This window comes from Hymenobacter coccineus, assembly GCF_001816125.1.
GTDB classification, from domain to species: domain Bacteria; phylum Bacteroidota; class Bacteroidia; order Cytophagales; family Hymenobacteraceae; genus Hymenobacter; species Hymenobacter coccineus.
The window spans coordinates 56,514-113,497 of record NZ_MDZA01000111.1; the positions used below are offsets into that span (position 1 = coordinate 56,514).

The 56,984-nt window shown below is 63.7% G+C and carries 48 protein-coding genes, 2 tRNA genes and 2 pseudogenes (1 of these 52 only partly in view); 23 read left to right on the forward strand and 29 right to left on the reverse strand.

Annotated features, from left to right (window positions below):
- On the forward strand, positions 1-428 hold the final stretch of the coding sequence (locus tag BEN49_RS08325) for an NIDO-like domain-containing protein (RefSeq protein ID WP_070742574.1). It extends 1,741 nt beyond the left edge of the window; the window shows 428 of its 2,169 coding nt (coding positions 1,742-2,169); its start codon lies beyond the left edge, outside the window; it ends in the stop codon at positions 426-428.
- 112 nt (positions 429-540) lie between these two features.
- Here BEN49_RS08325 and BEN49_RS08330 read toward each other — a convergent pair whose 3' ends face one another.
- The 5 genes and pseudogenes from BEN49_RS08330 to mutS all read right to left on the reverse strand — a co-directional run bounded on the left by BEN49_RS08330 (position 541) and on the right by mutS (position 5,508).
- Complete coding sequence (locus BEN49_RS08330) at positions 541-1,527, reverse strand: AAA family ATPase (protein ID WP_070742647.1); 987 nt, start codon at positions 1,525-1,527, stop codon at positions 541-543.
- A gap of 65 nt (positions 1,528-1,592) precedes the next feature.
- Positions 1,593-2,285: a GAF domain-containing protein gene (locus tag BEN49_RS08335; protein WP_070742575.1), complete on the reverse strand. Its 693-nt coding sequence runs from the start codon at positions 2,283-2,285 to the stop codon at positions 1,593-1,595.
- 183 nt (positions 2,286-2,468) lie between these two features.
- A tRNA-Leu gene (locus BEN49_RS08340) sits at positions 2,469-2,551 on the reverse strand.
- A gap of 90 nt (positions 2,552-2,641) precedes the next feature.
- A tRNA-Gly gene (locus BEN49_RS08345) sits at positions 2,642-2,717 on the reverse strand.
- A gap of 128 nt (positions 2,718-2,845) precedes the next feature.
- Positions 2,846-5,508: pseudogene (gene mutS, locus BEN49_RS08350) on the reverse strand (DNA mismatch repair protein MutS).
- 218 nt (positions 5,509-5,726) lie between these two features.
- Between mutS and BEN49_RS30900 the strand changes: the two are divergent.
- The 6 genes and pseudogenes from BEN49_RS30900 (at position 5,727) to BEN49_RS08385 (ending at position 12,538) form a co-directional block, all read left to right on the forward strand.
- Positions 5,727-6,258: pseudogene (locus BEN49_RS30900) on the forward strand (RNA methyltransferase).
- A gap of 152 nt (positions 6,259-6,410) precedes the next feature.
- On the forward strand, positions 6,411-9,353 hold the full coding sequence (locus BEN49_RS08365) for a PAS domain-containing sensor histidine kinase (protein WP_083325915.1): 2,943 nt from the start codon (positions 6,411-6,413) through the stop codon (positions 9,351-9,353).
- Positions 9,353-9,757, forward strand: a complete 405-nt coding sequence (locus BEN49_RS08370; protein ID WP_070742578.1) for a response regulator — start codon at positions 9,353-9,355, stop codon at positions 9,755-9,757. Before BEN49_RS08365 ends, BEN49_RS08370 begins: the two co-directional genes overlap by 1 nt.
- A gap of 147 nt (positions 9,758-9,904) precedes the next feature.
- Positions 9,905-10,717, forward strand: a complete 813-nt coding sequence (locus tag BEN49_RS08375; RefSeq protein ID WP_070742579.1) for an alpha/beta fold hydrolase — start codon at positions 9,905-9,907, stop codon at positions 10,715-10,717.
- Positions 10,714-11,913, forward strand: a complete 1,200-nt coding sequence (locus tag BEN49_RS08380; RefSeq protein WP_070742580.1) for a PAS domain-containing sensor histidine kinase — start codon at positions 10,714-10,716, stop codon at positions 11,911-11,913. Before BEN49_RS08375 ends, BEN49_RS08380 begins: the two co-directional genes overlap by 4 nt.
- 205 nt (positions 11,914-12,118) lie before the next feature.
- A complete protein-coding gene (locus BEN49_RS08385; protein WP_070742581.1) occupies positions 12,119-12,538 on the forward strand; it encodes a hypothetical protein in 420 nt (139 codons plus the stop codon).
- A 58-nt stretch (positions 12,539-12,596) separates the two neighbouring features.
- Here the strand turns inward: BEN49_RS08385 and BEN49_RS08390 are convergent, their stop codons facing one another.
- Both BEN49_RS08390 and BEN49_RS08395 read right to left on the reverse strand, forming a co-directional pair.
- Positions 12,597-13,367, reverse strand: a complete 771-nt coding sequence (locus tag BEN49_RS08390) for a TerC family protein (RefSeq protein WP_070742582.1) — start codon at positions 13,365-13,367, stop codon at positions 12,597-12,599.
- Positions 13,368-13,502: 135 nt separating this feature from the next.
- A complete protein-coding gene (locus tag BEN49_RS08395; protein WP_068228095.1) occupies positions 13,503-13,994 on the reverse strand; it encodes a YajQ family cyclic di-GMP-binding protein in 492 nt (163 codons plus the stop codon).
- A gap of 189 nt (positions 13,995-14,183) precedes the next feature.
- Here BEN49_RS08395 and BEN49_RS08400 point away from each other — a divergent pair, with 189 nt between their 5' ends.
- Positions 14,184-14,672, forward strand: a complete 489-nt coding sequence (locus BEN49_RS08400) for a PaaI family thioesterase (RefSeq protein WP_070742583.1) — start codon at positions 14,184-14,186, stop codon at positions 14,670-14,672.
- A 127-nt stretch (positions 14,673-14,799) separates the two neighbouring features.
- Here the strand turns inward: BEN49_RS08400 and BEN49_RS08405 are convergent, their stop codons facing one another.
- Together BEN49_RS08405 and BEN49_RS08410 are read right to left on the reverse strand one after the other, a co-directional pair.
- Positions 14,800-15,825, reverse strand: a complete 1,026-nt coding sequence (locus BEN49_RS08405; protein WP_070742584.1) for an NYN domain-containing protein — start codon at positions 15,823-15,825, stop codon at positions 14,800-14,802.
- 359 nt (positions 15,826-16,184) lie between these two features.
- A complete protein-coding gene (locus tag BEN49_RS08410; RefSeq protein ID WP_158022797.1) occupies positions 16,185-16,925 on the reverse strand; it encodes a metal-dependent hydrolase in 741 nt (246 codons plus the stop codon).
- Between the two features lie 157 nt (positions 16,926-17,082).
- On the opposite strand from BEN49_RS08410, the gene mfd reads away from it, so the two are divergent.
- The 3 genes from mfd (at position 17,083) to BEN49_RS08425 (ending at position 21,227) form a co-directional block, all read left to right on the forward strand.
- Entirely contained in the window at positions 17,083-20,496 is a 3,414-nt protein-coding gene (mfd, locus tag BEN49_RS08415; RefSeq protein ID WP_070742586.1) for a transcription-repair coupling factor, read from the forward strand.
- A gap of 37 nt (positions 20,497-20,533) precedes the next feature.
- Positions 20,534-20,821 (forward strand): hypothetical protein, encoded by a 288-nt coding sequence (locus tag BEN49_RS08420; protein WP_070742587.1) that lies wholly within the window; start codon positions 20,534-20,536, stop codon positions 20,819-20,821.
- Between the two features lie 106 nt (positions 20,822-20,927).
- The gene (locus BEN49_RS08425; RefSeq protein ID WP_070742588.1) at positions 20,928-21,227 is read left to right on the forward strand and encodes a hypothetical protein; all 300 of its coding nucleotides are present in this window, start codon (positions 20,928-20,930) and stop codon (positions 21,225-21,227) included.
- 70 nt (positions 21,228-21,297) lie between these two features.
- Here the strand turns inward: BEN49_RS08425 and BEN49_RS08430 are convergent, their stop codons facing one another.
- The 3 genes from BEN49_RS08430 to BEN49_RS08440 form a co-directional block, all read right to left on the reverse strand.
- Positions 21,298-22,959, reverse strand: a complete 1,662-nt coding sequence (locus BEN49_RS08430; protein WP_070742589.1) for a TonB-dependent receptor — start codon at positions 22,957-22,959, stop codon at positions 21,298-21,300.
- A 23-nt stretch (positions 22,960-22,982) separates the two neighbouring features.
- Positions 22,983-23,825 carry a hypothetical protein gene (locus BEN49_RS08435; protein WP_070742590.1) on the reverse strand — a complete coding sequence of 281 codons (843 nt, stop codon included), beginning with the start codon at positions 23,823-23,825 and terminating at the stop codon, positions 22,983-22,985.
- A 303-nt stretch (positions 23,826-24,128) separates the two neighbouring features.
- On the reverse strand, positions 24,129-24,839 hold the full coding sequence (locus BEN49_RS08440; protein ID WP_070742591.1) for a DsbA family oxidoreductase: 711 nt from the start codon (positions 24,837-24,839) through the stop codon (positions 24,129-24,131).
- 204 nt (positions 24,840-25,043) lie between these two features.
- Here BEN49_RS08440 and BEN49_RS08445 point away from each other — a divergent pair, with 204 nt between their 5' ends.
- From BEN49_RS08445 to proB, 3 genes are all read left to right on the forward strand, one after another.
- Positions 25,044-26,042, forward strand: coding sequence for an aldo/keto reductase (locus tag BEN49_RS08445; RefSeq protein WP_070742592.1), 999 nt, complete (start codon positions 25,044-25,046; stop codon positions 26,040-26,042).
- Positions 26,043-26,224: 182 nt separating this feature from the next.
- On the forward strand, positions 26,225-26,710 hold the full coding sequence (locus BEN49_RS08450; RefSeq protein WP_070742593.1) for a YdeI/OmpD-associated family protein: 486 nt from the start codon (positions 26,225-26,227) through the stop codon (positions 26,708-26,710).
- 30 nt (positions 26,711-26,740) lie between these two features.
- Positions 26,741-27,832, forward strand: coding sequence for a glutamate 5-kinase (gene proB / locus BEN49_RS08455; RefSeq protein WP_070742594.1), 1,092 nt, complete (start codon positions 26,741-26,743; stop codon positions 27,830-27,832).
- A 198-nt stretch (positions 27,833-28,030) separates the two neighbouring features.
- Here the strand turns inward: proB and BEN49_RS08460 are convergent, their stop codons facing one another.
- Both BEN49_RS08460 and BEN49_RS08465 read right to left on the reverse strand, forming a co-directional pair.
- Complete coding sequence (locus BEN49_RS08460; RefSeq protein ID WP_070742595.1) at positions 28,031-28,771, reverse strand: SDR family oxidoreductase; 741 nt, start codon at positions 28,769-28,771, stop codon at positions 28,031-28,033.
- A gap of 83 nt (positions 28,772-28,854) precedes the next feature.
- Positions 28,855-29,757: a helix-turn-helix domain-containing protein gene (locus BEN49_RS08465; protein WP_070742596.1), complete on the reverse strand. Its 903-nt coding sequence runs from the start codon at positions 29,755-29,757 to the stop codon at positions 28,855-28,857.
- Between the two features lie 150 nt (positions 29,758-29,907).
- Between BEN49_RS08465 and BEN49_RS08470 the strand changes: the two genes are divergently transcribed.
- Complete coding sequence (locus BEN49_RS08470; RefSeq protein WP_070742597.1) at positions 29,908-31,176, forward strand: glutamate-5-semialdehyde dehydrogenase; 1,269 nt, start codon at positions 29,908-29,910, stop codon at positions 31,174-31,176.
- A 40-nt stretch (positions 31,177-31,216) separates the two neighbouring features.
- The gene (locus tag BEN49_RS08475) at positions 31,217-31,909 is read left to right on the forward strand and encodes a DUF6624 domain-containing protein (protein WP_070742598.1); all 693 of its coding nucleotides are present in this window, start codon (positions 31,217-31,219) and stop codon (positions 31,907-31,909) included.
- A 4-nt stretch (positions 31,910-31,913) separates the two neighbouring features.
- Here BEN49_RS08475 and BEN49_RS08480 read toward each other — a convergent pair whose 3' ends face one another.
- Entirely contained in the window at positions 31,914-32,369 is a 456-nt protein-coding gene (locus BEN49_RS08480; protein WP_070742599.1) for a DUF2141 domain-containing protein, read from the reverse strand.
- Between the two features lie 103 nt (positions 32,370-32,472).
- Between BEN49_RS08480 and BEN49_RS08485 the strand changes: the two genes are divergently transcribed.
- The 4 genes from BEN49_RS08485 to BEN49_RS08500 all read left to right on the forward strand — a co-directional run bounded on the left by BEN49_RS08485 (position 32,473) and on the right by BEN49_RS08500 (position 38,030).
- On the forward strand, positions 32,473-33,810 hold the full coding sequence (locus BEN49_RS08485; RefSeq protein WP_070742600.1) for an NAD(P)/FAD-dependent oxidoreductase: 1,338 nt from the start codon (positions 32,473-32,475) through the stop codon (positions 33,808-33,810).
- A gap of 167 nt (positions 33,811-33,977) precedes the next feature.
- Positions 33,978-34,799, forward strand: coding sequence for an alpha/beta fold hydrolase (locus BEN49_RS08490; RefSeq protein ID WP_070742601.1), 822 nt, complete (start codon positions 33,978-33,980; stop codon positions 34,797-34,799).
- A gap of 34 nt (positions 34,800-34,833) precedes the next feature.
- On the forward strand, positions 34,834-35,193 hold the full coding sequence (locus tag BEN49_RS08495; protein ID WP_070742602.1) for a winged helix-turn-helix domain-containing protein: 360 nt from the start codon (positions 34,834-34,836) through the stop codon (positions 35,191-35,193).
- A gap of 188 nt (positions 35,194-35,381) precedes the next feature.
- Positions 35,382-38,030 carry a TonB-dependent receptor gene (locus BEN49_RS08500; RefSeq protein ID WP_204376074.1) on the forward strand — a complete coding sequence of 883 codons (2,649 nt, stop codon included), beginning with the start codon at positions 35,382-35,384 and terminating at the stop codon, positions 38,028-38,030.
- Positions 38,031-38,068: 38 nt separating this feature from the next.
- Here the strand turns inward: BEN49_RS08500 and BEN49_RS08505 are convergent, their stop codons facing one another.
- The gene (locus BEN49_RS08505; RefSeq protein ID WP_070742649.1) at positions 38,069-38,662 is read right to left on the reverse strand and encodes a hypothetical protein; all 594 of its coding nucleotides are present in this window, start codon (positions 38,660-38,662) and stop codon (positions 38,069-38,071) included.
- 182 nt (positions 38,663-38,844) lie between these two features.
- Between BEN49_RS08505 and BEN49_RS08510 the strand changes: the two genes are divergently transcribed.
- Positions 38,845-39,420 (forward strand): hypothetical protein, encoded by a 576-nt coding sequence (locus BEN49_RS08510; protein WP_070742603.1) that lies wholly within the window; start codon positions 38,845-38,847, stop codon positions 39,418-39,420.
- A 17-nt stretch (positions 39,421-39,437) separates the two neighbouring features.
- Here BEN49_RS08510 and BEN49_RS08515 read toward each other — a convergent pair whose 3' ends face one another.
- The 3 genes from BEN49_RS08515 to BEN49_RS08525 form a co-directional block, all read right to left on the reverse strand.
- On the reverse strand, positions 39,438-40,385 hold the full coding sequence (locus tag BEN49_RS08515) for an EamA family transporter (protein ID WP_070742604.1): 948 nt from the start codon (positions 40,383-40,385) through the stop codon (positions 39,438-39,440).
- A gap of 77 nt (positions 40,386-40,462) precedes the next feature.
- A complete protein-coding gene (locus BEN49_RS08520; protein ID WP_070742605.1) occupies positions 40,463-41,185 on the reverse strand; it encodes a DUF2490 domain-containing protein in 723 nt (240 codons plus the stop codon).
- Positions 41,186-41,281: 96 nt separating this feature from the next.
- Entirely contained in the window at positions 41,282-41,830 is a 549-nt protein-coding gene (locus BEN49_RS08525; protein ID WP_083325918.1) for a zinc ribbon domain-containing protein, read from the reverse strand.
- Between the two features lie 315 nt (positions 41,831-42,145).
- Between BEN49_RS08525 and BEN49_RS08530 the strand changes: the two genes are divergently transcribed.
- A complete protein-coding gene (locus BEN49_RS08530) occupies positions 42,146-43,048 on the forward strand; it encodes a helix-turn-helix domain-containing protein (protein ID WP_070742606.1) in 903 nt (300 codons plus the stop codon).
- Positions 43,049-43,130: 82 nt separating this feature from the next.
- The gene (locus tag BEN49_RS08535; RefSeq protein WP_070742607.1) at positions 43,131-43,982 is read left to right on the forward strand and encodes an SDR family oxidoreductase; all 852 of its coding nucleotides are present in this window, start codon (positions 43,131-43,133) and stop codon (positions 43,980-43,982) included.
- Between the two features lie 167 nt (positions 43,983-44,149).
- Here the strand turns inward: BEN49_RS08535 and BEN49_RS08540 are convergent, their stop codons facing one another.
- The 10 genes from BEN49_RS08540 to pyrF all read right to left on the reverse strand — a co-directional run bounded on the left by BEN49_RS08540 (position 44,150) and on the right by pyrF (position 56,870).
- Positions 44,150-44,701: a hypothetical protein gene (locus tag BEN49_RS08540; protein ID WP_070742608.1), complete on the reverse strand. Its 552-nt coding sequence runs from the start codon at positions 44,699-44,701 to the stop codon at positions 44,150-44,152.
- Between the two features lie 355 nt (positions 44,702-45,056).
- The gene (locus BEN49_RS08545) at positions 45,057-46,166 is read right to left on the reverse strand and encodes an AIR synthase-related protein (protein WP_070742609.1); all 1,110 of its coding nucleotides are present in this window, start codon (positions 46,164-46,166) and stop codon (positions 45,057-45,059) included.
- A 162-nt stretch (positions 46,167-46,328) separates the two neighbouring features.
- On the reverse strand, positions 46,329-47,837 hold the full coding sequence (gene purF / locus BEN49_RS08550) for an amidophosphoribosyltransferase (protein WP_070742610.1): 1,509 nt from the start codon (positions 47,835-47,837) through the stop codon (positions 46,329-46,331).
- A 75-nt stretch (positions 47,838-47,912) separates the two neighbouring features.
- Positions 47,913-48,593: a phosphoribosylglycinamide formyltransferase gene (gene purN / locus BEN49_RS08555; RefSeq protein WP_239691875.1), complete on the reverse strand. Its 681-nt coding sequence runs from the start codon at positions 48,591-48,593 to the stop codon at positions 47,913-47,915.
- Positions 48,590-49,870: a phosphoribosylamine--glycine ligase gene (gene purD, locus BEN49_RS08560; RefSeq protein WP_070742611.1), complete on the reverse strand. Its 1,281-nt coding sequence runs from the start codon at positions 49,868-49,870 to the stop codon at positions 48,590-48,592. Before purD ends, purN begins: the two co-directional genes overlap by 4 nt.
- A gap of 96 nt (positions 49,871-49,966) precedes the next feature.
- Positions 49,967-51,367 (reverse strand): phosphoribosylaminoimidazolesuccinocarboxamide synthase, encoded by a 1,401-nt coding sequence (locus tag BEN49_RS08565; RefSeq protein ID WP_070742612.1) that lies wholly within the window; start codon positions 51,365-51,367, stop codon positions 49,967-49,969.
- A gap of 6 nt (positions 51,368-51,373) precedes the next feature.
- The gene (locus BEN49_RS08570; RefSeq protein WP_083325920.1) at positions 51,374-52,267 is read right to left on the reverse strand and encodes a phosphoribosylformylglycinamidine synthase subunit PurQ; all 894 of its coding nucleotides are present in this window, start codon (positions 52,265-52,267) and stop codon (positions 51,374-51,376) included.
- 41 nt (positions 52,268-52,308) lie between these two features.
- Entirely contained in the window at positions 52,309-55,383 is a 3,075-nt protein-coding gene (locus BEN49_RS08575) for a phosphoribosylformylglycinamidine synthase subunit PurL (RefSeq protein ID WP_083325921.1), read from the reverse strand.
- Positions 55,384-55,421: 38 nt separating this feature from the next.
- A complete protein-coding gene (gene pyrE / locus BEN49_RS08580) occupies positions 55,422-56,048 on the reverse strand; it encodes an orotate phosphoribosyltransferase (protein WP_070742614.1) in 627 nt (208 codons plus the stop codon).
- A 54-nt stretch (positions 56,049-56,102) separates the two neighbouring features.
- A complete protein-coding gene (gene pyrF, locus BEN49_RS08585) occupies positions 56,103-56,870 on the reverse strand; it encodes an orotidine-5'-phosphate decarboxylase (protein ID WP_070742615.1) in 768 nt (255 codons plus the stop codon).
- Positions 56,871-56,984 lie beyond the last annotated feature (114 nt).

The window sequence follows — 56,984 nt, forward strand, 5'->3', positions numbered from 1 at the left end:
CGGCCAGCACCGTATCGCCAGCGCCCACCGCTTCGCCGGTGCTGCTCACCGGCCTTACCGGTGGCACGGCCTACACCGTGTCGGTGGTGGGCAACTGCGGCGGCGGCACGGCCACAGCGGTTACGACCACCTTCACCACCGGGGTACTCACGGCCACGCGCAACGCCCTGGGCGCTGGCGTACTGGCCGCGTTCCCGAACCCCGCCAGCCGCGCCTTCACCCTCAGCCTGCCCGCCGTGGCCGGGGCCCGCACCGCCGCCCTCACGCTCTACAACACCCTCGGCCAGCAGGTGCAAGCCCGCACCGTCGCCCTCGCCCCTGCCGGCACCCAAGCCCTGCTCGACGTGAGCGGCCTCGCCCCCGGCCTCTATACGGTGCGCGTACAGGCCGGCAGCCAGTCGGCCAGCCTGCCCGTCACGCTGCAATAGGGCCCTGGGTCATTTAACAGTTATCAATTAACATTTAACAGCCGTTCTACTGGCCCAAATGGCTAGCGGAACGCTGTTAAATGTTAATTGATAACTGTTAAATGAAATGACCTCAGCTGCTGATGGGCACTTTACCTAGAATGGCTTCAATCAAATCCTGGGTGCGGATGCCGTCGGCTTCTGCTTCGTAAGTCAGCAAAATGCGGTGGTTGAACACGTCGGCGGCCACGTCCTTGATGTCTTCGGGCAGCACGTAGTCGCGGCCGGCCAGGTAAGCCACGGCCTTGGCGGCGCGGTGCAGGGCGATGCTGGCCCGCGGGCTGGCCCCGAACTGCACGGCCTGCGCGAAATCGGGCAGGTCGTAGTCGGCCGGGCGGCGGGTGGCAAACACCAGCTCGATGATGTACTTCTCCAGCGTTTCGGAAATCTGCACCTGGTTGATTTCCTGGCGAATGCCCTGGATATCGGCCGCCGTCAGCACCGGCTGCACATCGTCCTGGAAGCTCAGGTTAGCCATGCGGCGCATCACTTCCAATTCGTCGGCCTTCTTGAGGTAGTCCACGTGCACCTTCAGCATGAAGCGGTCGACCTGGGCCTCGGGCAGCGGGTAGGTGCCCTCCTGCTCCACCGGGTTTTGGGTGGCCAGCACCAAAAACGGCCGGTCGAGGCGGTAGGTGATTTCGCCGATGGTGACCTGGCCCTCCTGCATGGCCTCCAGCAGGGCGCTCTGCACCTTGGCCGGCGAGCGGTTGATTTCGTCGGCCAGCACGAGGTTGGCGAAGATGGGGCCCTTCTTCACCTCAAACACCGACTGCCCCTGGTTGTAAATCATGGTGCCCACGAGGTCCGACGGCAGCAGGTCGGGCGTGAACTGCACGCGCTGGAAGTGCAGGTTCAGCACCTTGGCTAAGGTGGACACAGCCAGGGTTTTGGCCAGCCCCGGCACCCCTTCGAGCAGGATGTGGCCGCCCGTGAAGAGCCCGATCAACAGCCGCCCCACCAGCACCTGCTGGCCAATCACCACCTTGCCCATTTCGGTGAACACCCGCTGGATGAGGGCGGGGTAATCGGGCGGCGTGGGGGCAGCGGTGGGGGGCATGGGCAACATCGGCGGGGCGTAAGTGGGCCCGCAAATTACACCACCGGCCCGGGGCCCCGGCCGGGTTAGGCGCGCAAGGCCTGAATTTGCTCCGTCAGCACCGCCATTACTTGCAGGCTTTCCTCGCGGGCGGAGGTTTGGTAGGCCTGAGCGGTGGGCCCGTCGGCGTCCTCCCAGCCGGCCAGCGCCGCCAGGGTTTCCAGGCGCGTCACCGAGCTATCGATGCGCTGGTAGACGGCCTCCCACAGCTGTTGGTTCCAATTAGCCTGTTGCATGAGGTGCAGGCGCAGGTCGAGCAAGCTCATCACCACGGTTGCGAGCCGCGCCAACAACTCCGCCTCGGCTTCGCTGAACGTACGGGGTTTGTGGTCGATTACGCAAAGCACGCCGATGGGGTAGCCCGTTTCGGTGCGCAGCGTGTGGCCGGCGTAGAAGCCCAGGTTCAACCGCTTCACCAAGAAGGGGCTAATCAAATCGCAGGGGTGGTCGTTCAGATTCTCAAAAACGGTGGTTTCCTCACGCAGCAAGGCCACCGAACACAAAGTTTCGCCGCGGTCCACGCGGTCCATGTCCGGGGGTAACCCGTGGTTGAGGCCCATGCTTACCTCCTCCTCGTCCACAAAAGCCACAATGCCGATGGGAACGTTAAAAAGCTTGGCCGCTAGGCGCACCAGCTCCGAAAACGTCTCGTCGTGCATCGTGTTCAGCAGCTGGTACGGCCGCAACGCCTGCAGGCGCAGCGCTTCGGCAAGGGGCAACGGGGCAAGATGAGCAGTGGCCATACAATTATTTCCCGTTAAAACACCAGGCTGATACCAAAGATACAACCCTGCCGTCAGCGTACCCGTCCCGCAAGCAAATAATAAAAATGCCCGTCCGCCGGGGGCCCATTTTCTAGCGAAAAAGCCCCGCTTCCGGGCAGGAAGCGGGGCTTTGCGTTGTACCGGAGACGGGACTCGAACCCGTAAGCCCGTGAAGGCAAGGGATTTTAAGTCCCTCGTGTATACCATTCCACCACTCCGGCTTGGTTGGCTACTACCAAAATTAACCACAAACCATGCATTCAACTATAATAAAAAAGACGTTGCCGGAAAGCAACGTCTTTTTTCGAACTTGGAGCGGGAGACGAGGTTCGAACTCGCGACCTCGACCTTGGCAAGGTCGCGCTCTACCAACTGAGCTACTCTCGCAGGATAACCGCAACTGGCGTAGCGGCTAATGGTTTCACAAAGGTAGGGGGATTTTGGCGGGAGGCAAGTCCAGGGCCCAAAAACTTGCCCCTGGCGCACCTTTGGGGCTCATTTTCAGCCTGAAAAATTTACGCGGGGCCCAGCGCCAACTTCAATTCGTTCAGTTTTAGCAGTGCTTCGATGGGCGTGAGGGTGTTGACGTCGAGGTTTTGGAGCAGCTCGCGCAGGCGTTCCAGGGCCGGGTCGCCGGGCTCAAACATGCTCAACTGGAGTTGGGCGCGGGGCGCGTGGCCACGGCCGATGTGGCGCGGGGCCGGGGTTGCGCCGGCTGGGGCCCCTCGTCGAGGCCCGCCAACACGGCGTCGAACTCGGTGGGGGCCCCGGCGTCGTCCACGCCCGTGCTGGTGCGCTCCACCTCCAAGTGGTGCATGATTTCGTTGGCCCGCAGCACCACGGCGGTGGGCATGCCGGCCAGCCGCGCCACGTGGATGCCGAAGCTGTGCTCCGAGCCGCCGGCCTGCAGCTTGCGCAGGAACAGGATGCGGCCGTCGGCCTCCTTCACGGCCACGTTGTAGTTGCGCACCCGCGGACAGTCGTCGGCCAGCTGGTTCAGCTCGTGGTAGTGGGTGGCGAAGAGGGTTTTGGCCTTGGCCTTCGGGTTGTTGTGCAGGTGCTCCACGATGGCCCAGGCGATGCTGATGCCGTCGTAGGTGCTGGTGCCGCGCCCGATTTCGTCCATCAGCACGAGGCTGCGGTCGGAGAGGTTGTTGAGGATGGAGGCGGTTTCGGTCATCTCCACCATGAAGGTGCTCTCGCCCTTGCTCAGGTTGTCGGAGGCCCCCACGCGGGTGAAAATCTTGTCGATGATGCCCACCGTGGCACTTTCGGCGGGCACGAACGAGCCAATTTGGGCCAGTAGCACGATGAGGGCCGTTTGGCGGAGCAGGGCCGATTTACCGGCCATGTTGGGCCCCGTAATCACCACAATCTGCTGGTCGGTCTGGTCGAGGCAGATATCGTTGGGGATGTAGCTCTCGCCGGGCGGCAACTGGCGCTCAATCACCGGGTGGCGGCCTTGCTTGATGTCGAGCACGGTGCCGTCGTTCACCAGGGGCCGCACGTAGCGGTGCTGGCGCGCCGTGAGGGCGAAGCTGGCCAGGCAGTCCATCACGCCAATGGCCCGCGCATTTTGCTGAATCTGGGGCACGGAATCGAGCGCGCTCAGCACCAAATCGGTGTAGATGCGCTGCTCGATGACGAACAGCTGCTCCTCGGCGTGGAGGATTTTCTCCTCGTAGGTTTTCAGCTCCTCGGTCACGTAGCGCTCGGCGTTTACCAGCGTCTGCTTGCGAATCCAGGCGGCGGGCACCTTGTCTTTGTGGGCGTTGGTGACTTCGAGGTAGTAGCCAAACACCTTGTTGTAAGCCACTTTCAGCGACGAGATGCCCGTGTTGCGCTGCTCGCGGGCTTGCAGTTGCAAGAGGTAGTCTTTACCCGAAAAGGCCAGCCCGCGCAGCTCGTCCAGCTCCGCGTCCACGCCGTCGTTCAGCACGCCGCCCTGGTTGGTGAGCAGGGGCGCGTCGGCCTTGATTTTAGCCTGAATCTCTTTACGCAGGGCCAGGCAAGGGTTGAGTTGGTCGGCCAGCTTCTCCAGGGCCCGCACGCCGGACGCGGCCAGCCGGGCGCGCATTGGCTCCACGGCTTCCAGGGCCCGGGCCAGCTGCAGCAGCTCGCGGGGGTTCACGCGGCGCACAGCCACTTTGCTGATGAGGCGCTCCAGGTCGTTGATTTGGCGCAGGTGCTGGGTGAGGTCGGCCAGCAGTTCTTCATCGGCCACCAGGGCCCCCACGGTGTCGAGGCGGCGCTGGATCTGGCCCACCTCCTTCAGCGGCAGCACCACCCACTTGCGCAGCAGCCGGGCCCCCATTGGCGTCAGGGTCTGGTCGAGGATGTCAATCAGCGGCACGCCGCCGGGGTGCTGGGCCTGGATCAGCTCCAGGTTGCGCACCGTGAAGCGGTCGAGCCACACGTACTTGTCTTCTTCCAAGCGGCCCAGGCTGGCGATGTGGCTGAGGTTGGCGTGCTTGGTTTCGGCCAGGTAGTGCAGGATGCAGCCGGCGGCGATGACGCCCTCCTTGAGGTTGTCCACCCCGAAACCCTTGAGCGAAGTGGTGCGGAAGTGGCGCGTGAGCGTATCGTGGGCGTAATCGGGTCCAAACACCCACTCGTCCAGGGCATAGGTACAGAAATCCGGGCCGAAGTGCCGCTCGAAATCGCCGCGGCTTTTCTTGCAAAACAGCACCTCGGCGGGCCCGAAGTTTTGCAGCAGCTTGCCCAGGTAGCCGATATCGCCCTGGGCTACCAGGAACTCGCCGGTGCTGATGTCGAGGAAGGAAATGCCGGCCTCGGCCTTGCCGAAGTGAATGGCGGCCAAGTAGTTGTTGGCGCGACGCTCCAGCACGTTGTCGTGCAGGCTCACGCCGGGCGTCACCAGCTCGGTGATGCCGCGCTTCACCAGGCCCTTGGCCAGCTTAGGGTCTTCGAGCTGGTCGCAGATGGCCACGCGCTGGCCGGCGCGCACCAGCTTGGGCAGGTACGTATCGAGCGAATGGTGCGGGAAGCCGGCCAGCGGCACCTCGCTGGGCGTGCCGCCCCCGCGCTTGGTGAGCGTGATGTCGAGGATGCGGCTGGCCGTAACGGCGTCTTCGCCAAACGTTTCGTAGAAGTCGCCCACCCGAAACAGCAGCACCGCGCCCGGATACTGGGTTTTGAGCTGGTAGTATTGCTTCATCAGGGGCGTGTCAATCACCGGCGCGGCGGTGAAGTGGTCGGGGCCCACCGACTTGATGACGAATTCTTTCTTAGGAGCTGGCAAAGCAGAAGTAGCGCGAACTTTGTGGCCCGCGGTTGGGAAGGGTGAAGCTGATTTCTTAGCGCATAGCCCGGCCGCCGCGCCATTCGATTACCCATAAACCGACGACGCGAACGACAAAGTTCGCGCCCCTGCCCATGCGCAAACTCACCATGGCCGAGCTGAACCGCGTGGCGGTGGCCGACTTCAAAAGTACGCCCAAAAGCCCCGTGGTTTTGGTGATGGACAACGTGCGCAGCCTGCACAACGTGGGCGCCGTGTTCCGCACCGCCGACGCGTTTGCGCTCGAAAAAATCTGGCTCTGCGGCATTACCGGCCGGCCGCCGCACCGCGAAATCACCAAAACTGCCCTGGGCAGCGAGCGCCGTGGCCTGGGAGTACGCTGCCGAAACGGCCGACGCCGTGGGGGCCCTAAAAGCGGCTGGTTACCAGGTGGTGGCCGTGGAGCAAACCACGGGCAGCGTGCCGCTGCCGCAGTTCCAGCCCGCGCCGGGCCGGCCGCTGGCGCTGGTGCTGGGCAACGAGGTGTTCGGCGTGGACGACGCGGTGCTGGCCTTGTGCGACGTGGCCGTGGAAATCCCGCAGTTCGGCACCAAGCACTCGCTGAACGTGGGCGTGGCGGCTGGCGTGGTGCTGTGGGACGTACTGGTGAAGCTGGGCGTGGTGTAAGCTTAGTTGTTAGAGCAGTTTTGTAATCAGTGCACATGCGGCTAACGGCCCCGTAGGCGTCTCGTGAGGCGAACTAGTAGAACAACTAGGTACACTGGCGGTTGAATAGCCCTAGATAAATTTAGTGATTATGTATATTTAGCAGAAACAGCATGGGCATTCGCGCTGACTTCCGCCTGTTGGCGAATATCCTCGACCACGCACCGGTCCTTATTTGCGCCGTTGATCCGCACGGGCAGCTGCAGCGTGTGAGCGGCGCTTGCCGGCACGTACTGGGCAGGGGCGACGAGCGAGTGGGCCAGCCCTTTGCCGACCTTGTACACCCCGACGACCGCGCAAATGTCTTGGCCGCTTGCGCGCGGGCGCGGGCGCAAGACGGCCCCGTACAATTCGAAAGCCGCTGCCTTAGCGCTGATGGAGGCGAGGTTGTCGTGGAATGGTCGGCCTTCCAGCCGCCGGCCGAGGCGCTGCTGCTGTGCCTGGGGCGCGATGTGACGGCGCAGCGCCAGGCGGCCCGCCACGCGCGTGAGCAAGAAGCATATAACCAGGTCGTGACGGAGCATGGGTTCGACATGATGGCCCTGCTCAATGAGGAAGGCCGCTACCTCTACGTGGGCGGCTCCATCACGCCTGCGTTGGGCTACCAGCCCGAGGAACTGATAGGCCGTAGCGCCTTCGATTTCATTCACCCAAATGACGTGGCCGCGGCGCAGGCCAGCTGGGTTGAGCTAGGCAGCCAACCCGCTTTCACCGTCTCCGATTTTCGCTTCCGTGCTGCCAACGGCGATTGGCGCTGGATGGAAACCTCCGTCAACAACCAACTGCTGAACCCCAACATCCGGGCCTACACCGTGATTTCGCGCGACGTGACCGCGCAGTGCGAGGCAATCCGCCGCGCGTACGAGCAAAAAGAATTATACCGGGCCGTGGCCGAGCACAGCTTCGACATCGTGATGCTGATGAGCACCGAGGGCGTGTATACCTACGTGGGCGGCTCGGTGCAAAAAGCGCTGGGCTACCAGCCCGAGCAGCTGCTGGGGCACAGTCCCTTCGAGTTTATCCATCCCGAGGACCTGGCTGCGGCCCAGGCCGCCTGGGCTGAGCGGGGTACACTGCCCGTCTTTAGCGTGCCGGACTGCCGTTTCCGTGCGGCCAATGGCGCGTGGCGCTGGATGGAAACCACCATCGGCAACCAGCTGCTCAACCCGGCCATTGGGGCGTTCACGCTGTGCTCGCGCGACGTAACCGAGAAGAAAAACCGCGCTTTGGAGCTGGCGACCAGCGAGCAGCGCTTTCGGCTGCTGTTCGAGCACAATCAGACCTTGGCCATCTTTCAGGATGCCGAAGGGCGGGTGCTGGACATGAACCCCGCCTACCTGAGCTTTCTGAAGATGACCAAAGAGCAGGTGCTGCAGCGGCATCCCAGCGATTTTTTGCCATCGGACTTCTCTCCCCAAGTAGAGGAACGTTTTCGGGAGGTGCTGAGCGGCCAGTCGTTGAGCTACCAAACCACGGTGAAATACGAAGGCGTGGAGCGAACCTTCGCCGTGACTAAGACCCCGTTGATGGTCAATGGCCAGCTTATCGGCGTGAGCACCACAGGCAATAACATTACGGAGATGGCCGCCGCGCAGCACCTCGTCCAGCAGCAGACCGCCCGGCTCCACCGGGTGGTGGAAAGCATCACCGATGCTTTCCTCTCCATGGATCGGGACTGGAACCTGACCTACCTCAACAGCAAAGGCGAGCGACTGCTACGCATCAGGCAGGCCGACACGCTGGGGAAAAACCTATGGGAGATACTTGGCCAGGGAGCCGAAAGCCTCTACTACCAGAAGTGCCAGGAAGCCCTGGATACCGGCCAAACGGTACAGTATGACGCCTTTTCTGAGCAGGAAAAGCGTTGGCTTGAGGTGAAAGTGTACCCGTTTGCGGAGGGCGTTTCCATCTTCTTCTCCGACATCACCCAGCGCGTGGAGTCCGACAAGCAGCTAAAAATGCTGTCATTGGTAGCCCAAGGCACGATCAACAGCGTTGTCATTACCGACGCGTACGGGCGCACTGAGTGGGTGAACGAGTCCTTCACCAGGGATACAGGCTACACCCTGGCCGAAATGCGAGGCCAGAAACCAGGTTCCGTGCTGCAAGGCCCCGAAACCGAGCCGGCGGCCATCCAGCTTTTTGAGGAACGGCTGGCGTCGCGCAAGCAGTTTTCGGTCACCATCCTCAACTACAAAAAGTCTGGGCAAAAGCTGTGGTTTATGATGGACATTATCCCAATTTTTAATGACGCCGGCGAATTGATTCAGTACATTGCTATCCAGCAAAACATCAACTTCCGCAAAGAGGTGGAAGCCAGCCAGGCCAAGATGACGGAAGAGCTGTACCAGCACAACCGCGCGCTGCAGCAATTTACCTACATCATTTCGCACAACCTGCGCGCACCCCTGGCCAATGCCCTGGGCCTGGCTGCGCTCCTCCCCAATCTAGACCGCCAAAACCCGGTGTTCGACACCTCCCTGGCGCACCTGCGCGATAGCATGGGCCAGGCCGACACCGTGCTCCAGGACTTGAACCTGATGCTTTCCATCCGCGACCAGCAACATGTGCAGCCAGACCGGGTGACGCTGGCGGAAGTTTGCCGGCAGGCCGTCGCAGACCTGGAAGCGCCTGCGCAGCAATGCGGGGGCTTGGTAAGCATCAACGTGCCCAATGACTTGGCCGTGCGCGGCAACCGGGCCTACGTTTATAGTATTTTTTACAATTTGCTGTCGAACTCCATCAAGTACCGCGCCGAGCATCGCCAGCTGCGGGTCGAAATCGCCTGCTTCCGCAACGAGGGGGGCGGACTCAGCCTTAGCTTTAGCGACAACGGCTCTGGGTTCGACCTGGCCAAGGCCGGGTCCGAGGTATTTCAACTATATAAGCGCTTTCATGTTAAGCAGAAGGGCCGGGGCATTGGCCTGTACCTGATTAAAGCCCACGTCGAGACCATGGATGGCACAATTGAGGTCACGAGCGAAGTCGACGGGGGCACTCGCTTTCTGATTCAACTTGACTCTTTTGAAAGTGCTTCTTATCCATCCATTGCCTGATGCTGACCTATCTTATCGACGATGATCCCGTCAGCCTGTTCCTAGCCGAGCAAGTGCTGCGTCAGGCAGGGGTTGCCTCTCCCATCCGCCAGTTTGCCACGGCCGAAGCGGCGCTGCAATTTCTGTCGTCCCACCTGACCACAGAGGTGCCTCACGTCATCTTACTCGACCTAAACATGCCGGCGATGAATGGATGGGAATTTCTGGAGGCCCTGCGGCCGCACGCGGCAGCGCTGGTCGGTCACTGCCACATCTACATCCTGACGTCCTCCCTCTCGCTGTCCGACACAGCCCGGGCGAAAGACTTCGCATTAGTAAGCGACGTTATTCACAAGCCCCTCAGTGAGGACGGGGTTCAGGGCATCCGGCACGCCGCAGAACAGCTTCACTCCAGCCCCGGGTAAGGCAAAGGATTGGCTGCTGCAACCAATGCGGAAATAAATCCCGAAGGGTGAACGGGGGCAAGCAAGAATTAACGCTTTCTATTAAATATACTTAGTTGATACCCTGGTTTTAACATATTGTGCTTACAACAAAGTACTGATATACATATGAATCCATTGAAACGTCACCACGTCAGGGTATCAGGCACGGGGGCCCAAGCAATTGTATTCGTGCACGGTTTTGGCTGCGACCAGCACATGTGGCGGCTGGTTGCACCAGCCTTTGAAGCGGAATACCGGGTGGTGCTGCTCGACCTAGTAGGGGCCGGCAATTCTGACCTGACGGCCTATGACCCGGCCCGCTACAGCACCTTGGCTGCGCACGCCGAGGATGTGCGCGAGGTGCTTGGGGCCCTGGACTTGCACGACGTAGTGTATGTGGGCCATTCGGTGAGTGCCATGATTGGCGTACTAGCGGCTATTCAGGAGCCCACCTTGTTTGATCAGCTGGTGTTCGTAGCGCCCTCGCCGCGCTACATCAATGAGGGTGGCTACATCGGCGGCTTCGAACCGGCTGACATTGACGAAATGCTGGAAGCGATGGACAGCAACTACCTGGGCTGGTCGGCGGCATTCGCGCCCGTCATCATGGCCCATCCCGACCAGCCGGAGCTGGCCGCCGAGCTAGCCAATAGCTTTTGCCGTACCGATCCGGCCATTGCCCAGCATTTCGCCGGGGTTACGTTCCGGGGCGACGAACGGGCCGGCCTGCGCCGGGTGCGCACCCCGGCCCTGATTTTACAGAGCGCCCGGGACCTGATTGCGCCACTATCGGTGGGTGACTACATGCACGAGCAACTGGCCGGTAGCGAATTAGTAATCCTGGATACCGACGGCCACTGCCCGCACATGAGCGCGCCACAGGCCACTACCGCAGCCATACGGGCGTACCTCCAGTCGCAGCGCGCCGTGCTCGCATGACGGCCGACAACAATGACAAGCCGCTTAACTCGCACCAGATGCAGGAGAATGCGGATGACCTGCATTATGAGCACGCGACGTGCGGCTATTGCTCCTGCCTGCCCAACGGCACGCTGGTAAAAGTCAACCAAACTCTCCTTCAGTGGCTGGGGTACGCCCGCGAAGAGCTAGTAGCGCACCGCCGCCTCCAACAGCTGCTGACTATGGGCGGGGCGCTGCACTTTGGGATGTACGGCGAACCACTGCTGCTGCTGCAAGGCTACGTGCGGGAGCTGAGCTACCAGCTGCGCCACCAGGATGGCACCACGCAGCCCGTGCTGCTAAACGCCAACTTGGTACGCGATGCGGACGGCACGCCATTGATGGTGCACGTCATGCTGTTCGACATTACCGCCCGCCGCCAGTACGAACAGGAGCTGCTGCGCGCCAAGAAACTGGCCGACCACCAGCGCGAACAATTGGCCGAGCTAAACGCGGCCCTGCTGGAAAACAACCGGCTACTGACCCGCACCAACGCCGACCTGGACACCTTTATCTACACGGCCTCGCATGACCTAAAAGCGCCCATCACCAACATTGAGGGCCTGGTTAAGCTGCTCACTCACCAGCTGCCCGCCGAGGTGTTGCAGCAGCAGCAGGTAGCGCACATCATAACCCTGATGCAGGCCTCCGTAGACCGCTTCACCGAAACCATTCATCAGCTCAGCGACATCACCAGGCTGCAGCAGTCGCAGGCCGCGCCTGCCGAATCGGTGGACCTGGCCCCGCTGTTGGACGACATATGCCTCGATTTGGCCCCACAGCTAACTGAAGCAAGAGCGCAACTCACCTTTGCGCTGGATCAGTGCCCTCGCGTCCACTTTGCGCCCCGGCACCTGCGCAGCATTCTCTATAACTTGCTTAGCAACGGCATCAAGTATTGCCACCCCGACCGGGTGCCCGTGGTGCAGGTGCGGTGCCACCGCAACGATACGCAGGTCGTGCTGGAAGTGCAAGACAACGGTCTGGGCCTTAGCCCCAAACAGCAAGCCCAGATCTTCGGCCCATTCCAGCGCTTGCACAACCATGTAGAGGGCACAGGCATTGGCCTCTACGCGGTGAAGCGCATTGTGGAAAACGCCGATGGCACCATTACCGTGCAGAGCCAGCCTGGGCTGGGCTCCACTTTCACCGTCACCCTGCCAGAAGTTGCTTAGCAGCAGGCTGGTATTTTGCGGTTAATGGGTGGGCCGTTAGCTCGGTCTTATGCCATTGTATAGGGTGCTCACGGGGCCCCTGGCCCACGCCGCTTGATGCGCAAGGTTCTGATGGCAGCGTTTGTGTACACGGCATGCACGACCACCCAGTTGTTTGTTAGTGAACAACCCGACAACAGACAATCAGCGCCCCATAACTAACCCCATGCCCGACTTCCTCCGCCCCGACGACCAGCTGCGGGCCTTGCGCCCGCTGGTACCCACCGAAACGCCTGCCGATGCGGCCACTGATACCGTGGGCGACTTCCTGCACGCCACGCTACGCCCCGTGCTGAAGCTGCAAAACGAGCTGCTGCTGGCGGCAGTGGCCGACTTCGTGCGCGACCACCACATAGCCCTGGTCGCGGCCGACGCCACCACCCAGCAGCGCCTGCTCAGCGAGCTGCTGGGCCGCAACACCAAGCTGCGCTACACCATTATTGGCCTCGTCACGGCCCTGTTCACGGCCGAAGAATATGCTTACTACCGCACCCAGCGGCCCGAGCTGAACCGCCGCTTGCTGGCCCTGGCGCAGCAGCGCGTGCTGGGCCAGGCGGCCGCCGTGGGGGCCCTGGCCGCCGACTAAACAAAAGCGGTGGGGCCCCAGGGGGCCACCGCTTTTGTTGGTTTGCGCGCGCAATTGGCTACTCGTACTCCGAGTTGCGCAGCTGCACGGCGTCCATGTTTTTGCGCATCCGCATGTTCAGCAGCTCCACCACCAGCGAGAAGAACATGGCGAAATACACATAGCCTTTGGGCACTTCCTGGTGGGCGGCTTCGAGCAGCAGCATGCCGCCAATCATGATGAGGAACGCGAGGGCCAGTACCTTGATGGTGGGGTTGCGGTTTACAAAATCGGCCACTACGCCCGAGAAGGCCAGCATGATGCACATGGCCAAAACCACGGCCGCAATCATCACCAACACGTTGCTGACCAGGCCCACCGCCGTGAGAATAGAGTCAAAACTGAACACGATGTCGATGATAACAATTTGCACGATGACGCCCGCCATGGTAGCCCCGGCCTTGCCCGTTCCGGCGCTCTCGTCGTCGTGGCCTTGCAGCTTTTCGTAAATCTCCACCGTGCTTTTATAAAGCAAAAACACGCCCCCGGCCATCAAAATCAGGTCGCGGCCCGTGACGCCGAAGGGGCCCTCGGCTGTGGCGATGGGCAGCGTGAAGAGCGGTGCGCGCAGGCTCACAAGCCACGAAATGCTGGTGAGCAGGGCAATGCGGAACACCAGGGCCAGCAACAGGCCGATGGTGCGCCCGCGTGGCTGCTGCTCGCGGGGCAGCAGGTTGACGACGATGGAAATGAAGATGATGTTGTCGATGCCCAGCACGATTTCCATGAACGTGAGGGTCAGCAGGCTAATCCAGGTTTGCAGTTGCCCAAAGGCGGCGAAATCGTACATCCTTTATTAAATGTGAAGATGGAAGAATGTGGAAATATGAAAATGCAAAAGGATGAAAAGCGGAGAAACTAACCAAGGAGGGGTGATTTCAACCATTTTCAACTTTCCACATTCTCCACATTCCGCACATTTTAGTTATGACTTCATGTTCACGAATTGCAGCGGCAGGCCAATGTCGGCGCGGCGTAGCACGGCAATGGCGGCCTGCAAGTCGTCGATCTTTTTGGCCGTCACGCGCACTTGGTCGTCCTGCATCTGGGCTTCTACCTTCACCTTGGCATCTTTGATGGCCTTGATGATTTTGCGGCCAAAATCTTTGTCCACGCCGGCGCGCACCTTGATGGTTTTTTTGATGAGCTGGCCACTCGGCTGCTCGTCGGCGGTGAAGTCGAGGCTGGTACCGTCGATGCCCTGCTTCACCACGCGGCCCAGCAAAATGTCCTCGAGGGCCTTCACGCGCATCGAGTTTTCCGACGAGAGCAGAATGGTATTTTCTTTCTTGTTGAGCTCAATGCCGCCCTTGGTGTCGCGCAGGTCGTAGCGGGTCAGGAGTTCTTTTTGGGCCGTGTTCACCGCGTTTTCAAGGGTTTGCGGGTCCACTTTGCTCACGATATCAAAGGATGCCATGTCGGAAGGTTGGTTAAAGTACAGAGGCAAGTGCCGCCGCCGGGCACGAAGATAGCCGGAGCCCGGGTGCATCTTTGCGCCCCGCCCCGGGGCCCCGGCCAGTCAAAACGGCCTTGTAGTACGCGCCGGGCCGCCGGGCGTTGCCCGGGGCCTCGGAGGCCGGGCATTTGTTTTCCCTGCTTTCGCGCCATGCTTCCCCTCCCCGACCTCGCCGCCATGGTGGCCGTGTACAACCAAATCAACCGCTACGGCCACGCCAACGGCATGGCGCTGGACGTGGTGGGCCCCGGCCAGGCCGACTACCGGATGCGCGTGCGCCCCGAGCATTTATCGTCGCCCAACACGTGCCACGGCGGCGTGCTGGCCGGCCTCATGGACGCGGCCCTGGGCGCAGCGGCCCTCACGCTGGCCTTCACTACCCAGGAGCTGGTGTCCACCGTCGAGTTCAAGATGAACTACTTGTACCCCGTGCATTTGCACGACGAGCTGCGCGCCGAGGGCCGCGTGGAGCACACTGGCCAGCGCCTGTTGGTGAGCAGCTGCGTGGTGTACCGGGTAGTGGCCGGGGGCCCCGACGTGGCCGTGGCCCGGGGCCTGGGCACCTTCAACCGTTACCCGGCCGACAAGCGCGACTTCGCGCACCTGCTCCGGGGCCCCCAGTCCGACCAAATTCGCTAGCCTGCGCCCGCGCCAGGGCCTAAAAAAAGCGCCGCGGGGGCCCCGCGGCGCTCTTTTTAACTAAAGTTGGCTAATAAGCTGCTCTTCCAAAAGTAGCCGTTCCCAGAAAGAGCTAACAGCTTAAACCTTATAGCTCGACGGGCACCGTTTGCAGGTCGGGCTCCGACTCGGGCTCGTAGTCGTCGGTTTCTGACAGCTGGGGGGCGGTTACTTTGCGCACATTGCGGGCGCAGTCCTCGTCGCGGTGGTTGCGGCCCACTGTGAACTCCACCCAGTCGCCTTCGCGCAGGTCGTTGAAGTCGCCCTCGGTGAGGTCGGCGTAGCTGAAGAAGAGGTTGTTGGGCGGCATCACCACGAAGCCGAAGCCGTTTTTCAGGTTTTTGATGGTGCTCATGCCAGTGGTGCCCACGGGGCCCGCGGCGGTGGGGCCGTTGGGGCGGGCGGGCTTGGGCGCAGTGGTAGCGGCCATGGTGCTGGGCGCAAACGCGGCCGGCTCCGACTGGCTCACGAACAGGGCTTCCACTACTTCGTCCTGGGCGGTCAGGCCGCGGTCAATCACGGCGTGCATGGCCACGGGGTAGGTTACCTGCTCCAGCAGCTGCTGCGAGGCACGCGTCACGCGGGTTTCGCCCTTGAAGTCCTCGTACTTGAAGTCCCAGTTCAGCAGCATCACGCGGGTACCCACGGTGTTGAGCTTGCGGATGAGGGGCACGTAGTCCGAGTCGCCGGCGATGAGCACCACCACGTCCAGGGTTTTGTGCAGGGCCAGCTCCAGGGCCTCCAGCGAGAGCCACACGTCGATGCCTTTTTCCTGCAAGCGGCCGTCGCGGGTTTTCAGGGGCATGTAGTGGGTGCTCACGCCCAGGTTCATCAGGATGTCGTCGAGCAGGCGGTCGTGAAACAGGCGGTCTTTGTCGCGGGCCTCGGTGGCCGAGAGGCGGCCCCGGAAAAAGTGGGCATCAGTGATTTGCGCCAGGCGCACGTCTACATCTTCTTCCTCAGCCACTTGGTGGCGGATAAACTCGTGCAGTCCTTCGAGGCTGATCCGCGCCTTCCGCTCGTGCTGGAAATAGTAATAGTCGCTGATTTTCAAAAAATAATTGCCGTCGTAAAACACGCCGACGCGAATCAGGGGGCTATTCATCTGGTTCATGCGGATGGTTGGGTAAAATAGTAGTAAATGAGAGACGTTTTAGGTGAGACGTGCGGACAGGGCCCCGCCGCCGCGCGCCAAAGCGGCAGGGCGGAACGGAGCAGTTCAGAAGAGAGGGGGAAAGCCAGCGGCCGAGAACCGGGCCGGCCAGGGGCCCCAGCGGGCCGTTAATTAATAGTTATAGTGACTAATTAAGCTTAACCCCGGCTGGCCGAACCGATTAATAACGAAGAAATAACGTATAAATCGGCATTAACTCCTGCCCTCTCCGCACATATCCGCTGCGAAGCTAATAGCCCGTGCCGACTAATGCAACCGATTGCCGGTTTCTTTTACGTCCGGAGCACAGAAAATAGCTTCTAAAATCCTATTTTGCCCATTATTAGCCCCAGCACCAACAGCGCATAACCGGCACAAATGCTTACTTCAAGCACGTTGCCCGAAGGCGAACCGGTGCGGATAAGTGGTACTTTAAAGGAGTAGCCCAGCAGCGGGAATAACCAGCGCACACCGGCCTTTGTGAGGGTATCGGCCACGAGGTGCGAGGCGTAGCCGGCGCCCGCAAACAGGGCCACGCCGCGCCAGCCCAAGTGGTGCTCGGCCAGGTAGCCGATGTAGGTCCAGAAGGCAGTGGCCCACACGGTGTGCGTCCAGGAGCGGTGGCTGGTGAAGGGCGCTAGGGCGATGAAGGCCCCCAGCAGGCTTAGCCACACCTGCCCGGCATAGAGGCCCGCCACGCCCGTGCCCAGCCCCGTGAAGAGCAGCGCCAGCCGCCGCGTGGAGCCGCCCTGCAAGCCCGCCCCCAGCAGGCCAAAGCCCAGGGCAATAAGATAATACAGCCGCTGCCCGCCGCCCACGTGCAGGCACAGGTAGCTGTAGCCCGCGATGACCAGCGCTGCCGCCACAAAGGCCCAGCGCACGTAGTGCTGCGCAAAGCCCAGGCGCTGGCTCAGGCGGCTTTCGGGGTGGTCGAGGTCGGGGGCCAGGGCCGAGAAGCCGGCCAGGGCCACGCCGGCCAGCGAGGCCGGCACGCCCGGAACCAGCCCGGCAATGGCCGCGCCCGTGATGAGGCCAATGGCCAAGTGAGAAGAACCGCGCACTAAAGATTGACTAGCGATAAAGGGCCGCAAAGCTACGCGGCCTGCCCTGGGGGCCCCGGAAACCTTCGCCGGGCCCTGAGTGTATTGCAAGGGCCAGCCCGGCCGGAATACGTTCCGGCCGGGCTGCTTTACGTGTTTCCGCCTAGCCCCGACTGTTGTGCAAGTAGTTGATTTTCTGCGCTTATACCGCTTATCGCCCGAAATCCAGACCCTGGCCGCCCGCCTGCGCGAGGCCGCCAAGCCGGGCCCCGGCGGCGTGCGCCTGCACCTGCGCGGCCTGGTGGGCAGCCAAGACGCGGTGGTAGCCGCCGCGGCCGCCAACCCCCAGCACGCCCACGTGTTCGTGCTGCACGACAAAGAGGAAGCAGCTTACTTCCTGGCCGATTTGCAGCACTTGCTGCCCGAGGGCAGCGAGGCGCTGCTGTTCCCCAGCTCGTACAAGCGGCCCTACCAGTTCGACGAAACCGAGAACGCCAACGTACTGATGCGCGCCGAGGCCCTGAACCGGCTCAACACGGTGCGCGGCGGGGCGGCGGGCCAAGGCGTGTTCATCGCCACCTACCCGGAGGCGCTGACGGAGAAGGTTATCAACCGCCAGAGCCTGGTAAAAAACACGTTCACGGCTAAGACGGGTGATAAGCTGGACATAAATTTCCTGGGCGAGCTGCTGGGCGAGTACGACTTTGAGAAGACAGATTTCGTGTACGAGGCCGGGCAGTACGCCGTGCGCGGCGGCATCGTGGACGTGTTCAGCTACGCCAACGAGCTGCCGTTTCGGCTGGAATTGTTCGGCGACGAGATTGAGAGCATCCGCACGTTCAACCCCGAAACGCAGCTCTCGGTGGAGCCGCGGCCGCAGGTGAGCATCATTCCCAACGTGCAAACCAAGCTGTTGCAGGAAAAGCGGGAGGCGTTTTTTGAGTTTTTGCCCCACACGGCCTGCCTGTGGCTGAAGGACGTGCGCCAGACGCTAGACGTGGTGGCGGACTTGTACGAGCGGGCGGAAACCAACTTCCAAGCGATGCTGGGCGAAGGCGGCGGGATGCAGATTGTGAGCAAGCCGGCCGATTTGTTCGAGTCGGGCAAGAACTTCAAGAAGTCGCTCGACGAGTTCGCGGTGGTGGAGTTCGGTAAACGGTTCCACTTCAAAAACGCCGATACCTTCCAGTTCGGGGCCAAGCCGCAGCCGAGCTTCAACAAGGAGTTCCCGCGCATGGCCAAAAATCTGCGCGAGAACCAAGTGCGCGACTTCACCACGATTATCGCCGCCGACACGGTACGGCAGGCCGACCGGCTGCGCACAATTTTCGACGAGATTGATAACAACGTGCAGTTCCAGCACCTGCTGCTGGCCCTGCGCGAGGGCTTTGTTGACGAGCAGATGGGCCTGGCCGTGTACACCGACCACCAGCTGTTTGAGCGCTACTACAGAGCCCAGGAAACCAAGAAGTTTTCGAAGAAAAAAGCGCTGACGCTGCGCGAGCTAAAGACGTTGCAGCCCGGCGACTACGTGACGCACCAGGACTACGGCATTGCCCGGTTTGCGGGCCTGACGCAGGTGGACATCAACGGGCAGATTCAGGAGGCCATCCGGCTGGTGTACCGCGACGACGACGTGCTGACGGTGAGCATCCACGCGCTGCACAAAATTGCCAAGTACAGCGGCGCCGAGGGGTCGCCGCCCAGTATGAGCAAGCTGGGCTCACCGGAGTGGGAGAACAAGAAGCGGGCCGTCAAGAAGAAAGTGAAGGATATTGCAGCCGATCTTATTCGGCTGTACGCCAAGCGAAAAACGGCCCCGGGCTTCGCGTTTTCGGCCGATGGCTTCATGCAGGCCGAGCTGGAATCGAGCTTTATTTACGAGGACACGCCCGACCAGGCCAAGGCCACCGAGGACGTGAAGCACGACATGCAGCAGCCCCACCCGATGGACCGCTTGGTGTGCGGCGACGTGGGCTTCGGCAAGACGGAAGTGGCGATTCGGGCGGCCTTCAAGGCCGTGGCCGACGGCAAGCAGGCGGCGGTGCTGGTGCCGACTACTATCCTGGCTATGCAGCACTACAAGACGTTCCGGGACCGGCTGGCGACCCTGCCCGTGACGGTGGAGTACGTGAACCGCTTCAAGAGCACCAAGCAGATCAAGGAAACCTTGCAGCGCGTGGCGGAGGGCAAAACCGACATCCTCATCGGCACGCACCGGCTGACCAACAAGGACATTGTTTTCAAGGACTTGGGCTTGCTGATTATTGACGAGGAGCAGAAGTTCGGCGTGAAGACCAAGGACAAGCTTAAAGAGCTGAAGGTGAACGTAGACACGCTCACACTCTCGGCCACGCCGATCCCGCGAACGCTGCACTTCTCGCTGATGGGGGCCCGGGACCTGAGCGTGATTGCCACGCCGCCGCCTAACCGGCAGCCGGTGCAAACCGAGCTGCACGTGTACGACGAAATCCTGATCCGCGACGCGGTGGCGCGCGAGTTGAAGCGCGGCGGGCAGGTGTTTTTCGTGCACAACCGCATCAAGGACATTGAGGAAGTGGCGGGCATGATTCTGCGCCTCGTGCCGGACGCGAAAATCACCTACGCCCACGGCCAAATGGAGGGCGACCTGCTGGAGAAGCGCATGATGAAGTTTGTGGAGGGCGAGTACGACGTGTTGGTGAGCACGAGCATCATCGAGAGCGGGCTCGACATTCCGAACGCCAACACCATCATCATCAACCGCGCCCACCTAGCCGGCCTAAGTGATTTGCACCAGATGCGGGGCCGCGTGGGCCGCTCCAACCGCAAGGCTTACTGCTACTTGCTGACGCCGCCCGTGGCCAACCTGCCTGCCGACGCCCGCAAGCGCCTGAGCACGCTGGAAGAGTTTTCGGACCTCGGCGCGGGCTTCAACGTGGCCATGCGCGACCTGGACATCCGCGGGGCGGGCAACCTGCTGGGCGGCGAGCAGAGCGGCTTTATTAACGACTTGGGCTACGAAACCTACCACCAGATATTGGACGAGGCGGTTCGCGAACTGAAGGAAACGGAGTTCAAGGACCTGTTCATGGGCGACTCGAACCAGCGCTTGCAAGCCGCCGCCGGGGCTGCCCGCAACCACGAGTGCAACGTGGAAACCGACCGCCAGGTGCTGATACCCGACCGCTACGTGAGCAACGTGTCGGAGCGCTTGCAGCTGTATGCCAAGCTCGACCGGGCCGAGAAGCCCGAGGCCCTGCGCAAGCTGCTGGCCAGCATGGTGGACCGCTTCGGGCCCCTGCCGGCCGAGGTGGAGCAGCTCGCCGACCTCGTGCGCCTGCGCTGGCAGGCCGGCCGCCTGGGCTTCGCCAAGCTCACGCTGAAGCGCGACACGCTGAAGGGCTACCTGCCCGCGGGCCCCGAACACCAAGCCTACTTCCAGGGCGACCAGTTCGGCGACATCCTCAACTACGTGCAGACCCACGCCCGCAGCGCCAGCATGAAGGAGCGCAAAGAGCAGCTGGTCATCACGTTCGAGGAAGTGAAATCCATCCCGCAGGCCAAAAAAGTACTGGCCGAGCTGGGCAGCGCCGAATTGGTGGAGGCGTAAAATCGGATTTTGCTACCTTGCATAAAAGCTATAACTTATGGATTACAACGAGCTTTCTGGGCGAATTGAGGCCCTATTGGCGGACATACTGCACCGCATGGACCGGCACACCGAGCAACAAGGCACCCGCACCGATAAGCAAAGGGCCCAGATGCGCTACTCCCCATCCTCACTGCCTATGGAGCACGTTTCCAGCGGCTGGAAGCGGCTGTTTTTAATAAGGCCAGCTAGGTTTCTGGCGCTTGAAAAACTGATGAATCCCGGCTTGGTGGTTACCGAACCGGGATTTTTATTGTCACCCCTCACCATTGCTACTCACTGCTAACCGAAGCTAAACAGTAGGATTAAACCTGGAAAAAACTTGATGCGGGGCGGGACGAAACGGCGCGGGAAGTGTTGTTATGGCCTACGCTTTCCCTTCCTTTATTTTTATGAAAAAGCTCCTTTTCCTGGCTGCCCTGGCGGCTGGTATTACCACCGCCCAGGCCCAGTCGGGCCCTACCAACCACAAGCCCGTGGTGGGCGACCCCGTGACGGCCGCGCCCAACGGCCCGGTGAACGCCGGCGTGAAGCCCGGCCAGAAAGTGAACACGGCCCCCGCCACGGGCGCCAACCGGGCTTCACGCTCCAGTTCCACTGTTAAGGCCTCGCGCCAGGGCACGGCCACGGCCAGCGGCCTGCCCCAGGCCATGGGCAAAAACGCCGCTGTGAAGCCCGGCGCGAAGAAATAACTTTCGGCCCTGGGGCCCCAAAAAGAACGGCCCGGCGCATATGCGGCCGGCTTCTTTGCCCCAGGGCGGGCTACTTGCCTTGCACCGTGACGGTGACGGTGCCGCGCACGGGCTGGCCGTTGGCCGTGATGCCCTCGACGGTGGTGCGGAACGTGCCGCTCACATCGCCGGTGAAGAAGGTGAGGGCGGCCTCGCCGGCGGCGTTGGTGCGCACTGTGGGGTTCCAGTAGAGGGACGTGCGGCGCGGGTCGGGGCCCGGGGCGGTGAGCGTGGGGGCCCCGTAGCGCGGCGCGTAGAACTCGCGGGCCTGGTAGTAGCCGGGCAGCTTCACGGTGGCGATGCCCGGGGCGGGGCCCTTGTCGGCGCCCTTGTACTTGGGGTCGGCGCGCTTGGTGTAGATGGCGATAACGCCGCCGCTACCGCCGAATATGGCGGCTTCGTTGCCCTTGAAAACTTCTACCGACTGGATATCGGTCGAGACGAGGGTGTTAATAACGTCGGCGTCGACCCGCGCACCATCGAGGATGAACTGCGGCGTGCCCTGGTTGCGGATTTGAATGGACATGTTGGGCGGGCTGCCGCTGATGGTGAGGCCGGCCACGCGCCCTTGCAGCACCTGGAAAACGCTCAGGCCCGACTGCGCCGTGGGGTTGCTGGCGAAATCAATCACGGTGCCGCCGGTGGCCCCGTAGAGGCGGCGGGGGTCGTCGGGCGGCACGGCCACGCGCTTGGCCGTCACGGCCACGTTATCAAGCAAAATGTTGCGCGTTACCATGCCCACCGGGTGCCGCGAGGGGTCCATTTCGTGCTCGTCGGCCTGCTGCTGGCGGCTGCGCTTCACAAAATCGGCGATGGGGCCCGGCGGGGTGGGCAGCGGCGGCAGCCGCAGGTTTTCCACCGAGGGCCCCGTATCGGGCCGGATGACCACGTTGGAGCCGCCCTGCGCGCGCCGGGCCTGCAAGGTCACGATGGCCGTGTCGCGCCCATCGAAGCCCACGAAGCGGAAGCGGCCGGCGGCGTTGGTCACGCCCGTGGTGACCTGCCGGATGGGCCGGGTTTGAATGAAGGTGAGTTGGCTGTTGGGGATGGGGCGGTAGCCGTGCTCGCTCAGCACCTGCCCGCCCAGGGCCAGGGCCTGGTCGGCGGGGTATTCGAGGTAGGGGGCCTGGCCGCTCACCACGTTTTTCCACACAAAGCGCCGCCAGCCTTGGGTTAGCAGCAGGTCGTCGAGGGCGCGGGCGGTTTCGGCGGTGGGGTTTTGGAAGTAGTAGCCGGGGCCCTCCACGTAGCCGGCCAGATCGGAGGTCAGCAGCAGGTTCGAGGCAACGGTTTCGGCGGTGGGGTCGAGGCCCGCAAGGCCCGCTTCCACCACCGACACCGACAGGCGGGCGGCGGCCAACGGCTGGCCGGCGGCATCGGCCAGGCGCACCTTCATCTGTACTGGGGCCCGCAGGCCGTAAGAACTGGTTTTGTCGGGGGTGAGGGCGGCGGGCACGGTGGCCGCTCCGTTCTGCACAAAGGCCAGGCGCTCGGCCTGCGGTGTGCCCTGGGCATCGACCAGCGTAAGGTGCAGGATGCCGTTGGGGTAGCGCGCCTTCGACACCTTCCAGGTGGCGGGGGCCGCGCCGATGGGCCGCGGGGCCATGTACACCAGGAAGCCGCGCACTTCCGTCAGCAGCATCACCGGGCCGGGCACGGGGGCCCCGGCGGGGCCCTGGTAGCGGGCCTCCACCGCGTAGTCGGTACCGGCGTCGGTTACGTGCAGGGCGTAGCCGCTGGCTGCACCGCGGGCAGGGCGTAGTCAGCAGTGGTGCCGCCGGGCAGGGCCACGCGGGCGCGGTAGTGCTGGCCGGCGACCGGGGTGAGGGCGAAGTGCCCCATGCCCAGGTGCGTGGTGCCGAAGGGAGGCACCACGGCCGCGTTGCGGTCGTCAACTATTTGAGCTTTGACGTCGACGCCGCGGCCGTTCACGTCCACGGCTTTGAGGGCCACCACGGCGGGCAGGCCGGCCACCAGGGCCCCACCCTCGGGAAAGAACTGCACGTCGGGCCGGCCGGCGGGCAGCACGGGGGTGCCGGCGGCGGGACGGCGCACGGCGAGCGGCGGCGGGGTAGTAGCGGTGTAGGGCGAGGCGGCCCACACCTGCAAGCGGCGGCGGTACACTAAGTCGTCGCCGGCGTTGCGCATCCAGTTGGTGTAGGCGCGCAGCTCGTAGGTGCCGGCGGCCAGCGTATCGGCCACGTCGAGGTCGCCGTAGGCGCGGCCGCCGTCCAGGCGCAGGGTGCGCTGGGCCACAATTTTCTGCTCGGCCGATACCAGATCGACGTACAGCACTTTGCTTAGCGAGTCGGCCTGGTGGCGCAGCCCATCCACTATATAGGCGCTGAACCAGATGGTTTCGCCGGTGGCGTACACGGGCTTGTCGAGGTGGAGGTAGGCTTTTTCGGGCAGTACGGTGGCGTAGTACTCGCTCACCTGGCGGGCCAGCCGCTGGAGGAGGCTCTCGTCGACCGGGCGGGGCCGGGCGGCCCCCAGTGCCAGCAGGCCCCCGCCCGCGAGCAGCGCCAGTGCCCAATTCCGGGAAAAATATGCGTTCATGCGGGAAAGCTAGTGAGGAAACGGGCCGCTGGCCCCGCGCAGGGGCCCCAGCCAGGTGTTGGCGGGGTGAAGCCGCGGCTCCTACCCCCCGGGGCCCCAACGCCAAACGGGCCCCGCCAGTGTTGGCAAGGCCCGTTGTTTTGGCGCAGCGCTAATGCTTATGGGGCTGCTTTAATAAGTCGTCAGACCGTCATACTGAGCTTGTCGAAACATCTCTCTCACTCACTAATTCAATCGTTCAGCAACGCGGGAGAGATGCTTCGATAAGCTCAGCATGACCGTTTTTATTAGCTTTTAGCTCCCTTAGTCGCAGCCGTCGGGGCCGCAGGCGGGGCCATCGATTTGGCCCGCCACGGCCACCAGCTGGGGCTTGGCGGCCTGGGCCTCGTCCCACACCTTGCCCAATACTTCGGCAAACAGCTCGGCCGGCTGGGCCCCCGACACGGCGTATTTGTCCTCGAACACGAAGAAGGGCACGCCCTGCACCCCAATTTGCTGGGCCTGGTACTCGTCGTAGCGCACGGCTTCGGCGTAGGTGCCGGCGGCCAGCGCCTGGCGGATTTCAGTGGCGTCAAGGCCCACTTCGGTGCCCAGCTGCACCAGGGTTTCCACGTCGTTCAGGTCGCGGCCCTGGGTGTAGTAGGCGGCCATGAGGCGCTCCTTGGTGGCGTCCTGGCGGCCGTGGTGGGCCCCCAGGTGCACGAGCTGGTGGGCCAGAAACGTGTTGGCGGGCACGGCGTGCTCAAAGTCGTAGGCCAGGCCCACTTCGCGGGCGATGCCGGCCATGTGGTCGTTCATGCGGCGGCCTTCGGCGGGCGAAACGCCTTTTTTGGCGGCCAGCGAGTCGTGGATGTTTTGGCCGGGCACGGGCTGGAAATCGGGCGTTAGCTGGAAGCTGCGCCACGTCACTTCCACCGCCTCGGGGTGGCCAAATTGCCGGAGGCACTCCTCAAAGCGGCGCTTGCCGATGTAACAGAACGGGCACACGACGTCGGACCAGATTTCAACTTTCATCAGAAAAAATAATTACGGGGGTGAAAAAAACCGGCGGCGGCTTGGGCCCCCAGCCGGTGCATTGGCCGATAACAAGCCAGGGGCCCTCGAATGTTCACGCCCGCGCCCCCGGCGCCCCGCCGCCAGGCAACGTTTTGGGCCGGCGGCGGGTAAGACGAACGGGGCCCCGGGCCCTTGCATTGCTAACCAACCGCATCTTAATATATGGAATTTCAAGAGTTAGGCGCCTCGGGCGTCAAGGTTTCGCGCATCACGTTTGGCAGCTGGGCGGCCGGCGGCTGGATGTGGGGCGGCACCGAGCAGAACGACGCCGTGGGCGCCATCCACGCCAGCTACGAGCTGGGGGTGACCAGCATCGACACGGCCCCCATCTACGGGCAGGGCCTGAGCGAGCAGATTGTGGGCGAGGCCATCAAGAGCCTGCCGCGCGACAAGGTGCAAGTGCTCACCAAGTTCGGCATGCGCTGGGACCTGGCCAAGGGCGACTTCGCCATGAAAACCAAGGATAACGAAGGCCACGACCTGGACGTGTACAAGTACGCCAGCCGCGCCAGCATCATCAAGGAGTGCGAGGACAGCCTCCAGCGCCTGGGCACCGACTACATTGACCTCTACCAGCAGCATTGGCCTGACACCACCACGCCGATTGACGAAACGATGGAAGCCGTGCAGCGCCTCATCGAGCAGGGCAAGGTGCGCGCCGCGGGCGTAAGCAACTACTCGGTGGCGCAAATGGAAGAAGCCGAAAAGACCATCAAGCTGGCTTCCAACCAGGTGCCGTACAGCATGTTGCGGCGCGATATTGAGAAAGACGTGGTACCGTATTGCCAGGCCAACAACAAAGGCATCCTGGTGTACAGCCCCTTGCAGCTAGGCTTACTGACGGGCAAGATGAAGCCCGGCCAGCACTTCGACGCCAGCGACCTGCGCAGCACCAACAAGCTGTTCAAGCCCGAAAGCGTGACCCGCGTGAACGAGTTTTTGAACAAAATCCGGCCCCTGGCCGAAACCAAAGGCGCCACCCTGGGCCAGCTCGTGCTGCGCTGGACGCTGGCGCAGCCCGGCATCACGGTGGCGCTGGTGGGGGCCCGCAACCCCGAGCAGGCCGTGCAAAACGCCAAGGCCATCGACGTGCAGCTCTCGTTTGAGGAAGTGGACTTCATCAACAAGCAGCTGCGGGCCCTGGCGCCGGCCGCTGTGTAATAGGTTATAAATAACGGGTTGTCATTCCGACGAAGGAGGAATCTGAGTAAAACCAGGCAAGGGCAATTCTCAGATTCCTCCTTCGTCGGAATGACAGTTCTCTAGTTGTGCCACCTCCTGGGGCCCCGCCCTCCACTTTCGAAAAGGCGCTGCTATTTTTAGCAGCGCCTTTTTTTGTTGCCATGTCCGCCGCGGTTTCGTTTTGCGCCGTGCTGGAGGCCGGGGGCCCTAGCTTCATGCCCACCCAAATTGTGGTGGTGCCCGAAGCCGTGCGCGCCGCTTTGGGCCCTGGCACGAAGCGCGTGGTGTGCACCATTGGCGGCCACGCCGAGCGGCTGGGGCTACTCCCGCAGGAAGGCGGCGGGCGCTACCTGCTGCTGCGCAAGGAGTTGTGCGCACGGCTGGGCCTAAAAATCGGCCAGGAAGTCGCCCTTACCCTGGCGCCCGACCCCGCCCCGGACCACATCAACTTGCCCGATGAGCTGGCCGAAGCCTTGGGGGCCTGGCCCGAAGCCGAGGCGGCGTTCCACGCCCACAGCGGTTCGCATAAGCGCGCCATGGCCCGCCACGTGGCAACCGCCAAGGCGGCCGAAACCCGCGCCCGCCGCGCCGTGCAGCTGGCCGAGCGCCTGGCGGCGGGGGCCCATCCGTTTCGGGCGGGGGGCTAAACTGCGGGCCGGGCCGGTATTTTTGCCCCCATGCCCCTGCCCTACCGCCGCCTCGTCGTCAAAATCGGTTCCAACGTCCTCACCCAGCCCAACGGCCTGCCCGACCTCGACCGCCTTACCAAGCTGGTGGCGCAGGTAGCCGCGCTGCACGCCAACGGACTGGAAGTCATCGTAGTATCGTCGGGGGCCGTGGCCGCGGGGCGCAGCCTGCTCACCCTGCCGCCTAAGACCGATGCCGTGCGCAGCCGCCAGGTGCTGGCTGCCCTGGGCCAGGTGAAGCTGCTGGGCCTCTACGCCGAGCGCTTGGCTACCCACGGCCTGCTGGGGGCCCAAGTGCTGGTGACGAAGGAAGATTTCCGCGACCGCCAGCACTACCAGAACATGCAGAACTGCTTCCTGGAGCTGCTCCAGCAGCAAGTGGTGCCCATCGTGAACGAGAACGACGTAGTGGCCGTCACGGAACTGATGTTCACAGACAACGACGAGCTGGCCGGCCTCATCGCCGCGCAGCTCAACGCCGACGCGCTCATTATCCTCAGCAACGTGGACGGCATTTTCGACGGCGACCCGGCGGCCCCGGGCTCGCAGGTCATCCGGGAAATTGCGCCGGGGGCCACGGGCTTCGCCGATTTTGTGACCACGCAACGCTCGCAGTTTGGGCGCGGCGGCATGCTCACCAAGTGCCATATGGCGCACAAAGTGGCCAAGCTGGGCATCAGCGTGCACATCGCCAACGGCAAAACCGCCGGCATTTTGCCCGCCTTGCTAGCCGAAACCGCCGTCAACACCTGGTTCCGGCCGGGCAAAGCGGCCTCGGGCAAGAAGAAATGGCTGGCCCACGCCCAGGCCGCGGCCCAGGCCGTGGTGCGCGTGAACGCCGGGGCCCGGGCCGCCCTCACTGCCGCCGGCCACGCCAGCAGCCTGCTGCCGGTGGGCGTGGTGGCCATCGAGGGCACGTTCCAGAAGGGCGACATCGTGCGCATAACGGACGACGCCACCGGCCAGCCCTTCGCCCTGGGCATCGCCGAATACGGCGCCGACAAGGCCCTGGAGTGGCTGGGCCAGCAACACCAACGCGCCCTGGTGCACTACGATTACCTGTTCCTGAACCCCGATGCTTAGGGTGGTTTGAGTTAGTTAAAAATCAATAAGGACGCCATGCTCATCTAGCGTCCGCGCAGCCGAAGCATCTCTCCCGCAGCAGTGAACCAATCAATTGGAATAGTTGAGCAGTAGAAATGCTTCGGCTGCGCGGACGCTAGATGAGTATGACGGCCTTATTGATTCAAACAGCTTTTAGGGGCCGCAGGGGCCCCACCGCTAGCCCTGCGCCGTGGGCCGGACGATGATTTCGCCCACGTCCACGCCGGCCGGTTGCGCGATGGCAAAGGCAATGGCACGGGCAATGGCCTCAGGCGGCAGCGCCATGGCGTCGCGGGCGGCTTCGAGCTGCGCTTTCACTTCCGGGTTAGTCACCCCGTCCGCGAAGTTCGTGTGCACGAAGCCGGGGGAAATAACGGTGACGCGCAGGTGCGCGCCGGCCTCTTGGCGCAGGCCCTCGGACAGGGCCCGCACGGCAAATTTCGTGGCGGAGTAAACCGCCTGGTTCGGCACCGTTTTGTGCGCGGCGGTGGACGCCGTATTGACGAAATGCCCGAACCCTTGCCGGCGAAAAAGGGGCAGCGCGGCGGCAATGCCGTACAGCACACCCTTGAGGTTGACGTCCACCATGTCCTCCCAGTCCGCCACGCGCAGGTCGTCCAGGGGCGAAATCGGCATCACGCCAGCGTTGCTGATAAGCACGTCTAGCTGGCCATACCGGCTTGTGGCCAGCTGGACGAGGTTGTCCACATCGGCGCGCTGCCGCACATCGGTGGGGGCGTAGGCGACCTCGCCGCCCGCCGCCGCGATACGGGCCGCCAGCGCCGCCAAGCGCTCGGGGCCCCGGGCGCCAAGCACCACTTTCGCCCCTTGAGCGGCGAGTAGCAGCGCCGTGGCTTCGCCGATGCCGCTGCTGGCCCCCGTGATGGCGACGACCTTGCCCGTTATTCCGTTTTCCATGGCCTTGCCTTTTAACTGAGTGGTTGAGGAAGGCAAAGGTCGCGGCGGGCGGCGGGGCAATGCTATGCGAATCAATCCAAAACTTATGAAACCACTGCGGGCTGCCGGCGGTACTGATTGGGCGATTGCCCGGTTTGCTTTTTGAAGAAGCTGTTGAAATTGGGCGCGTGTCCGAAGCCCAAGCAGTAGCCTATTTCCGCCAGGGTCCAGTCGCTGTGGCGCAGGAGCGCCTTGGCTTCGGCGGCTACTTTTTCGGCGATGTGCGCCGTGGTGGTTTTGCCCGTCACGTCTTTCAGCGCCTTGTTGAGGTGGTTGGTGTGCACAGCCAACTGCTGGGCAAACTCGTTCGCGTTTTTGAGCGGCAGCGTGTGCTGCGGCGAAGGGATGGGAAACTGCCGGTCCAGCAGGTCCAGGAACAGCGCGCTGAGGCGAGCGGCGGACGTGCCCGGCTGGAGGAAAGGCACGGCCGGCGCCAGCTTGAGCGATTCGTGCAGAATAATTTGCAAGTAGTTGCGCAGCAGCTCGTTCTTGTTCATATAAGACGACTGTGCTTCTGCCAGCAGTTGCGTAAAGAGGCTGCTGAGCCGGCGCACCTCCTCGGGCCCGGGAAATAGCACCGGGCTGCCCCCCACCCGGAACAGCGGCGAGCCGGCCACGCCATCAGGGCGCAGCGCTGGCGGCAAGAACTCCTCCGTGAACAAGAAGGCGAAGCCCGTTTCGTGGCCGGCCAGCCGCTCCCAGGAAAAAGCAACCAAGGGATTGGCCAGAATCAGGGCGCAGTCCTGCACCGACACTTGCTGGTCGGCGTAGCCCAGGATGCCCTGCACGCTGCACAGCAGCTTTATTTTGTAGAAGTCCCGCCGCTGGTGCGGGAACGAGACGGGCCGCGCCGCGTCCTCCAAGCGGTACACCAAAACCTGCCCAGCGGCCGCAGAATCTTGACCGTGCCGCCGGTGAACGTCCGCAAGGGTCAGGCGTGCTTTCATTTGGCAAAGCTATGCCATTCAAATCACTCCGCTAGACACCTCCACTGGGGTCCACTGGCCGCGCCTGGGCGGTTACCGGGCGGCTACCGGGGCCCCAGTGCAAAGCCGGCGGCCCGGGCCGTTCTTTGCAGAACGCTTGCCCCGCCGCCCATGACCACTGCCACCGCCACCGACTACGCCGCCCTTTTCACTGCCACCCAGCAGGCCAGCTACGCGCTGGGGGCCCTGGCGCCCGCTGCCACAGACGCGCTGCTGCGCGAGCTGGCCGCCGCCGTGCGCACGGAAACGCCGTTTTTGCTGGCCGAAAATGCCCGCGACCTGGCCCGCATGCCCGAGGCCAACCCGAACCACGACCGCCTGCGCCTCACCGCCGAGCGCCTGGCCGGCATCGCCACCGATTTGGAGAACGTGGCCGCTTTGCCCTCGCCGCTCGGCCAGGCGCTCAGCGATAAGACCTTGCCCAACGGCTTGCATTTGCGCAAGGTGCGCGTGCCGCTGGGGGTGGTCGGCATTATATATGAGGCCCGGCCCAACGTGACGTTCGACAGCCTGGCATTGTGCCTGAAAACCGGCAACGCCTGCCTGCTGAAGGGCGGCTCCGACGCGGCGTATTCCAACGCGGCGGCGCTGGCCGTGGCGGGCCCCGTGCTGGAGCGCCACGGCTTGCCGCGGGCGGTGGCCACGCTGCTGCCGCCCGAGCGCGCCGCCACCGAGGCCCTGCTCGGGGCCGTGGGCTTCGTGGACGTGGTGATTCCGCGGGGCAGCCAGGGACTGATTGACTACGTGCGCCAGCACGCCAAGGTGCCCGTCATCGAAACCGGGGCGGGCGTGGTGCACACCTACTTCGACGCCAGCGGCGACCTGGCCAAGGGCGCGGCCATCATCGCCAACGCCAAAACCCGCCGCGTGAGCGTCTGCAACTCGCTCGACTGCCTGCTCATCCACGCCAGCCGGCTGGCCGACTTGCCAGTGCTGGCGGCGCCGCTGGCCGCGGCCGGGGTGGAAATATTTGCCGACGCGCCCGCCCTGGGGGCCCTGGCCGGCCACTACCCCGCCGCCCTGCTGGCCCCGGCCGACGAGGCGCACTTCGGCACCGAATTTTTGGCCCTGCGTATGGCCATTAAAACCGTGCCCGACCTGGCGGGGGCCCTGGCCCACATTGCCCGGCACGGCTCACGCCACAGCGAGGCCATCATTTCCGAAACTGCCGCCCACATCGACACGTTTTTGCAGCGCGTGGACGCGGCCGCGGTGTACGCCAACGCCTCCACCGCCTTCACCGACGGGGCCCAGTTTGGGCTGGGGGCCGAAATTGGCATCAGCACCCAGAAGCTGCACGCCCGGGGCCCCATGGGCTTGGAGGAGCTTACCACCTACAAGTGGCTGGTGCGCGGCGACGGCCAGGTGCGGCTGAGCTGAGGCGTGCAACCGTGTTGGGGCCCCGCGCTATCTTGTTGGCATGAAGCACCTTTTGCCGCTGGCCCTGCTGCTGGCTTCGCCCGCCCACGCCCAAACCAAGCTGAACCTGCCCCTCAAGCGGGAGCTGGACAGCATTTATGTGCAGGACCAGCGGTACCGCGAACTCATGATGACGGGCATGGGCCCTGGCAAAACCGAGGCCACCGAGGCGGCCCTGCACCTGGCCAAAGGCGAGCTGGAAAACTACCTGCGCACCAACATGCTCCGCACCGACTCGTCCGACATGCGCCGGGTGGCGGCCATCGTGCGGCGCTACGGCTACCCGGGCACGTCGCTGGTGGGCGCGCCCACCAATGAGGCGGTGTGGTGGGTGATTCAGCACTCTAACCAAATTCCGCAGTACCTGCCGCTGCTGAAAAAGGCGACCGAAACGGGCGAGCTGCCCTTCCACCGCTACGCCCAGATGCTGGACCGCCAGTTGATGAACGACGGGCAGGAGCAGCTGTACGGCACGCAGGGCAAGGGCTACACCGTGCCCAACCCAGCCACCGGGGCCCCGGAAACCATCAAGTTCATCTGGCCCATCAAAGACGCGGCCCACGTGAACGAGCGCCGCAAGCAGGCCGGCTTTACGACCACCGTGGAGGAAAACGGGGCGGCCATCGGCATTCCCTACCAACCGGTGACGCTGGACTACGCCGAGCAGGTGCGGCGGCGGGCCCAGGGGCGCTAGGCCCCTAGTCTACCAGCTTGATGGTGACCACCTTGCCGTCGGCATCGGCCAGGAACTTGCACTGCTCAAAGTTGGGGGCCGAGAGCTTGGGGCGCACGTTGTTGGAAAAAGCGTAGGGCTCGGTGGGGATGCCCAGCAGGTTCTTGTCGAGCTTGTCGTTGTTGTTCACGTCTTGGGTGAGGGCCACGGCCCAATCGCCCTTGGCCAGGGCCACGGGCACCGAAATTTCGTGCTGGCCGTTGGGCTTCACTTCCAGCCGAAAGGCCTGCTGGCCGTGCTTGAGGAAAGATTCGGGGTCGTGGTAGAAATTGAGCCGCACCACCGATTCGGTGGAAACCAATCCGGTGACCACCACCGTTACCGCGGCGGTGGTAGGCCCCGGCGCGGCAGCCGGCGGGCCGGCGGCGCGGGCCACGCAATTGCCGCCAACCAAAAATGAGAAAAACAGTAAAGCCTTCATAGCAAGCACAATTAATCAGCGTGGTGCGGCTGTAACGCCGCCCGGCGCCGAAAGAGTTCGGCTTTGGGGGCCCCAGGCCGCACCCATTGGCAATCTTTACGGCATGGATGGACTGACGAAAATTGACGATTTAGGCCAGCCGCGGGTGGTCATCGTGGGGGGTGGTTTTGGGGGCCTGGCGCTGGCCCAGTCGCTGGCCAATGTGGCGGTGCAGGTGGTGCTCATCGATAAGCACAACTACCACGCCTTCCAACCACTGCTCTACCAGGTGGCCACGGCCGGGCTCGCCCCCGACAATATCGTGGCCCCGTTCCGCAAGGCGCTGGGCAAGCAGAAGAACTTTTACTTCCGGCTGGCCGAGGTGCAGTCCATCGACGCCACGGCCCAGGTGGTGGAAACCACCATCGGCCTGCTGCGCTACGACTACCTGGTGCTGGCCACCGGGGCCACCAGCAACTTTTTTGGCGACGCGGTGATGGAGCAGAATGCCATCACGCTGAAGAGCGTGAGCGACGCCCTGGAGCTGCGCAACACGCTGCTGGCCAACTTCGAGCAAGCCTTGCAGCTCGGCGACCAGGAGCAGCTCAACAGCTTGCTCGATTTTGTGATTGTGGGCGGGGGCCCCACGGGCGTGGAAATGGCCGGGGCCCTGAGCGAGCTGCGCGCCCACGTGTTTCCGCAGGACTACCGCGAGCTGGACTTCAAGCAGATGGACATCCACTTGGTGCAGAGCGGGCCGGTGCTGCTCAAGGGCATGTCGGCCGAGGCCTCGGCGCACTCGCTGGCCGACCTAAAATCCATGGGCGTGCAGGTGTGGCTCGATGCGCGGGTGAAGTCGTACGACGGCTACACGGCCACCCTCAGCACCGGCGAGCAGCTGATTACGCGCACCCTCATTTGGGCGGCGGGCGTGACCGGGGCCCCGGTGGCCGGCCTGGTGCCCGAGTGCCTGGGGCCCGGCAACCGCTACCTCGTGGACGAGCACAACCGCGTGGCGGGCTACGACAACGTGTTTGCCCTCGGCGACATCGCCCTGATGAAAACCGACGACTACCCCGGCGGCCACCCCCAGGTGGCGCAACCCGCGCTGCAACAGGGCCGCCTGCTGGGCCGCAACATTGCCCGCCTGCTGGGCGGCGAGCTCATGCAGCCCTTCAGGTACGACGACAAGGGCAGCATGGCCACCATCGGCCGCAACCGGGCCGTGGCCGACGTGAAATTCTTCGGCCGCGAGTGGCACCTGAGCGGTTTTTTGGCCTGGCTGGCCTGGAGCCTGGTGCACGTGCTGGCCCTGGTGAACTACCGCAGCCGCATCGCCGTGGCCTTCACCTGGGCCTGGAACTACTGGAGCCAGGACAAGGGCTTGCGCTACATCATCGGGCGCATCAAGCCCCTGCTGGGCAGCAACGTCGATACGCCCGCAGGCAAGGCCATTGTTTGAGCATGCGCTATTTTATTTACTCCTACCGGGAAATCTATTTTCTATGCAATAATAAAACATATGGGAGAGAAAATATTTAGTCGCCTATATTAGCACTTTCGCCCGGCACTTGATGGTGTTGGGTTGGCAATAACGCTGATATCAGGCTGTACTAAGTCAAAACAAACATGGTTGATTCCGTCGATACCTCTGCTGTGCGGCGCAGCCACGCCACGGTAACCGGCGCGGGCCACGGAGCCCCGGCCATCGTTTTTTCGCACGGCCTGGGTGCTGACCAGAGCACCTGGCGGCTATTGGCCCCAGCTTTTGAAAAACACTATCAGGTGGTACGCTTCGACCTAGTGGGGGCCGGGCAGTCGGACCCCACGGCCTACGATTACGACCGCCACGGCTCGCTCAACGGCCACGCCGACGACCTGCTCGACGTGCTGCGCGAGCTGGATCTCCGCGACGTGGTGTTCGTGGGCCATTCGGTCAGTTCGATGATCGGGGTGCTTGCCGCCATTAAGGAGCCGGCACGCTTCGCCCGGCTGGTGCTGCTGGCCCCATCGCCGCGCTTCATTAATGACAACGATTACTGCGGTGGCTTCGAGCAGGCCGACATCGACGAGCTGCTGGCCACGATGGAAAACAACTACCACGGCTGGGCCGGGGCCCTGGCCGCCACGGTGCTGCCCGACCAGCGCGACCTGATTGCGGAGCTGACCAACAGCTTCCTCTCCACCAACCCCGAGCTGGCCCGGCACTTTGCCCGCGTCACCTTCCTCAGCGACCACCGCCGCGACTTGCCCCTGCTGGCCACCCCCGTCCTGATTTTGCAGGGGGCCTGCGACGCGGTAGTCCCCTTGACCGTGGGCAGCTACCTGCACGAGCTACTACCCAACAGCCAGTTGCGCATCATTGCTGCTTCCGGCCACTTCCCCCAGCTCACGGCCCCCTACGAAACCCTGGCGGCCATCGACGCCTTCCTTCCCCTGGCGGTGGCGTAGCCAGCCTGGGCAGTTTCGGCGTAAAATTGCGCCCATGAAAGACCTGCTGCCCGCCCCCGCCGACTACCGCCTCGAAGGCCGCGTGTGGGTGCAGGGGCCCCACGACCGGTTCCTCGGCATTGGCCGGCTCGAATTGCTGGCCCAGATTCAGGCCACGGGTTCCATCTCGCGGGCGGCGGCGGCCATGGGCATGTCCTACAAGCGCGCCTGGGACCTGGTGCACTCCATGAACACCCAGGCCCTGGCGCCGCTGGTGGCCACCCAAACCGGCGGCAAAAGCGGCGGCGGGGCCCTGCTCACGTCCGCCGGGTCCCAGGCAGTGGCCGACTTCCAGGGCGTCCAAACCCGCTTCCAAGCCTTCCTGGCCGAAGAAACCCGGCGGCTGGCCGAGTAAAACTGCCCGGACTGCGGCGCGCTTTGCAGCCCGGACCGCCCGCATTTGCCGGCTGCCGGCTGGCCGTTGTGCCGTTGAACCAGGGGAACGAATGCCTGGGGCCCTAACGCGGGGGCTAAACCTTTGCTGCTGCCAAGCGTTATGTTTGTGAAAATATAACCTTCTGGGATTAGCCTTTACCAATTCGCATGGCGCATAAATTACGCTCGTTGCGAGGCGCAGCGGCCGCAGCCGTAGCCTTCGAACTGCTTCTGCCGCCCGCCGCCACCGCCCAAGGGGCCCCGCGCCGGGTGGCCCCGCGCGACACCGCGAAAGTGGATTTGGGCGAGGTGGTGGTGGCCGCCTCGCGGGTGGAGGAGAGCATCTTGCAGTCGCCGGTGACGGTGGAGAAGATTAACCCGCGGGCACTGCGCCTCACGCCGGCCCCGTCGTTTTTCGACGCCATCGAGTACCTCAAGGGCGTGCAGGTACTCACGCCCAGCCTGGGCTTCAAGGTCATTAATGCCCGGGGCTTCGCCAACACCACCAACGTGCGCTTCGCCCAACTCGTGGACGGCATCGACAACCAGGCGCCGCACATTGGGGGCCCCATCGGCAACGTGCTGGGGCCCAGCGACCTCGATATACTGGCGGTGGAAGTGGTGCCGGGCACGGCCTCGGCCCTGTACGGGCTCAACGCCATCAACGGGCTGGCCAACTTCAGCACCCGCAACCCGTTCCGCTTCGAGGGGCTGAGCGTGCTGCAAAAAACGGGCGTCAACCACCTCGGCGACCCCAACGTGGGGGCCAAGGCGTACTCGGAAACCAGCGTGCGGTTTGCCAAGGCGCTGTCGGATAAATGGGCCTTTAAAATCAACGGCACTTACCTGCGCGGCTACAACTGGGTGGCCAACGACCAAACCGAGCTGAACCCCAACGGCAACGCCACCACCGGCCTGTTTGGGGCCCAAAACCCGGCCCAGGACCAGGTGAACCGCTACGGCAACGAGTCGTCGGACCGCAGCACGCTCACGCTCGGCGGCAAGCAGTACGCCGTGGCCCGCACCGGCTACGACGAAAAAGACGTGACCAGCTACGACCTGCGCACGCTGAAGGGCGACCTGGCCATCCACCGCAAGCTGGGCGCCGCATCAGAGCTGAGCTACACCTATCGGGTGGCCAGTTTCGACAACGTGTACCAGCGCTCGAACCGCTTCCGCCTGCAGGGCTACCTCTTGCAGCAGCACGCCTTGCAGCTCACGGGCCCCGTGGTGCAGGCCCGCGCCTACTTCACGCAAGAGACGACGGGCCAGAGCTACAACCTGCGCTCGGCGGCCGAAAACCTGGACCGCAGCTACAAGCCCGACGCCGCCTGGAACCAGGACTTCACCAGCGCCTGGAACGCGGCCACCACCGGCGGCCAGGGCGTGGCCCAGGCCCTGGCCACCGCCCGCACCGCCGCCGACGCCGGCCGCTACCAGCCCGGCACCGCCGCCTTCGCCCAGAAGCTGAAAGACCTGGAAAACATCAACAACTGGGACGTGGGCGCGGCCCTGCGCGTGCGCGCCAACCTGGCCCACGCCGAGGCCCAGGTGAACATCGCCGAGGCCCTGCGGCGCGGCGGCGTGGCCTTGCCCGCGGGCCTCGACCTGCTGGCCGGCGCCGACCACCGCAGCTACCTCGTGGTGCCCGACGGCAACTACTTCATCAACCCCGCGCCGGGCCAGGACCCGCTCACTAGCGACTTGGTATACAGCAAAACCGGCGGCTTCGTGCAGGCCGGGGCCCACTTATTCGAGGACAAGCTGCGCCTGACGGCCACGCTGCGAGTGGACAAAAACGACTACTTCACCGCCAAGTTCAACCCCCGGCTCACGGCCGTGTACTCGCCCACGCAGCGCCACAACTTCCGCCTCAGCTACCAGAGCGGCTACCGCTTCCCGAGCCTGTTCGAGGGCTTCAGCAACGTGAATAGTGGGCAGGTAAAGCGCATCGGCGGGCTGCGGGTGATGTCGGACGGCGTGTTTGAGAACAGCTACCTGCGCACGAGCATCGACGCCTTCAACGCGGCCGTCACGGCCAACATCAACGCCAACCCCTCGGCGCAAACCACGGCCCAGAAGCGCGCCGCAGCCATTCTGGCCAACCAGAACACGCTGGTTAAGAACCCCTACACGTACATCAAGCCCGAGTACATCCGCTCGCTGGAGCTGGGCTACAAGGCCGCGCTGGGCCCCGGCGGCCGCCTGCAGGCCGACGTGGATTTCTACTACAACTCGTACCGCGACTTCATTGCTCAAGTAGAAGCCTACATGCCCCAAACCACCGCCGGCGTGGCCCTAAATACCGGCACCGACCTGGGCACCATCGCCACGGCCCTCAACGCCCGCACCGGCCAGGCCCGCTACCGCCTCTGGACGAATTCGCAGAGCCAGGTGTACAACTACGGCGGCTCGCTGAGCCTGCGCTACGAAGTGGCCGGCGGCTACCTCGTGGGCGCCAACACCACCTACACCCGCCTCGACCGCACCGAGAACGGCGACGGCCTGGAGGACGGCTTCAACACCCCACGCTGGGCCTACAACCTGAGCCTGGGCAACGAAAAAGCCCTCGGCAACTTCGGCTTCGGCCTCAACTACCGCTGGCAGCAGCACTACTACTCGCAAACCTTCCTGGTGAACGGCGACGTGCCGGCCTACCACTCGCTCGACGCGCAAATCACCTACGCCGTGCCCGCGCCCAACCTGCGCTTCAAACTCGGCGCCAGCAACGTGCTGAACCACTACTACGTGACCTACCTCGGGGGCCCCAACGTGGGCGGCCTCTACTACCTAGCCATCACGTATAGCGTGAAGTAACCTTGGTTTTTCCCAGGGCCCCAGGCCCGGCAAGCGCGCTAATCCGGGCAGATAATTGACGGATTGATGTGCTCTTTGCCCTTCTCCACCGTGGGGCGCTTGGCCTTGCCCTTGGCCCCGCCGCGGAAGCTGATGGTCCAGATGCTATCGAAATCGGCGTCGGGCCAGGCTAGCGGGGCTTTGATGCCCAGCTTTTTGGCGATTTTGAGGATGTTGTTGTGCTCCCACACCAGCAGCACCGTGCCCCGCTGGCGCCGCAGCTGCTTGGCGAGGCCCTTGGCGTTGTCGGCGGCGTAGTCGCTGTTGATGGTCAGGTTGTGGCGCACAGCGTAGGGCATGGCGGTTTGCAGCATCCGAACGGCGGTGGTGTCCTTGCCATCGGTGCCGATGAGCGGCACGTAGGTGAAGTCGGGCGGGGTCGGCATCAGCTTGTTGAGCACGGCGGGTAGGGCCAGGGCCCTATTCAAGCCGGCGCAGGAAAGGTTGTCGCCCGTAGCGGGCTTCTCGCCGTGCCGGATGATGACGACCCGCAGCACGGGCGGCTTGGCCGGGGCCGGCTCTTTCGGCGCGAAAGGGCTGAGCAAATACAATAAATACAAACGCGCATTATCAGCTTCAATAAGTTTGGGCATCTCGATCAGAACGGGCAATAAAGGGGGTTGGTGAACAAAGAACCAGGCAAAACTTCTCAAGCCCGCGCACCCAACCTACCCTACCCGACCGCCGGCAACGAGGCCCACAACGCCGCCGCCCACCCGGGGCCCCAACCCAGGCGGCCAGCGCTACCTTGCCGGGGCACAAAGCCCAATTCCCCATGCCCACCTTGCGCACCCTAGCCGCCAGCTTTCTAGCCCTACTGGCCGGCTGCCAGGCGCGGGAATCAGCACCAGCCGCGGCGCAACTGGGGCCCCCAGCAGTTGCCCCGCGGCCGGCGGTGGACACGAGCCGCGTGGCGATTTTCCCTTATGACGCAAGGAGGGACCAATACATCTTTCAAAACGCTGGCCCACTGAAGGCTACGGCGCTTTCAATGGCAGAATTTGCAATCGTGGACTCCTTGTTAGCGGCATGCGTCAAGGAATACAACCAAGCGCAGGCTGTGGAACTCGAGGATATGCGCAAGGTCATGCACAAAGATTATTTTGCTGTGCAGCTACACGAGGAACGCTACCTCATCAACTTGGCTAATTATAAGCGCCAATTAATCACAGTTACCAATGCAAAAAGCGAAAAAGTAGTGTGGATCAATTGCTTTTATCGCGAGGGCAGCCACGCTTCTTGGCGGCACCAGCTAATAGAAGTGGACGACGGGGGAAATTGCTATTTCAACATCAAGCTTAATCTGACTCGACGCACTTGGTATGACGTGATGGTTAACGGAGTTGCTTGATTTCCAGCAGTCCGCGTCTACTTACTCACTTTCTCCCCCACCTCCGGGGCCCTACTGCCCAGCAGCAGCAGGCCCACGGCCACCACCACCAGGGCCCCACCGCCGAGCATGGGCCAGCCCAGCTGCTCGCCGCCGAAGGCCCAGCCCAGGCCCACGGCCACCACCGGGTTCACGAAGGCGTAGGTGCCGGCCAGGGCTGGCTCCACGGCTTGCAGCAGCCACACGTAGGCCGTGAAGGCCAGCAGCGAGCCGAACGTGACCAAGTACGTAAACGCCCACCACGACCGGGCGCTGACGGCCGCCAGGTGCAGCTGCTGGGTTTCGCCGCGGGCCAGGCCCAGGGCCACCATCACCAGGCCGCCGCACAGCATTTGCATGCCGCCGGCCACGAAGGGCGAGGCCGCCGCCGGCCGCCGCTTGCCGTACAGCGAGCCGATGGACCAGACCAGCGCCGCCACCAGCACGCACGCCACGCCGAGGCCCGCGTGGCCGGGCTGGGCCACCGCGCTGCCCGCCCCCGCCGAGGCCCGCGCCAGCAAATACACGCCCGCCAGGCCCAACACCAGCCCCAGCGCCGCCAGTGGCGTGGGCCGCGACACGCCGCTGGCCCAGCCCAGCAGCGCCAGCAGCATGGGCACCGTGGCCACCAGCAGCGCCGCCAGCCCCGAAGAAATGTACTGCTCGCCCACCGTCACGCCGCCGTTGCCGAAGGAAATCAGGCAGATGCCGATGAGTAGCGCCCGGCCCCAGCTGGCCGCGGGCGGCGCCGGGGCCCCGCGCAGCCGCATGGCGCCGTAGAGCAGGGCCCCCGCCAGGGCGTAGCGGGTGCCTGCCATCAGCAGCGGCGGCAGGCTCTCGATGGCGAACCGGATGCCCAGGTACGTGGAGCCCCAGATGACGTAAACCAGGGCAAAAGCCGTGAGCAGGGCCGCGCGCGATGGCTGAGCAGCAGTAGAAGAAGGCATAGCACGCAGCCACCGGCCGCCGAAAGTGAAGCCGCAAAAGTCGTGGTTTTCCGAGTTGCGCCGCCGTGGGGCCCCGGCTACCGCTGGCTGGCTGGCCGGAAATCGGGGTTGAAAGACAAGCTCACCTGCACCGTGCGGTTGTCTTCGTACACGATGTTATCGTCGTGCGACACCACTTGATTGAGGTAGCTGGCCTCTAAGGCCAGGGCCTTGGTGAAGCGGTAGCCTAAGCCTCCGTACAGCCGGTTCTGGTTGAAAAAGCTGGGCGCGTTGTGGCCGTAGCTAACGAAGATTTCGTCCGACGCCAGCGCATACAGGGCCCCGGCCTCGATTTTGGGTCGGTTGAGGGGAAATTTTAATTGCAGCCGGTAGCGCGAGCGGTGCTGGAAATCAAACTTCGCCTGGCCTTCCGAGCGCAGCCAGCGTTGGTCCTGGATGTAGCGGTGGGCCAGGGCCAGGCGGCCGGCCGATTGGTTGATTTCGACCTTCTCATAAATGCGCCGCTCGCCGGTGCGGCCCGGGTCTGGGTAGTCGCCGTAGGGCAGCGAGAGCAGGTAAGTGTAGCCCGCCGTCAGCAGCACATCGTCCGACGCCGAGTAGTTGACGCCCGTCCGGTAGAAGTACTGTTGCGGGTCGCGCAGGCCGTTGGTGCGGCGGTACTGGAACTCGGTGTGCAGCCCCCAGCGCCGGTACACGCGGGCGTCAGAAAAGTAGCACAGCCACACGTTGCGGTTCGGGTCCCAGACGCGGGCCGGGGCCGGGCTGCCCGGCTGGCTCCCGCGGGCCCCGTGCCCAGCCAACCCGCCAGGAGGAAAAAGAGGAAAAAGTGCTTCACTCCCGCCCTAACGTAAGAACGGGCCCCGGGGCTGGCCGGGGCCCCAACTTGCTGGCGCCGCCTAGTTCTTCGCGCCGCAGTCGGCGCAGAATTTCTGGTCGGGTTTCAGACCCGTGCCGCAGCCGGTGCAAAACCGGCCCGGCCTTTGGGCCGCGGCGTTGGGGGCCCCGCAGCTGGGGCAAAACTTCTGGCCGGCGGCCAGCGTGGCCTGGCAATTGGCGCACTGCACTAGTGGGGTACGGCCCAAAAAATCGAGGTTTTGGGTGTAGTCCTGGGCGCGGGTTTTGGTGTGGATTTGCTCGCGGGTGGCCAAGGCCTGCTGGGCCCGCAGTTCCTCCTGCTCGTCGGGCGCGCAGTCTTCGCAAAGGCCGGCGCTGCCATTCCAGCACACATCGGGGCACACCCAGTGGCCGCAGCGCGTGCACTGCTTGAAGTAGGTTTTGCCCTCGGCCACGGCCGTTTCCAGGGCCCCGTCGTGGGCCTTGCCGCCAATGGCGCGCTGGATGTGGTAAGCCGCGTTCTCGGCCCCGCTCAGGCCCCCAAAAAAGCTGCTGGCCGCCTGCAACAAGCCCCCGGCAATGCCAATGGCGTTGGGCTGAAACCGCGACATGTACCCGTTGCGGCACTTGTCGCAGTGAAACTTGAACTAGTAGCCCTTGTCGGTCGATAGGTCGTCGTAGTTGGCAACGAACTGAAGCATGGTGCTCATGGCGGTTGGGGAAAGGGTGACGCGCGCAAAAATAAGGCAAGCACCGATAGCCATATAGTGAAGCTCAGATTTTACTGGCGGGGCGGTGGCACCGGAGCAGCACTGGGGCCCCAGTGCCGCCGCACCTTGCCAGCGGGGGCTCTGGGGCCCCACGGCCGGGCGGCTTTGCGAACCGCGGCGGGGGGAATCGCCGTTTGAATTACGTAACTTCGCTGCATGCCCGAACACCATACCCTCGAAGACTTTTACCGCGTCAAGGCGAACTGGCTGCCCGAAAACCTGCGCCAGGACATCGGCCATTTCAACGTCTTTCGGCTCGAAGACTACGTGGGGCCGGGCGTGGTGAGCCTGCCCTACAGCCGCAAGGATTTTTACAAAATCAACTTTGCGGTGGGCCAGAGCGCCTACCACTACGCCAACAAAAGCGTGGTGATTGAGAACAACGCCCTGCTGTTTGCCAACCCCTTGGTGCCCTACGAGTGGGAGCCGGTTAGCGAGCAGCAGCACGGGTTTTTCTGCATTTTCACCGAGCACTTTTTGCAGCAGCACACCCGCCTGAAAGTGGCCGATTTCTCGGTGTTTCAGCCCGACGGGCAGCCCATCTATTTCCTGGACGAAACCCAGCAGGCCCACGTGCGGCAGCTGTTCCAGAAAATGATGGCGGAGCTGGATTCGGACTACGCCTTCAAATACGACCTACTGCGCGGCTACGTACTGGAGCTGATTCACAGCGCCCAAAAGCTGCAGCCGGCCACCACGCTCTACCGCGAGAGCAACGCCGCCACGCGCATTGCCTCGCTCTTTACCGAGTTGCTGGCCCGGCAATTTCCCATCGAGGTGCGGGGGCAGCAGGTGAAGCTGCGCACCGCCCAGGACTTTGCCCACCAGCTGGCCGTGCACACCAACCACCTCAACCGGGCCCTGAAGGACGTGACCGGCAAAACCACCACCCAGCTCTTGGCTGAGCGCCTCGTGCAAGAAGCCCAGGCCCTGCTCAAGCACACCGACTGGCCGGTGGGCCTCATCGGCTACAGCCTGGGGTTTGAGGAGCCGGCGCACTTCAACAACTTCTTCAAGAAGCACACCGGCCACACGCCCACGGCTGCCCGTGTGGTTTGATTTTCGTAAGCATTGGTTTGAAACGGGCAAACGAGCCGGCTAAGGGCGCTTCTAATTTTGTGCTGTACAAAAAGCACACTTTATGACTCCTTCTAATAAGAAAACCTGGTTCGTTACCGGGGCCTCCAAGGGCCTGGGCTTGCTGCTGGTGCAGCAACTGCTGGCGCAAGGCTACGCGGTGGCCGCCACCTCGCGCAACGCCGACGACCTGCGCCGCGCCGTGGGGCCCCCGTCCGACCACTTCCTGCCGCTGCAAATGAACCTGGCCGACGAAGCCAGCGTGGGCCAAGCCATCCAGGCGACGGTGGCCGCCTTTGGCCGCCTCGATGTGGTGGTGAACAACGCTGGTTACGGCCTCATCGGCAGCCTCGAAGAACTGACGGATGCCGAGGCGCGGCAAAACTTCGACGTGAACGTGTTCGGCCTGCTCAACGTGCTGCGGCAGGCCACGCCGCAACTGCGCGCCCAGCAAGCGGGCCTGGTGTTCAACCTGTCGTCCATCGCCGGCTTCGCGGGCGGGTTCCCTGGCTTTGGGGTGTACTGCGCCACCAAGTTTGCCGTGACGGGCCTGACGGAATCGTACGCGGCGGAAGTAGCGCGCTTCGGCATCAAGGCCACGGTGGTGCTACCCGGCTATTTCCGCACCGAGTTCCTGACGGCTGGCTCGATTGCCACGCCGCAAAACCCCATCACGGCGTACCAGGAAGTGCGCGACACCCAATCCGCGCACCAAGAGCAAATCAACGGCCAGCAGCCCGGCGACCCCGCCAAGGCTGTGGCCCTGCTCATCGAAGTGAGCGAAGCCGCCGAGCCCCCGCTGCACTTGTTCCTAGGTACGGATGCCTACCAGCTGGCCGAGCAGCAAATCGCAGCCGTGCAGCAGGATATGCAGCAGTGGCAGCCCCAAGCCACCGCCACTGACTTCAGCAGCTAAGTCATTGGCAATGCCAATGCCAGCGCAACAAAAAGGCCCGCCGTATTGGCGGGCCTTTTTGTTGCCTTTGATAACCGGCGGTGCGTTCGAAACTTATCGGGGCCCCAAACCGGGCAGGTGATTCAGGGCCCCTAGCATCGTAGGGGCGAAGCGCCCGTCCGTGGCGGCTAGAACGTGTAGCGCAGGCTCAGCGCAGCGTCGTTGTAGAAGCCGGTGTAGCCATTGAAAACCTCAAAGAAAGGTTTGTAGTCGATGCCTACCACGAAGGGCAAATCTTCCAGCTTGTACTCCAAACCCAAAATCAGGTCGGCCCCAAACGCCAGGTAGTTCGTGTTGTCGTTGCGGTAGCCGTACGATGTGAGGTAGTACTCGTTTTTATGGCCCTGGTAGTAGCGGGCGTCTTCAAAATAGTAGCGGCCCTGGTAAGACCCGACGTGGAAGCCCGCGCCGTAGTAGAACTGCAAACCTTTCGCGCCGGAAATGGCCTTGTGTTTTTCGCCCAGCAATGTTAGGCGCACCCCGTGTGCCCGGTACTCTGTCGTGATGAGGCCTTCGATGGCAACGCCGTTTTTGCCGCTCAGAAAGTGCTTAATGGTAAGTCCCGAGGAGTAGCCCCCACCCCGCAATCCAATGCCAGTGCCGTAGCTCGAACTGCTGCCACCGCCGCCGCTGCGGCTTTTCTTCTTCGATTGGGCCAGTGCTAGCAAACCCGGTAGCATTAAAAGGATAAAAAGAATAGTAAAGGGTAGACGTCTCATAAAGAAAAGAATAAGGTGAGGTAAAAATTTGTACAAAACTAAGCCTATCGAATGGGGTTTTTCGCGTTGGCCATCGTTCGCAGCACCAAGGCATTCATTTGCTGTTCACATAATTATTATTTGTTGGATACTAGCAAGTGGGCCCCTGGTGGCACCGTACCACCTCCGGCAGCTTGCCCCGCCCTAACCATACCCTTACTAAGCACTTAAGCAAAAAGCCCCGCCAGTAACTGGCGGGGCCCTAATTATTTTTGCAGTTCAACGCCTTTGCGCTCCGTGGTTGTTGTGCCGCAGCAGTTTTCGCCAGCAGCCAGCGCTAAGCCGCTTCGTACCGTAGCTCCAGGGCCCCCACGCGCAGCGTCACGCCAGGCGCGGCGGTGAGGTGGCCGGCCACTTGGGCGTCGTAGCCGCTGGCTTGCAGGGCGGCCACCACGGCGGCGGCGCTGGCGGCCTCGGTCACGACGAGCATGCCGGTGCCCATGTTCCAGTAGAGGTAAGCGGTTTCGGCGGAAATGTCGCCGACTTCGCAGAGGCGCTGCATGGCGGGCAGCGGCTCAAATAAGTTGTCGAGCAGGGCCCCCAGGCCGTTTTTCAGCACGCGCTGGAAGTTGTCGGCCACACCACCGCCGGTGATGTGGGCCACGCCGTGCAGCGGCAAGCCAGCGTCGAGCAGGGCCACGATGCCAGGCGAGTAGATGAGCGAGGGCGCCAGCATGGCGTCGCCCCAGGTCGGGAATTCGGCGGCGTCGGGGCCATCGTAGGGGGCCTCGTGCCAGTTGTCGCCGAACAACTTTTGCAGGGTTTTGCGGGCCAGCGAGTAGCCGTTGGAGCGGAACGAGGGCGAGCGCAGGGCTACCACCGCGTGGCCGGCCTGGGCGGTTTTGCCGCTCAGGGGCTGGGCCAAACTCGGATGCAGCACGCCGATGGCCGTGGAGCACCAGTTGAAGTTCATTTGGGCCCCGGCCCAGCCGCCGATGCGGTTGCCCAACTCAGCAATTTCGCCGCCGGTGATGGCGATTTTGGCGAAGTTGGCCGCGTCGTGCAGGCCGCGCATCATCTGGTCCACCACGCCGTAGTCGAGGTGGTTCACGTCGATGATGTTCGACAGGTTAGTGGGTACGAAGCCGGCGGCGATGAGGTCGTCGGCCGTCATGGCGATGAGGTCGTAACCCAGCGTATCGTAGCGGTTCAGGCGCTCGGCCACTTCAATCTTGGTCCCGATGCCATCGGAGCTAATGCCCAGGCGCTCGGCCCCGAACCGGATTTCGTTCGAGAAACCGCCGTCTAGGTCCTGGGCGGGCTCGCCTGGCAGGCCGGTGCGGTTGGCGAAGGTTTTTTTGGCCCAGCTGTAGGCGTTGCGCGAGGCGGCGTTGCCTTCTTCGATGGAGTAGCCGGTGGGGTTTTCGGTGGAGGGAGCGGTAGCCATGAGTTATTCTGAGTAAGCAGCACTGCCCATCTAAAAGGCCGTCATGCTGAGCGCAGCCGAAGCATCTCTACCGCGCAAGTAATTCAATCGTTTTAATTACTGCCGCAGTGGAGATGCTTCGGCTGCGCTCAGCATGACGGCCTTGTGATGCGGCCAAAAAACCTAGTGCTCCGTGGGCTCGGGGGCCTTAGCGCTTACCGAAGTGCTGGCCAATTTCTTGGCTTTTTTGTCGCCGCGGTGGCTTTGGCGCTCCTCCTGCACGTGGCGCAGGTAGTGCGTCACGTCGCCGGTGGGGTACTTGCCCGAGAAGCAAGCGAAGCACGAGCCGCCGTGGCCGCGCTCCTCGGCGAAAAGTTGCTCCAAATCGGCCAGGTCCTGGTAAATCACCTGGTCGGCCTCGATGTAGCGGCAGATTTCGTCCTCCGAATAGTTGGCGGCAATCAGCTCGGTGCTCATGGCCATGTCGATGCCGTAGATGCAGGGCGACACGATGGGCGGCGCGCTCGAAATGAAGTAAACCTCTAGGGCCCCCGCCTCGCGCAGCAGCCGCACGATGCGCCGCGACGTGGTGCCGCGCACGATGCTGTCGTCCACCACGGCCACCTTTTTGCCGCGCACGAAGTCGCGGATGGGGTTGAGCTTTTTCTTCACCACGTCCTCGCGCCCGGCCTGGGTGGGCACGATGAACGAGCGGCCCATGTGGTTGTTTTTCACCAGGGCCCGGCGGTAGGGCACGCCGATGGCTTCGGCCAAGCCGGAGGCGGCGAAGTAGCCGCTGCTGGGCACGTCAATCACCATGTCGGGCTTCAGGCCGGCGTTGGCCACTTTGCGGGCCAGCAGCTTGCCCAGGCGCACCCGCTCGCGGGCCACCAGGCGGCCGTGAATCACGGAGTCTTCGCGGGCAAAGTAAATCTGCTCGAAGGCGCAGAAATTCTTGGGCAGCGCGTAGGGGTTTTTGTAGTGAACCTGGAAGTTGTTGTCGATGAAGATGGCCTGGCCGGGGCCCACATTTTCCACGAATTCAAAGTCCAGGTAGTCAAAGCACGTGCTCTCCGACACAAAGGCGAACACGGGGCCCTCGGGCGTGTCGCGGCGGCCCAGCACCAGCGGCCGGATGCCCAGCGGGTCGGTGAAGGCCAGCAGGCCGTGCCCGGCGATGATGGTGACGGTGGCGTAGGCGCCCTCCACCAAGCCCTGGGTGGTTTCCACGGCATCGAAAATATCCACCACCGAGAGGTGGTTCAGGTCCTTCACGCGCAGCTCCGAGGCGAAGGTGTACATGATGAGCTCCAGGTCGTTGGTGGTTTTGGGCAGCACGTGGTAGTGGTCGTGCAGGCGCTTGGCCACGTCGCGGAAGTTGATGACGTTGCCGTTGTGCACCATCGCCAGCCCGAACGGGTAGCTGGTGGTGAAGGGCTGGGCCAGGTCGGAATCGTTGGCGCCCTGCGTGGTGTAGCGCACGTGCCCGATGCCGGTGTGGCCCTTCAGCTTCTTCACGTGCTTGGGCTTGAACACGTCGTTCACCAGCCCCTGCCCCTTGCAGAGGTGAAAGGAATCGTCAAACGTGGCGATGCCGGCCGCGTCCTGCCCCCGGTGCTGGAGGGCCGTAAGGCCAATAATCATGTCGCCCACCACGTTGTCGGGGCCGTGAAAACCTACAATACCGCACATAAGATGTCGAGTTAAAAGTTAAAAGCTGGGAGTTAAAAGTGCTGGAAACGAGGAGAGAATTTTAACTTTTAACTCTCAACTTTTAACTGTTTTTTCAATCAAATCGGCCAGCGTGCGGGAGTACAGCTCGTGCTCCACGGCCAGGCCGCGGCGCTCCACTTCGGCCAGCGTGTCGGCCCCGCGCAAATCCACCGCTTGCTGGGCGAGGACGGGGCCCGTGTCGAGGCCCTCGTCCACAAGGTGCACGGTGATTTTGGTTTCTGGCAGGTGGTTATCAAACGCCCACTCGTAGGCGTGCAAGCCCTGGTGCTGGTGCGTGTCGGCGGGGTGGATGTTAACGATGCGGCCCGCAAACGGCTGGATGAAAGCCGGCGACAGGATGCGCATGTAGCCCGCCAGCACCACAAAATCGGGCCGGTACTGCTGGAGTAGCGCGGCGGCTTCGGCGTCGAATTCGGCCCGCTTGCGGCCCTGGCTGGGCAGCGCCGCCGTGGGGCAGCCCAGGGCCCCGGCGGCTTCGAGGCCGGGCGCGTCGGGCTTGTTGCTGAATACCACGGCCACCTCTGCTAAGTCGCGCAACGGCCGGTTTGGTGCGCGCACCACGGCCAGCATGTTGGAGCCGCGGCCCGAGAGCAGGATGGCCAGCCGCGCTTTGGCGGGGGCCCCGGGCGCGGGGCCCGCCGCGGGGGCGGAGGGGGCCGGGCGGCGGTCGTACTGCGGCGAGGTCGGCGTCATGGCAGCGGGTTCGAGCTTCAATTTACGGCGCGTTGGGTTAGCACCGGCGCGGGGCGCTGGGCAATGTCGGGCCGCACGTACTTGTCCTGGAACGCAACCAGCCCCGCGGCCTCGTAGGCCAGGGCCGTGGCGGCCGCCAGCGTGGGGCCCTGGGCACTGAGCACCAGCACTCGCCCACCGTTGGTAACCAGCTGTCCTTCAGCATTCCGCTTAGTAGCACCGTGAAAAGCCTCCACGCCGACCGGCAAGTTCTCCAGCCCCGTGATGGGGAAGCCCGTGGGGAACCCGCTGGCCGGGTAGCCGCCCGAGGCCAGCACCACGCCCACGTAGGCCCCCGGCCGCTGCCGCACCGCCTGCTGGGCCAGGCTACCGTCGAGCGTCGCCTCAATCAGCGTCAGCAGGCTGCTGTCCATCGCCGGCAGCAGCACTTCGGCCTCGGGGTCGCCGAGGCGCACGTTGTACTCCAGCAGTTTGGGCCCCGTAGGCGTCAGCATGATGCCAAAGTAGAGGAAGCCCCGGAACTCGAACTGCTCGTTTTGCAGCCCGCGCAGGGTGGGCTCCACGATGTCGCGCCGGATGTCGGCCAGCACGTTGTCGTCGGCAAACGGCACCGGGCAGTAGGCGCCCATACCGCCGGTGTTGGGGCCCTCGTCGCCCGCCAGCAGCTGCTTGTGGTCCTGCGAAGTGGCCAACAGCTTCATTTCGTGGCCATCGGTGAGGCCGATGATGCTAATTTCAGGGCCCGTCAGCCGTTCTTCCAGCAGGAACGAATACCAGCCGGTGTAGTGCGCCTGCAAGTCGTCGAGCGCCGCCTCGGCTTCGGCCAGCGAGCCGCACACGTACACGCCCTTACCGGCGGCCAGGCCGTCGTACTTCACCACCACCTGGCCGCCCAGCTCGGCGGCTTTGGCGCGGGCGGCGGCTATTTCGTCGCTGCGGAACGGCCAGGCCTGGGCCGTGGCCACGCCGTAGCGCCGCATGAAGTCCTTGCTCCACACTTTAGAGCTTTCCAGCAGGGCCCCCGCCTTGGTCGGCCCAAACACCTCAATGTCGGAACCGGCGAAGTAGTCGGCCACGCCGGCCGCCAGCGGAGCCTCGGGACCCACCACAATCAGCTGCACGCCCTGGTGCCGGGCGTAGGCTTCCAGCGCCGCAAAGTCGAGCGGGTCGAGGCCGGGGTGGCTGTTGGGGATGCCGGCGTTGCCGGGCACCACTTGCACCGAGGCACCGTCGCGGGTCAGCTTGGCGGCCATGGCGTGCTCGCGGGCCCCGGAACCGAGGAGAATGATGGGTTTCATGAGGTACCCCCGGCCTGCTTGCGCGAACGGGGCGTTGCATTGATCAAGAAAAGAAAAGCCCCTTCCTGAATCAGGAAGGGGTTAAATCACTAACGCTTACAGCGCCTTTAACTCCGCATCGGCAGCTTTCAGCTTGGCTTTGGTAGCGGCGATATCCTGGCGCAGGCGCTCGCGCAAACGCGGCGTGTTGAGGGCGCGCAAAGCTGCTTGGGCGGCGTTGTCGGGGCGCACCACGGTGAGGTTGGGCGTGCCGCTGGGCATGATGACCGACGAGTTCAAGTTCATGGCCAGCTCGGCGTAGTCCTTCCACGGCGGGCAGCTGATGACGGGCACGTTCACGTTGGCCGCCAGGGCCCCACCGAGGCCGTTGCTGAGGCCGGCCACGGCGATAAGCACGCCGGGCTCGATGGAGCGGTTCCAAACTTCGGCCATCGGGCCAATTTCCTCGCCGTTTTTGTGGGCTGAGCACACGCGGAGTTGCGTGAAGACCTCGTAGCCTTCGAAGAACGAGCGGATTTTCTGGCAGTGCTCCTTGTCGGCGGGCGAGCCCATCACGATGTTCACCCAGGCGTCCTTCATCAGGCCGGCTTTCACCAGGTTGCTAACCAAGCGGTTGGCCACGTTGCCGCCAGTGGCGGTTTCGTCGGCCGTGGCCAGGGGCTGGCCCACGATGCGCTGGTAGATGTCGAGGTAGCGGTTGGTAGCTTCCTGGGCTACTTCGGGGGTCAGGGCGCGGGGGTATTTGCCGTCCACCTTGTTGGCAATCAGCCACTGGCGCACGTACTCCTTGTCCATCTGCTCGGCGCCTTCGGGGTTCTTGGCGTAGTCCTCGGCGCTCCAGAAGCGCGACGAGTCGGGCGTGTGGATTTCGTCAATCAGGATCAGCTCGCCGTTCAGCAGGCCAAACTCATACTTGGTATCCACCAAGATGATGCCCTGCGACGCCAGCAAGTCGGAGCCTACCTTGAACAATTCCAGCGCCTTCTCGGCCATCTTATCGTACAGCTCCTGGCTCACCCAGCCCTCGCTCACGAGGTTTTCAGGAGTGATTTCACGGTCCGACTCCTCCTTGGTAGTCGGCGTCACGATGGGCGTGGGGAACTGCTGGTGCTTGACGAGGCCATCGGGCACGGTCACGCCCGAGAACGTGCGCTGGCCTTTCTGGTAGCCGCGCAGCATCGAGCCGGTGATGTAGTTCCGCACAATCATCTCCACCTTAATGGGTTGCGCTTCCTTCACCAGCATGGCGTTGGCGTCAATCATCTCCTTCACGTGGTTGGGGATGATGTGGGCCGTTTTCTCGAACCAGAAGTTGGCCAAGCCGTTGAGCACCGCGCCTTTGTGCGGCACGGCGGTGTCAAGCACCGAGTCGAAGGCCGACAGGCGGTCCGACACCACGATGAGGCGGGTGGTGTCGTCGATGCGGTAGCTGTCGCGGACTTTGCCGCGGTGCAGCAGTTGGAGTTGGGGGGTAGCGAAATGCGGGAGGGTGTTCATGGGGACTTAGTTGGCTAAAACCGAATGCTTTTGAGCAATGTGCTCCACGATGTTTTTGAAGATTTGGAGGCCCGCGCCTTCTTCCGAGGCAGCGGGGTTTTGGCGGCGGCGGCGGGCCCAGTCGGGGTGGTTGAAGGCCGACAGGAACGCCTCGGGGTGCGGCATCAGGCCGAACACCTGCCCGGTGGGGTCGGTGAGGCCGGCGCAGTTAAGGTCGGCACCGTTGGGGTTGTGCGGGTACTCGCTGGTGCCATCGCCGGCCGCATCTATATAAGAGAGGCAGTTCAGGCCGGCCGCTTCCAGGGCCCCGCGGGTGGCGGCGTCGGGCACCACGAGGCGGCCTTCGCCGTGGCGCACGGGCACCTCCAGCACGTCGAGGCCCTTAAGGAAAGGCGTGGTGGTGCGCGGGTGCACGCGCAGGCGCACCCAGCGGTCCTCGTAGCGGCCCGAGGCGTTGTGCGTCAAGGTCACTTCGGGCGTCACGTCGCCGCCTAGGTTGGGCAGCAGGCCCAGCTTCACCAGCACCTGGAAGCCGTTGCAGATGCCGAGCACAAACTTGCCGTCGGCAACAAACTGCTTGATATCATCCAGCAAGGTGCGGCCGCCGGGGCCCGTTTGGCGGTAGCGCAGCTTATTGGCCAGCACCACGCCCGAGCCCAGGTCGTCGCCAAACGAGAACCCGCCGGGGAAGGTAAGCACGTCGAAGTCGTGGATGCTCACCGCGCCGTGCAGCACCTGGTTGAGGTGCACGATAGTGGCCTGGGCCCCGGCGAGCCGGTAGGCGGCTGCAATTTCCTCTTCGCAGTTGATGCCGAAGCCGGTGAGCACGAGGGCCCGCACGACGCCATCTTGTGCCGGTAATTGAACTTTATGTACTAGCCCTTGCAAGTCTTGTGCCATCTGATTTGGGTTTTGGGCCGAAGCGCCAGCAGTTTGTGCTATTAGTGCCCAGCCGAATCGCCGAAGCCCGCCAGCTCATCCACGCCAAGCAATTGATTAACAGGCCCGTTTGACCAGGTGTGCCGCAACTCAGTAGTAGGGGCCTCAATGACCGTTTGACCAGCGTGACGCACGGTCAGTTGGTCGTCTTCGGTCACCAAGCCTAAGCGCGTGGCGCGGCCGCCCAGCAACGCCTCAAAGGCCACCACATCGGCCGGGGCCACGGTGGCCACGAAGCGCGAGTGCGACTCCGAAAACAGATGCGTAGCCAGCGGCAACGCGCTTTCCGGGAGCTCCACCGAAGCGCCGCAGCCGTAGCCGAACGTGGCCTCGGCCAGCGCCACGGCGAGGCCGCCGTCACTCAGGTCGTGGCACGATTGGATGAGGGCCCCGTCGTTGGCCTGGCCAATGAGGGTGTACAGGGCCTTGGCTTCCGCGAAGCGCACCTGGGGCACCAGGGCCCCCAGCTCGCCGTGCAGGGCGTAGAATTCGGAGCCGCCCAGCTCGTCGTAGGTTTCGCCGAGCAGGTAGATGACGTCGCCGGCCTCCTTGAAATCGGAGGTGATGGCGCGGCGCACATCTTCCATCTTCGCCGTCATGGAGTAGAGCACGGTGGGCGGCACGGAAATCTTCACGCCGTCGGCCTTGAAGTCGTTCTTCATGCTGTCCTTACCGCTCGTGAGCGGGATGCAATAGGCGGCCGTGGCGTCGCGCAGGGCCTCGCACATCTGCACCAGCTTGGCCAGCTTTTGCTTGCCGTCGGGGTTGATGGCGGGGTCGTACACCGAGTCGGGCACGCAGAAGTTGTCGTTTACCGACCAGAAAATGTTGTCGCCCGGCGTGAGGTTAGGCAGCTTGCCGCCCACGGCAATGATCTGGCGCACGGCCTCGTCAAACGAGCCGGCCGACATCTGGTAGGCGTCCAGGTCGCCGTAGCGGGGCAGAATGCCGTTGCTCACGGCCACGCCCTCCCAGCTCTCGAAGTTGAAGCGCACCACGGCCGCGTCCTGCGGGGCCTGGCCGGTGGCGCCCATCAGCGGCTTCACAATGGTGCGGCCCTTCACCTCGTGGTCGTACTGCCGAATAACCGATTCGCGCGAGCAGATATTCAGGGCTCCCAGCAGCAGTCGCAGCGTGCCGGTGTAGTCGGTTTGGGTCGGAATTTTCGGCTCGGTGGCCGCGGGTTTTTCGTATTCGGCCTCCAGCGTTTTGCGCGGCACGCCGTCGTGCAGGAACTCCAGCGCCAGGCGCGCCACGGGCTGCCCGTCGAAGTTCACGTCCAGCGAGCCGTCGTTGGTGAAGTGGCCAATGTCGGTCAGCTCGACTTCCATTTCCTGCCCCAGCGCCAGCAGCTCGGCCATGCGGCCGGGCTCCACCACCAGCGTAAACCGCTCCTGCGATTCGCTCACGAAAATCTCCCAAGGCCGCAAGCCGGGGTATTTCAAAGGCACTTTTTCCAGCTCTACTACCGCGCCGCCGCTGATGCCGGCCAGCTCGCCCACGGACGACGACAGGCCGCCCGCGCCGTTGTCGGTGCTGCACTTGAGCAGGCCCCGGCGGGCGGCAATGAGAAGGAAATCCATCGCCAGCTTTTGGGTAATGGGCGAGCCGATCTGCACGGCCGTGGCGGGCGCGCTTTCGTCCAGCTCGATGCTGGAGAAGGTGGCGCCGTGGATACCGTCCTTGCCCACGCGGCCGCCAGCCATCACAATCCGGTCGCCGGCGTCAATCTTTTTCTCCCACGAGTCGAGGCCCGCGAACTGCATCGGCATCACGGCGCCGGTGCCGCAGTACACCAGCGGCTTGCCGCGGTACCGGTCGTCGAACACGATGGCGCCGTTCACCGTGGGCACGCCCGACTTGTTGCCGCCGTCCTCGATGCCCTTGCGCACGCCTTCCAAAATGCGGCGCGGGTGCAGCTGGCCGGTCAGCAAGGGCCCGTCGTAGTCGGGGTTGCCGAAGCAGAGCACGTTGGTGTTGAACAACAACCGGGCCCCACCGATACCGGTAGCGAGCGGGTCGCGGTTGTTGCCTAAAATGCCGGTGATGGCCCCGCCGTAGGGGTCGATGGCCGAGGGCGAGTTGTGCGTTTCTACCTTCCACACAAACAGCGAGTTGGCGTTGATGCGCACGGCCCCCGCGTTGTCGCTGAACACTTTAATGAGCCAGTCGTTGCCGTTGGCGCGCAGCTGGCGGTCCACTTCCGAGGTGGCGTCCTTGATGTAGGTTTTGAAAAGCGAGTCAATCTGCTTCTCCTCCCCCGTCGCCAAATCCCGGTAGTTGATGACGGCGCTGAACTCCTTGTGCTTGCAGTGCTCCGACCAGGTTTGGGCGATAATTTCCAGCTCGCAGTCCGTGGGGTCGGCGGGCAGGCCCTGGGCGCGGCGCGCGGCCTGGGTGTCGGCCGCCGCGTAGTAGTCGCGCACGGCGCACATTTCCTCCAGGTTCAGCGCGTAAATGTTGTCCTTCGAGAGCTGCACCAGGGCCCCATCGCTGAGGCCGTTGAGCGAAATCGTCTCCGTAATGGCCTCCGCGCCGCCACCGGGCCGCGGCGTGTAGTCGCGGATGCCGTCGGCCACGCGGCCCACCTCGAAGCGGTTGATCATTTTGTTGCCCAGCAGCTCCTCGGCCAGGCGGCGCAGGTCGGCGGTGGGCAGGTCGTGCTCCAGCAAGTACAGGCGCTTGCTGAAGATGTGCTGTGTGCGCGTGTCAATCGGCTCGTTCAGAAAGTCGGCCAGCGCGTTTTGGGCGCTGGTGCCCTCGTCGTCGGTCACGCCGGGGCCCCGCGCTACCAGGATATAAGCAGCAAAGCCGGGCACTGGGGCCACGGCTTCGTTCAGGGTTACGTCGTGCAGGACCGGGTCGGCGAGGCAGCGGGTGGCAAAGGCGCGCAGTTGCTCCGGGCTGAGGGCCCCGTAGCGCACCGTGTAGCGGGCGGCGGTGCGCACGCGGCCGGTGGCCAGGCCCAGGTGGCGCGCCGCCGCGGCCGCTACCCGGTGGCCGTCGCCGTCGTGCTGGCCCGGTTTGAGGGTGAGTTGGATGGTATGGGTGGTCGGTTCCAAATCCGTCAAAGTCATAAGTCCTCGCTAAAAAGCTGCCTTCCCAATCAATGAATTTACGCGGCCTTCTCAGGCCGGCTGCCCGGCTTCACGGCCGGAACTCCGGCCAAATGCGCCGGGATGTGGTCGGCGTCAAACACGGCGGCGTTCACCGCCAACAGCGCAAAGTTCGGGAACGGAAGCTTCACCGCACCACCCGTCCGGTCAATTAATGAGGCCACGGCCAAAACTTCCACTCCCATCTCGGCCAAAACCCGTGCGACTTCCAAGGTGCTCTTGCCGGTCGTAACTACGTCTTCCGCAATGATTACCCGCTCGCCTGGGCGCAGCGCAAACCCGCGCCGCAGGGTCATTTCGCCCTGCGCGTCGCGCTCTGTAAAAAGTGAGGGCACGCCGAGTTGGCGGGCCAGCTCGTAGCTCACCACCACGCCGCCCATGGCGGGGCCCACCACGGTATCGGGCACCAGGCCAGCCGCCCGCAACTGCGCGGCCAGCACGGCCATGGCCGGGGCCGCCAACTCGGGCCGCCGCAAAAAGCGGGCGCACTGCACGTAAGTATCCGAGTGCAGGCCCGACGAGAGCTTAAAGTGGCCGGTCAGCAGCGCGTCTTCCTCGCGCAACTGCGCTTCCAGGATGGTGGCCACTTCGGCGGCGGGCAGGTCGGGGGTGAGAACTTGGGGCATGCTACTAATTATTTACTGTTGGTGATGATCCAGCTGCGTTGTGCGAACGGACAATCAGGGCTTCACCACGCGAAACTCATTTATCTGGTCGCGCAACTCCTGCGCGGCCGCGCCGGCATCGGCCGCTTGCCAAATGCTGCGCGAGGCATTAATCAGCACGCCGCTGCCGTCTTTGCGCAGGCCGGCTTTGAGCGTGGCGGCCAGGTCGCCGCCCTGGGCCCCAATGCCGGGCACCAGAAACCACTGCCGCGGGCAGGCGGCCCGCACACGGGCCATGGCCGTGGGCTCGGTGGCGCCCACCACGAGGCCGATGATGGCCTCGGGGAGCTCTTCGTCAAGCTGCCGGGCCACGTGGGCGGCCAGGTCGCTGAGGTGGCCTCCGTGGGCCAGGGCCTGGTCTTGCAGGTTGTGGTACGGCTTGTTGGAGGTTTTGGCCAGCGAGAACACCACCTTGCCGGGCCGGGCGAAGGGCCGGATGGCGTCGTCGCCCATGTAGGGGTTCACGGTCACGCCGTGGGCCCCTACCACGTCGTAGGCGAAGCGGGCGTAGTGGTCGGCCGTATTGGCAATGTCGCCAAACTTACCGTCCAGAATCACCGGAATATCGGCGGGAATGCTTTGGATGGTGCTCTTTAGCAGCGCCACGCCGTCTTCCCGACTCAGAAAAAAAGCCAAATTCGGCTTAAAGGCCGCCGCGTAGGCGTGGGTTTCGGCCACCACCTGGCGGAGGCGCACCGCCACTTCGGCATCGGTGCCGATGGGGTCGAGGCCCACGCAGAGTAGCGAATTGGCCGAGTGAACGCGGGTAATCAGTTGTTGCATAAGGGCGCGGGCTCGGTGAGCCCACGGGTAAAACGTACTATCAGTCTATTCAAATGCGCGGGCTTGTGACATTCGCGCGGCCCACTGGGGCCCTAAAAGTAAAACCACCCAGCT

Coding starts and splice junctions, on each gene's coding strand:
- BEN49_RS08480 (WP_070742599.1), bottom strand. CDS start 32,369: ATGAAGGCTTTACTGTTTTTCTCATTTTTGGTTGGCGGCAATTGCGTG.
- BEN49_RS08500 (WP_204376074.1), top strand. CDS start 35,382: ATGGCGCATAAATTACGCTCGTTGCGAGGCGCAGCGGCCGCAGCCGTA.
- BEN49_RS08565 (WP_070742612.1), bottom strand. CDS start 51,367: ATGAACACCCTCCCGCATTTCGCTACCCCCCAACTCCAACTGCTGCAC.
- pyrE (WP_070742614.1), bottom strand. CDS start 56,048: ATGCCCCAAGTTCTCACCCCCGACCTGCCCGCCGCCGAAGTGGCCACC.
- BEN49_RS08495 (WP_070742602.1), top strand. CDS start 34,834: ATGAAAGACCTGCTGCCCGCCCCCGCCGACTACCGCCTCGAAGGCCGC.
- BEN49_RS08540 (WP_070742608.1), bottom strand. CDS start 44,701: ATGCTACCGGGTTTGCTAGCACTGGCCCAATCGAAGAAGAAAAGCCGC.
- BEN49_RS08445 (WP_070742592.1), top strand. CDS start 25,044: ATGGAATTTCAAGAGTTAGGCGCCTCGGGCGTCAAGGTTTCGCGCATC.
- BEN49_RS08575 (WP_083325921.1), bottom strand. CDS start 55,383: ATGACTTTGACGGATTTGGAACCGACCACCCATACCATCCAACTCACC.
- BEN49_RS08400 (WP_070742583.1), top strand. CDS start 14,184: ATGCTTCCCCTCCCCGACCTCGCCGCCATGGTGGCCGTGTACAACCAA.
- purD (WP_070742611.1), bottom strand. CDS start 49,870: ATGAAACCCATCATTCTCCTCGGTTCCGGGGCCCGCGAGCACGCCATG.
- BEN49_RS08385 (WP_070742581.1), top strand. CDS start 12,119: ATGCCCGACTTCCTCCGCCCCGACGACCAGCTGCGGGCCTTGCGCCCG.
- BEN49_RS08375 (WP_070742579.1), top strand. CDS start 9,905: ATGAATCCATTGAAACGTCACCACGTCAGGGTATCAGGCACGGGGGCC.
- BEN49_RS08450 (WP_070742593.1), top strand. CDS start 26,225: ATGTCCGCCGCGGTTTCGTTTTGCGCCGTGCTGGAGGCCGGGGGCCCT.
- BEN49_RS08505 (WP_070742649.1), bottom strand. CDS start 38,662: ATGCCCAAACTTATTGAAGCTGATAATGCGCGTTTGTATTTATTGTAT.
- BEN49_RS08365 (WP_083325915.1), top strand. CDS start 6,411: ATGGGCATTCGCGCTGACTTCCGCCTGTTGGCGAATATCCTCGACCAC.
- BEN49_RS08485 (WP_070742600.1), top strand. CDS start 32,473: ATGGATGGACTGACGAAAATTGACGATTTAGGCCAGCCGCGGGTGGTC.
- BEN49_RS08380 (WP_070742580.1), top strand. CDS start 10,714: ATGACGGCCGACAACAATGACAAGCCGCTTAACTCGCACCAGATGCAG.
- BEN49_RS08390 (WP_070742582.1), bottom strand. CDS start 13,367: ATGTACGATTTCGCCGCCTTTGGGCAACTGCAAACCTGGATTAGCCTG.
- proB (WP_070742594.1), top strand. CDS start 26,741: ATGCCCCTGCCCTACCGCCGCCTCGTCGTCAAAATCGGTTCCAACGTC.
- BEN49_RS08420 (WP_070742587.1), top strand. CDS start 20,534: ATGGATTACAACGAGCTTTCTGGGCGAATTGAGGCCCTATTGGCGGAC.
- BEN49_RS08515 (WP_070742604.1), bottom strand. CDS start 40,385: ATGCCTTCTTCTACTGCTGCTCAGCCATCGCGCGCGGCCCTGCTCACG.
- BEN49_RS08570 (WP_083325920.1), bottom strand. CDS start 52,267: ATGGCACAAGACTTGCAAGGGCTAGTACATAAAGTTCAATTACCGGCA.
- BEN49_RS08440 (WP_070742591.1), bottom strand. CDS start 24,839: ATGAAAGTTGAAATCTGGTCCGACGTCGTGTGCCCGTTCTGTTACATC.
- BEN49_RS08470 (WP_070742597.1), top strand. CDS start 29,908: ATGACCACTGCCACCGCCACCGACTACGCCGCCCTTTTCACTGCCACC.
- purF (WP_070742610.1), bottom strand. CDS start 47,837: ATGTGCGGTATTGTAGGTTTTCACGGCCCCGACAACGTGGTGGGCGAC.
- BEN49_RS08435 (WP_070742590.1), bottom strand. CDS start 23,825: ATGAACGCATATTTTTCCCGGAATTGGGCACTGGCGCTGCTCGCGGGC.
- BEN49_RS08545 (WP_070742609.1), bottom strand. CDS start 46,166: ATGGCTACCGCTCCCTCCACCGAAAACCCCACCGGCTACTCCATCGAA.
- BEN49_RS08330 (WP_070742647.1), bottom strand. CDS start 1,527: ATGCCCCCCACCGCTGCCCCCACGCCGCCCGATTACCCCGCCCTCATC.
- BEN49_RS08465 (WP_070742596.1), bottom strand. CDS start 29,757: ATGAAAGCACGCCTGACCCTTGCGGACGTTCACCGGCGGCACGGTCAA.
- BEN49_RS08475 (WP_070742598.1), top strand. CDS start 31,217: ATGAAGCACCTTTTGCCGCTGGCCCTGCTGCTGGCTTCGCCCGCCCAC.
- BEN49_RS08370 (WP_070742578.1), top strand. CDS start 9,353: ATGCTGACCTATCTTATCGACGATGATCCCGTCAGCCTGTTCCTAGCC.
- BEN49_RS08525 (WP_083325918.1), bottom strand. CDS start 41,830: ATGTCGCGGTTTCAGCCCAACGCCATTGGCATTGCCGGGGGCTTGTTG.
- pyrF (WP_070742615.1), bottom strand. CDS start 56,870: ATGCAACAACTGATTACCCGCGTTCACTCGGCCAATTCGCTACTCTGC.
- BEN49_RS08510 (WP_070742603.1), top strand. CDS start 38,845: ATGCCCACCTTGCGCACCCTAGCCGCCAGCTTTCTAGCCCTACTGGCC.
- BEN49_RS08405 (WP_070742584.1), bottom strand. CDS start 15,825: ATGAACCAGATGAATAGCCCCCTGATTCGCGTCGGCGTGTTTTACGAC.
- BEN49_RS08460 (WP_070742595.1), bottom strand. CDS start 28,771: ATGGAAAACGGAATAACGGGCAAGGTCGTCGCCATCACGGGGGCCAGC.
- BEN49_RS08395 (WP_068228095.1), bottom strand. CDS start 13,994: ATGGCATCCTTTGATATCGTGAGCAAAGTGGACCCGCAAACCCTTGAA.
- BEN49_RS08490 (WP_070742601.1), top strand. CDS start 33,978: ATGGTTGATTCCGTCGATACCTCTGCTGTGCGGCGCAGCCACGCCACG.
- BEN49_RS08425 (WP_070742588.1), top strand. CDS start 20,928: ATGAAAAAGCTCCTTTTCCTGGCTGCCCTGGCGGCTGGTATTACCACC.
- BEN49_RS08530 (WP_070742606.1), top strand. CDS start 42,146: ATGCCCGAACACCATACCCTCGAAGACTTTTACCGCGTCAAGGCGAAC.
- BEN49_RS08535 (WP_070742607.1), top strand. CDS start 43,131: ATGACTCCTTCTAATAAGAAAACCTGGTTCGTTACCGGGGCCTCCAAG.